The 56344-nt window shown below is 44.9% G+C and carries 58 protein-coding genes, 2 tRNA genes and 1 pseudogene; 56 read left to right on the top strand and 5 right to left on the bottom strand.

Going from position 1 to position 56344, the window contains the following annotated elements; translation table 11 throughout:
• Window positions 1-21: 21 nt before the first annotated feature.
• On the bottom strand, window positions 22-156 hold the full coding sequence (locus ACH6CZ_RS16105; RefSeq protein ID WP_374098460.1) for a hypothetical protein: 135 nt from the start codon (window positions 154-156) through the stop codon (window positions 22-24).
• A 142-nt stretch (window positions 157-298) separates the two neighbouring features.
• Here ACH6CZ_RS16105 and ACH6CZ_RS16100 point away from each other — a divergent pair, with 142 nt between their 5' ends.
• The 13 genes from ACH6CZ_RS16100 to rsmI all read left to right on the top strand — a co-directional run bounded on the left by ACH6CZ_RS16100 (window position 299) and on the right by rsmI (window position 8977).
• On the top strand, window positions 299-1039 hold the full coding sequence (locus tag ACH6CZ_RS16100; RefSeq protein ID WP_374098459.1) for a DUF2087 domain-containing protein: 741 nt from the start codon (window positions 299-301) through the stop codon (window positions 1037-1039).
• A 42-nt stretch (window positions 1040-1081) separates the two neighbouring features.
• On the top strand, window positions 1082-1240 hold the full coding sequence (locus tag ACH6CZ_RS16095) for a hypothetical protein (RefSeq protein WP_374098458.1): 159 nt from the start codon (window positions 1082-1084) through the stop codon (window positions 1238-1240).
• Window positions 1241-1267: 27 nt separating this feature from the next.
• Window positions 1268-1438, top strand: coding sequence for a hypothetical protein (locus ACH6CZ_RS16090; protein WP_374098457.1), 171 nt, complete (start codon window positions 1268-1270; stop codon window positions 1436-1438).
• A gap of 120 nt (window positions 1439-1558) precedes the next feature.
• Complete coding sequence (locus ACH6CZ_RS16085) at window positions 1559-1708, top strand: sigma factor G inhibitor Gin (RefSeq protein WP_162182126.1); 150 nt, start codon at window positions 1559-1561, stop codon at window positions 1706-1708.
• A 97-nt stretch (window positions 1709-1805) separates the two neighbouring features.
• A complete protein-coding gene (locus ACH6CZ_RS16080; protein ID WP_374098456.1) occupies window positions 1806-3209 on the top strand; it encodes an aminotransferase class I/II-fold pyridoxal phosphate-dependent enzyme in 1404 nt (467 codons plus the stop codon).
• Window positions 3202-3843: a dTMP kinase gene (tmk, locus tag ACH6CZ_RS16075; protein ID WP_374098455.1), complete on the top strand. Its 642-nt coding sequence runs from the start codon at window positions 3202-3204 to the stop codon at window positions 3841-3843. Before ACH6CZ_RS16080 ends, tmk begins: the two co-directional genes overlap by 8 nt.
• 249 nt (window positions 3844-4092) lie before the next feature.
• The gene (locus ACH6CZ_RS16070; protein ID WP_039806128.1) at window positions 4093-4422 is read left to right on the top strand and encodes a cyclic-di-AMP receptor; all 330 of its coding nucleotides are present in this window, start codon (window positions 4093-4095) and stop codon (window positions 4420-4422) included.
• Window positions 4423-4469: 47 nt separating this feature from the next.
• Window positions 4470-5474 carry a DNA polymerase III subunit delta' gene (gene holB / locus ACH6CZ_RS16065; RefSeq protein WP_374098454.1) on the top strand — a complete coding sequence of 335 codons (1005 nt, stop codon included), beginning with the start codon at window positions 4470-4472 and terminating at the stop codon, window positions 5472-5474.
• Window positions 5467-6294: a PSP1 domain-containing protein gene (locus tag ACH6CZ_RS16060; RefSeq protein WP_374098453.1), complete on the top strand. Its 828-nt coding sequence runs from the start codon at window positions 5467-5469 to the stop codon at window positions 6292-6294. The genes holB and ACH6CZ_RS16060 overlap by 8 nt, the downstream gene beginning before the upstream one ends.
• A gap of 13 nt (window positions 6295-6307) precedes the next feature.
• The gene (gene yabA, locus ACH6CZ_RS16055; protein ID WP_374098452.1) at window positions 6308-6667 is read left to right on the top strand and encodes a DNA replication initiation control protein YabA; all 360 of its coding nucleotides are present in this window, start codon (window positions 6308-6310) and stop codon (window positions 6665-6667) included.
• 436 nt (window positions 6668-7103) lie between these two features.
• Window positions 7104-7847 carry a tRNA1(Val) (adenine(37)-N6)-methyltransferase gene (locus tag ACH6CZ_RS16050; RefSeq protein WP_374098451.1) on the top strand — a complete coding sequence of 248 codons (744 nt, stop codon included), beginning with the start codon at window positions 7104-7106 and terminating at the stop codon, window positions 7845-7847.
• On the top strand, window positions 7831-8130 hold the full coding sequence (locus ACH6CZ_RS16045) for a GIY-YIG nuclease family protein (RefSeq protein ID WP_374098450.1): 300 nt from the start codon (window positions 7831-7833) through the stop codon (window positions 8128-8130). Before ACH6CZ_RS16050 ends, ACH6CZ_RS16045 begins: the two co-directional genes overlap by 17 nt.
• Window positions 8096-8977, top strand: coding sequence for a 16S rRNA (cytidine(1402)-2'-O)-methyltransferase (rsmI, locus tag ACH6CZ_RS16040; RefSeq protein ID WP_374098449.1), 882 nt, complete (start codon window positions 8096-8098; stop codon window positions 8975-8977). The genes ACH6CZ_RS16045 and rsmI overlap by 35 nt, the downstream gene beginning before the upstream one ends.
• A 117-nt stretch (window positions 8978-9094) precedes the next feature.
• Here the strand turns inward: rsmI and ACH6CZ_RS16035 are convergent, their stop codons facing one another.
• Complete coding sequence (locus tag ACH6CZ_RS16035; protein WP_039806138.1) at window positions 9095-9376, bottom strand: transition state genes transcriptional regulator AbrB; 282 nt, start codon at window positions 9374-9376, stop codon at window positions 9095-9097.
• A gap of 423 nt (window positions 9377-9799) precedes the next feature.
• Between ACH6CZ_RS16035 and metG the strand changes: the two genes are divergently transcribed.
• The 28 genes from metG to ACH6CZ_RS15895 all read left to right on the top strand — a co-directional run bounded on the left by metG (window position 9800) and on the right by ACH6CZ_RS15895 (window position 36824).
• Window positions 9800-11779: a methionine--tRNA ligase gene (gene metG / locus ACH6CZ_RS16030; protein WP_374098448.1), complete on the top strand. Its 1980-nt coding sequence runs from the start codon at window positions 9800-9802 to the stop codon at window positions 11777-11779.
• A gap of 553 nt (window positions 11780-12332) precedes the next feature.
• A complete protein-coding gene (locus ACH6CZ_RS16025; RefSeq protein WP_374098447.1) occupies window positions 12333-13100 on the top strand; it encodes a TatD family hydrolase in 768 nt (255 codons plus the stop codon).
• Window positions 13101-13316: 216 nt separating this feature from the next.
• Window positions 13317-14582, top strand: coding sequence for a ubiquitin-like domain-containing protein (locus ACH6CZ_RS16020; protein ID WP_374098446.1), 1266 nt, complete (start codon window positions 13317-13319; stop codon window positions 14580-14582).
• A 101-nt stretch (window positions 14583-14683) separates the two neighbouring features.
• Window positions 14684-15244, top strand: a complete 561-nt coding sequence (gene rnmV / locus ACH6CZ_RS16015; RefSeq protein ID WP_374098445.1) for a ribonuclease M5 — start codon at window positions 14684-14686, stop codon at window positions 15242-15244.
• Window positions 15237-16115 carry a 16S rRNA (adenine(1518)-N(6)/adenine(1519)-N(6))-dimethyltransferase RsmA gene (gene rsmA / locus ACH6CZ_RS16010; RefSeq protein WP_374098444.1) on the top strand — a complete coding sequence of 293 codons (879 nt, stop codon included), beginning with the start codon at window positions 15237-15239 and terminating at the stop codon, window positions 16113-16115. Before rnmV ends, rsmA begins: the two co-directional genes overlap by 8 nt.
• 118 nt (window positions 16116-16233) lie before the next feature.
• On the top strand, window positions 16234-17088 hold the full coding sequence (gene yabG, locus ACH6CZ_RS16005; protein ID WP_374098443.1) for a sporulation peptidase YabG: 855 nt from the start codon (window positions 16234-16236) through the stop codon (window positions 17086-17088).
• A gap of 115 nt (window positions 17089-17203) precedes the next feature.
• Window positions 17204-17467, top strand: a complete 264-nt coding sequence (veg, locus tag ACH6CZ_RS16000; protein WP_041120769.1) for a biofilm formation stimulator Veg — start codon at window positions 17204-17206, stop codon at window positions 17465-17467.
• Between the two features lie 369 nt (window positions 17468-17836).
• Window positions 17837-18022 (top strand): small, acid-soluble spore protein, alpha/beta type, encoded by a 186-nt coding sequence (locus ACH6CZ_RS15995; protein WP_374098442.1) that lies wholly within the window; start codon window positions 17837-17839, stop codon window positions 18020-18022.
• A 713-nt stretch (window positions 18023-18735) separates the two neighbouring features.
• Window positions 18736-19602 (top strand): 4-(cytidine 5'-diphospho)-2-C-methyl-D-erythritol kinase, encoded by an 867-nt coding sequence (gene ispE / locus ACH6CZ_RS15990; protein WP_374098441.1) that lies wholly within the window; start codon window positions 18736-18738, stop codon window positions 19600-19602.
• Between the two features lie 59 nt (window positions 19603-19661).
• On the top strand, window positions 19662-20504 hold the full coding sequence (gene purR, locus ACH6CZ_RS15985) for a pur operon repressor (RefSeq protein WP_374098440.1): 843 nt from the start codon (window positions 19662-19664) through the stop codon (window positions 20502-20504).
• 12 nt (window positions 20505-20516) lie between these two features.
• On the top strand, window positions 20517-20891 hold the full coding sequence (locus ACH6CZ_RS15980) for a RidA family protein (RefSeq protein ID WP_374098439.1): 375 nt from the start codon (window positions 20517-20519) through the stop codon (window positions 20889-20891).
• Window positions 20892-21221: 330 nt separating this feature from the next.
• Window positions 21222-21515 (top strand): septation regulator SpoVG, encoded by a 294-nt coding sequence (gene spoVG / locus ACH6CZ_RS15975; protein WP_374098438.1) that lies wholly within the window; start codon window positions 21222-21224, stop codon window positions 21513-21515.
• Window positions 21516-21740: 225 nt separating this feature from the next.
• Entirely contained in the window at window positions 21741-23114 is a 1374-nt protein-coding gene (gene glmU, locus ACH6CZ_RS15970; RefSeq protein ID WP_374098437.1) for a bifunctional UDP-N-acetylglucosamine diphosphorylase/glucosamine-1-phosphate N-acetyltransferase GlmU, read from the top strand.
• A gap of 12 nt (window positions 23115-23126) precedes the next feature.
• The gene (locus tag ACH6CZ_RS15965) at window positions 23127-24086 is read left to right on the top strand and encodes a ribose-phosphate diphosphokinase (protein WP_374098435.1); all 960 of its coding nucleotides are present in this window, start codon (window positions 23127-23129) and stop codon (window positions 24084-24086) included.
• A gap of 518 nt (window positions 24087-24604) precedes the next feature.
• A complete protein-coding gene (locus ACH6CZ_RS15960) occupies window positions 24605-25279 on the top strand; it encodes a 50S ribosomal protein L25/general stress protein Ctc (protein WP_374098434.1) in 675 nt (224 codons plus the stop codon).
• Window positions 25280-25490: 211 nt separating this feature from the next.
• Entirely contained in the window at window positions 25491-26054 is a 564-nt protein-coding gene (pth, locus tag ACH6CZ_RS15955; protein ID WP_374098433.1) for an aminoacyl-tRNA hydrolase, read from the top strand.
• 67 nt (window positions 26055-26121) lie between these two features.
• Window positions 26122-26349: an anti-sigma-F factor Fin gene (gene fin, locus ACH6CZ_RS15950; protein WP_041120779.1), complete on the top strand. Its 228-nt coding sequence runs from the start codon at window positions 26122-26124 to the stop codon at window positions 26347-26349.
• 56 nt (window positions 26350-26405) lie between these two features.
• Window positions 26406-29951 (top strand): transcription-repair coupling factor, encoded by a 3546-nt coding sequence (gene mfd / locus ACH6CZ_RS15945; RefSeq protein WP_374098432.1) that lies wholly within the window; start codon window positions 26406-26408, stop codon window positions 29949-29951.
• 100 nt (window positions 29952-30051) lie between these two features.
• Window positions 30052-30588: a stage V sporulation protein T gene (gene spoVT, locus ACH6CZ_RS15940; protein WP_374098431.1), complete on the top strand. Its 537-nt coding sequence runs from the start codon at window positions 30052-30054 to the stop codon at window positions 30586-30588.
• A gap of 142 nt (window positions 30589-30730) precedes the next feature.
• Complete coding sequence (locus tag ACH6CZ_RS15935; protein ID WP_374098430.1) at window positions 30731-32308, top strand: putative polysaccharide biosynthesis protein; 1578 nt, start codon at window positions 30731-30733, stop codon at window positions 32306-32308.
• Window positions 32305-33762 carry a bifunctional methyltransferase/pyrophosphohydrolase YabN gene (gene yabN, locus ACH6CZ_RS15930; RefSeq protein ID WP_374098429.1) on the top strand — a complete coding sequence of 486 codons (1458 nt, stop codon included), beginning with the start codon at window positions 32305-32307 and terminating at the stop codon, window positions 33760-33762. The genes ACH6CZ_RS15935 and yabN overlap by 4 nt, the downstream gene beginning before the upstream one ends.
• A gap of 14 nt (window positions 33763-33776) precedes the next feature.
• A complete protein-coding gene (locus tag ACH6CZ_RS15925) occupies window positions 33777-34037 on the top strand; it encodes an RNA-binding S4 domain-containing protein (RefSeq protein WP_041120784.1) in 261 nt (86 codons plus the stop codon).
• Between the two features lie 58 nt (window positions 34038-34095).
• The gene (gene yabP, locus ACH6CZ_RS15920) at window positions 34096-34377 is read left to right on the top strand and encodes a sporulation protein YabP (RefSeq protein WP_374098428.1); all 282 of its coding nucleotides are present in this window, start codon (window positions 34096-34098) and stop codon (window positions 34375-34377) included.
• Window positions 34374-34874, top strand: a complete 501-nt coding sequence (gene yabQ, locus ACH6CZ_RS15915; protein WP_374098427.1) for a spore cortex biosynthesis protein YabQ — start codon at window positions 34374-34376, stop codon at window positions 34872-34874. Before yabP ends, yabQ begins: the two co-directional genes overlap by 4 nt.
• A 52-nt stretch (window positions 34875-34926) precedes the next feature.
• A complete protein-coding gene (locus tag ACH6CZ_RS15910) occupies window positions 34927-35328 on the top strand; it encodes an FtsB family cell division protein (protein ID WP_374098426.1) in 402 nt (133 codons plus the stop codon).
• Window positions 35329-35449: 121 nt separating this feature from the next.
• A complete protein-coding gene (locus ACH6CZ_RS15905) occupies window positions 35450-35899 on the top strand; it encodes a S1 domain-containing RNA-binding protein (RefSeq protein WP_322422728.1) in 450 nt (149 codons plus the stop codon).
• Window positions 35900-36120: 221 nt separating this feature from the next.
• Window positions 36121-36570, top strand: coding sequence for a DinB family protein (locus ACH6CZ_RS15900; protein ID WP_374098425.1), 450 nt, complete (start codon window positions 36121-36123; stop codon window positions 36568-36570).
• Between the two features lie 26 nt (window positions 36571-36596).
• Window positions 36597-36824: a hypothetical protein gene (locus ACH6CZ_RS15895; RefSeq protein ID WP_374098461.1), complete on the top strand. Its 228-nt coding sequence runs from the start codon at window positions 36597-36599 to the stop codon at window positions 36822-36824.
• Window positions 36825-37457: 633 nt separating this feature from the next.
• On the opposite strand, the gene ACH6CZ_RS15890 is transcribed toward ACH6CZ_RS15895, so the two are convergent.
• A tRNA-Glu gene (locus ACH6CZ_RS15890) sits at window positions 37458-37529 on the bottom strand.
• Window positions 37530-37534: 5 nt separating this feature from the next.
• Window positions 37535-37611: transfer RNA gene (locus tag ACH6CZ_RS15885), tRNA-Met, on the bottom strand.
• A gap of 193 nt (window positions 37612-37804) precedes the next feature.
• Here ACH6CZ_RS15885 and spoIIE point away from each other — a divergent pair.
• From spoIIE to cysK, 8 genes are all read left to right on the top strand, one after another.
• A complete protein-coding gene (gene spoIIE / locus ACH6CZ_RS15880; RefSeq protein WP_374098424.1) occupies window positions 37805-40213 on the top strand; it encodes a stage II sporulation protein E in 2409 nt (802 codons plus the stop codon).
• A gap of 69 nt (window positions 40214-40282) precedes the next feature.
• Window positions 40283-41647: a tRNA lysidine(34) synthetase TilS gene (tilS, locus tag ACH6CZ_RS15875; RefSeq protein WP_374098423.1), complete on the top strand. Its 1365-nt coding sequence runs from the start codon at window positions 40283-40285 to the stop codon at window positions 41645-41647.
• 23 nt (window positions 41648-41670) lie between these two features.
• Window positions 41671-42219 (top strand): hypoxanthine phosphoribosyltransferase, encoded by a 549-nt coding sequence (hpt, locus tag ACH6CZ_RS15870; RefSeq protein ID WP_374098422.1) that lies wholly within the window; start codon window positions 41671-41673, stop codon window positions 42217-42219.
• A 109-nt stretch (window positions 42220-42328) separates the two neighbouring features.
• Window positions 42329-44353 (top strand): ATP-dependent zinc metalloprotease FtsH, encoded by a 2025-nt coding sequence (ftsH, locus tag ACH6CZ_RS15865; protein WP_374098421.1) that lies wholly within the window; start codon window positions 42329-42331, stop codon window positions 44351-44353.
• Window positions 44354-44772: 419 nt separating this feature from the next.
• Window positions 44773-45540: a type III pantothenate kinase gene (locus ACH6CZ_RS15860; protein WP_374098420.1), complete on the top strand. Its 768-nt coding sequence runs from the start codon at window positions 44773-44775 to the stop codon at window positions 45538-45540.
• Window positions 45541-45554: 14 nt separating this feature from the next.
• On the top strand, window positions 45555-46433 hold the full coding sequence (hslO, locus tag ACH6CZ_RS15855) for an Hsp33 family molecular chaperone HslO (RefSeq protein ID WP_374098419.1): 879 nt from the start codon (window positions 45555-45557) through the stop codon (window positions 46431-46433).
• Between the two features lie 3 nt (window positions 46434-46436).
• Entirely contained in the window at window positions 46437-47345 is a 909-nt protein-coding gene (locus tag ACH6CZ_RS15850) for a peptidyl-prolyl cis-trans isomerase (protein ID WP_374098418.1), read from the top strand.
• 86 nt (window positions 47346-47431) lie between these two features.
• Window positions 47432-48355 carry a cysteine synthase A gene (gene cysK, locus ACH6CZ_RS15845; protein ID WP_374098417.1) on the top strand — a complete coding sequence of 308 codons (924 nt, stop codon included), beginning with the start codon at window positions 47432-47434 and terminating at the stop codon, window positions 48353-48355.
• Between the two features lie 326 nt (window positions 48356-48681).
• On the opposite strand, the pseudogene murB reads toward cysK, so the two are convergent.
• Window positions 48682-49581 (bottom strand): annotated as a pseudogene (murB, locus tag ACH6CZ_RS15840) (UDP-N-acetylmuramate dehydrogenase); the annotation flags it as partial.
• A 202-nt stretch (window positions 49582-49783) separates the two neighbouring features.
• Between murB and ACH6CZ_RS15835 the strand changes: the two are divergent.
• The 7 genes from ACH6CZ_RS15835 (at window position 49784) to lysS (ending at window position 55989) form a co-directional block, all read left to right on the top strand.
• On the top strand, window positions 49784-51190 hold the full coding sequence (locus tag ACH6CZ_RS15835) for an anthranilate synthase component I family protein (protein WP_374098416.1): 1407 nt from the start codon (window positions 49784-49786) through the stop codon (window positions 51188-51190).
• Complete coding sequence (gene pabA, locus ACH6CZ_RS15830) at window positions 51187-51777, top strand: aminodeoxychorismate/anthranilate synthase component II (protein ID WP_374098415.1); 591 nt, start codon at window positions 51187-51189, stop codon at window positions 51775-51777. The genes ACH6CZ_RS15835 and pabA overlap by 4 nt, the downstream gene beginning before the upstream one ends.
• Entirely contained in the window at window positions 51774-52616 is an 843-nt protein-coding gene (gene pabC / locus ACH6CZ_RS15825; RefSeq protein WP_374098414.1) for an aminodeoxychorismate lyase, read from the top strand. Before pabA ends, pabC begins: the two co-directional genes overlap by 4 nt.
• A 9-nt stretch (window positions 52617-52625) precedes the next feature.
• Window positions 52626-53438, top strand: coding sequence for a dihydropteroate synthase (folP, locus tag ACH6CZ_RS15820; RefSeq protein WP_374098413.1), 813 nt, complete (start codon window positions 52626-52628; stop codon window positions 53436-53438).
• A 1-nt stretch (window position 53439) separates the two neighbouring features.
• Window positions 53440-53802 carry a dihydroneopterin aldolase gene (folB, locus tag ACH6CZ_RS15815; RefSeq protein WP_374098412.1) on the top strand — a complete coding sequence of 121 codons (363 nt, stop codon included), beginning with the start codon at window positions 53440-53442 and terminating at the stop codon, window positions 53800-53802.
• Window positions 53803-54324: a 2-amino-4-hydroxy-6-hydroxymethyldihydropteridine diphosphokinase gene (gene folK / locus ACH6CZ_RS15810; RefSeq protein ID WP_374098411.1), complete on the top strand. Its 522-nt coding sequence runs from the start codon at window positions 53803-53805 to the stop codon at window positions 54322-54324.
• 177 nt (window positions 54325-54501) lie between these two features.
• Window positions 54502-55989 carry a lysine--tRNA ligase gene (gene lysS, locus ACH6CZ_RS15805; RefSeq protein WP_374098410.1) on the top strand — a complete coding sequence of 496 codons (1488 nt, stop codon included), beginning with the start codon at window positions 54502-54504 and terminating at the stop codon, window positions 55987-55989.
• Window positions 55990-56344 lie beyond the last annotated feature (355 nt).

Below are 56344 nucleotides of genomic sequence, written 5' to 3'. Positions count from 1 at the left end.
GGAATTCCTTTAACTCGAAAGTTATTGCCTCAATCCTGGATCAATCATTTCAATATATGATTTGATTCCCTCAATCCGTTCTTTAATTCCTTCAGCAGCCTTTAACCCACAATGATTTCCTTCAATATTATCTGCAATTTCATCAGGGTATAACATAATTCCATCACTCCTCATTCGCTGCACCTGAAACCACATCTTAATTTACAATTAAAAAGCAAACAAAATAAAATAATGTTTGATTAAATATAAACAATAATATAATATGTTTATTAAAAGGTAAACTTTTAAAGGAGTGTTTATGTTGAGTGAATTGTTTTGGGAGGCTTCTGTTGAGGAGCTGGCGCATGGTGTGAAGCAAGCAGAGGGGGCTTATTACTGTTTAATTTGTGAAGAGCGTTTTGAGAAGGGAGAAGTTTTTCAGGTTGATTCACGCTTTTTTGAGGCTTACAAGGCTGCTGAGCTTCATGTACAGGCTGAGCATGAGTCGATGTTTGTTTATTTGATGAATATGGATAAGAAGTATACGGGTTTATCGGATCATCAGAAGGAGCTGTTATCATATTTTAAGCAGGGGGTGTCTGATAAGGAGGCGGCGAAGCAGATTGGCGGGAGTCCTTCGACGGTTCGGAATCACCGGTTTAAGTTTAAGGAGAAGGAAAAGCAGGCGCGTGTATTTTTAGCGTTAATGCAGTTATTGAAAGAGGATACGGGACCGGAGAGTCTGGTCCAGATACACAGGGGGGCGACGATGGTGGATGAGCGTTACGCGATTACGACTAAGGAACAGGAGAAGGTATTGAAGACGTATTTTAAAGAGGATGGGACGTTGAGTCAGTTTCCTAGTAAAGAAAAGAAAAAGATTGTTGTGCTTCAGTATTTGCTAAAGAAATTTAATGTAGGACAGCAATATACGGAAAAGGAAGTAAATGAAGTAATTAAACAGGTATATGCTGATTTTGTCACGATCCGCCGCTATTTTATTGAATATGGATTCATGGACCGGAATCAGGATGGTTCTGCCTATTGGATAAAATCTTAAAAAAGGGTATAGTGAGAGTATATGAGGTGTCTGTGGATATTTGTGTACGTCATTGGAATCGTTGCCGGATTGATTGGGTTCGGTTTGATTGTTGACCGTAAGAAAAGCGCCCGGAAAAACCTTGAGCAGTATCGGAACGGTGGGGAAGAAGTGCATCAGCAGTATGTGATGGATAATGACCGGAAGACGACAGGTATTTAATTTTAAATAAGCAGGGAGGAGAAAAGAATGTGGTGGATGATCATTCTTTTGATTCTAACTGTTATTGTGTCATTCGGTGTGATGTCTGATGGAAACCGTAAGAGAAAAGGTCTGGCTGTTGATAGTGATGTGAGAGAGCCTGAGGAAGCGCCTTCTGAACCAAATCTGGAGGATGAGCGTCGGTCAACAAGGCTCTGAGAAGTTTGTTGAGGAATTTTCTTCACGTTTACGGATAAAAAGAATAGGATAGATAGATTACTTTTTATCCGCAGTGTCTATACTGAGTGGTATGACATGCTGCGAAGTGGAGGAAAGTTCATGAGACATTGCCGAGCTTGTGGAAGACGATACAACCGGGCGATCCGCCTGTCTTCAAAATTTATTTGCGTGTGGTGTGAGCAGTCACTGATTCAGCTGAAACCTGAGGATCATGGATATGACAGGTGGATTCATCTCTTAAAAGAATAAGTAGTGCATGGAAGCCTGCCTGGAATGCGGGCTTTTTTTATGTGCTGAAAATAAATCATGATACAATAAAGGAACGATTTCACTAAAGGAGAACGTTATGAATCAGAAGGAAAGACCGCTTGTTGAGGCGCTTCAATCTCATATGAGCCAGGAGCCGGTGTCTTTTCATGTGCCGGGTCATAAGAATGGAATGATTGGAGAATTTGCGGGTCATTTTGGCAGGTGGGACCAGACAGAGCTTTCAGGTCTTGATGATTTGCATGCACCTGAGGGACCAATTGCAAAAGCACAGGCGCTTTTAGCGGCATATGCCGGCGCTTTTAAAAGCTACTTTCTTGTAAATGGCTCGACGATTGGAAATCTTGCGATGGTGATGGGGTTATGTGAACCGGGGAGTCATCTGCTGGTGGCTGGGAATGCGCATAAATCAGTCATTCATGCCTGCCGGCTGGCGCGGGTGAAGCCGGTGTTTTTAACCCCTGAAGTGCACCCGGAATCAATGACCCCTTCAGGCATTTCACCTGATCTGCTTGAACAAGCCATTACAGAATTCCCGGATGCCAAAGCTGTTTTGCTGACGTATCCTTCTTACTACGGTCATACCGGTCAGATGAAAAAAGTCATTGAGACCGCTAAGCAGTCGGGCCTTGCCGTACTTGTTGATGAAGCGCACGGGGCTCATTTCTCACTGCCGGGTTTCCCTGTATCTTCACTTCATATGGGAGCTGATGCAGTGGTGCAGTCAGCTCACAAAACACTGCCGGCCCTGACGATGGGCTCGTATTTACATATTGGAAAAGACTTTGAACATGATCACCGCATTGAGCAGCTGCTTGGGATGCTTCAGTCCAGCAGTCCGTCTTATCCGATTATGGCATCGCTGGATGATGCACGATATTATGCAGCAACTTATTTGGATGAGGATATGGTTTATTTTAAAAATGTGCGTGTTGAGCTGGTAAGCCGGTTGCGGGAGATTTCCCGACTGTCAGTGATTGAGCCGGAAGATCCGTTGAAATTAATCATCAGAATGGACGGGGTGAGCGGATATGATCTGCAGGATGCGTGTGAGGAGCGCGGTATTTATGCAGAGCTTGCAGATCCGCTTCAGGTATTATGGATGCTTCCACTTTTAAAAGCGGGAGGACGGCTGCAGACAGAACGCGTCATTGAGTCACTGCATGAAATTGCTGAAAAAGCGGAATGGACGGAAAAGGCTCAGCCTGCAGTGTTCCGTGAAGCGATTACGACACTAGCGGTATGTAATGCAGATCAGCTTCCGTTTGCCGTAATGCCGGTTGAGGAGGCTGATGGGAGAATTGCTGCTGAAACGATTACGCCTTATCCGCCCGGGATTCCAATGATTATTGCAGGTGAGAAACTGACATTGGAAAAATTGAATGAGCTGAATCGTCTTGTGAAAACAAATATGCGTTTTCAAGGCGGATCATATTTAATAGAAGGAAAAATGAAAGTTGTGCAGGAGGATATCAATGAGTAAAGGTTTATTTATTACATTAGAAGGGCCTGAAGGAGCAGGAAAAACGACTGCTTCTGTTGAAATAAAAATGAAGCTTGAAGCGCTTGGTTATGATGTGATGCTGACGCGTGAGCCTGGCGGGATTAAGATTGCAGAAAAGATCAGGGAAGTGATTCTTGACCCGTCGCATACTGAGATGGACAGCCGGACAGAAGCGCTTTTATACGCTGCAGCCCGCAGACAGCATTTAGCGGAAAAAGTGAAGCCTGCGCTTGATGCTGGGAAAGTCGTCCTGTGTGACCGTTTCATTGATAGCTCACTGGCTTATCAGGGGCATGCGAGAGGACTTGGCATAGATGAAGTATGGAGTATTAATCAGTTTGCAATCGGGTCAATGATGCCTGACTGCACGCTTTATTTTGATATTTCACCTGAAGAGGGTTTGAAGCGGATTGAGCAAAATGCAGGGCGTGAAGTGAATCGTCTGGACCTTGAAGGAATGGCTTTCCATGAAAAAGTATATGAAGGCTATCAGATCTTACAGGCGCGTTTTCCTGAAAGAATGAGACTGATCGATGCTGCTGCACCTCTCGAAAACGTCACCACAGAGGCTGTTTCAGTGCTTTTGGAACTTTTTAAAAACCCACATTCATAAAACCCATTGTTGTTTTTTCACAGCTGATGATTGGAGCGTAAGGGGGCGGCTCGCAGGAAGGGACAGGTGAGGCTTACGGCGAAGCCTGCTGGCTCACCGCCCGGCCGCGGAAAGCGTCCCCCTGGAGTGGAAATCATCAGCCAACTTAAATAAAGCTAAAAATGAAGGTTTCCGGAATGATTTCGTAATATATACGTATTATTGGTATAATAAAGGCAGAACCTATTTAAAAGGAAGAGGGTGGAATGGATGAAACTAGTTGTCGCAATTGTGCAGGATCAGGATTCGAACCGTTTATCCACGGCGTTAATGAAAAATAATTTCCGTGCGACAAAGCTTGCGAGTACCGGAGGATTCTTAAAATCCGGTAATACGACGTTTATGGTCGGTACAGAGGATGCGCGTGTTGATAAAGTGTTAGAGGTCATCAATGATAGCTGCCGTTCAAGAGAACAGATGGTAGCCCCTGTCTCACCAATGGGCGGGAATGCGGATTCTTACATTCCTTATCCTGTAGAAGTTGAAGTTGGCGGAGCCACGGTTTTTGTACTGCCAATTGAGCAGTTTCACCAATTTTAAAAGAGCAGAAAGCTCATTCTTATATACACGTAGAAAAGGGAGATAGTATGGCCGATATGCACCAGAACCTGGCATCACAGCAGCCGGTCGCAATGAAAATGCTGCAAAACAGCCTGCAGAAAAACCGAGTCGCGCACGCTTACCTGTTTGAAGGCGGCCGCGGTACCGGGAAAAAAGAAATGGCACTGTTTCTTGCAAAAGGACTTTTCTGCAGACAGCTGTATGAAGGCGAACCCTGTCATACCTGTGAACAGTGCCGGCGGATCGATCAGGGAAATCACCCTGATGTTCACGTGATTGAGCCGGACGGACAGTCAATTAAAAAAGAACAGGTGCGGCTGCTGCAGGAAGAATTCAGTAAAACGGGTATGGAATCAATGAAAAAAGCCTATATCATAAGCGGTGCTGACAAAATGACGGTACAGGCTGCGAACTCTTTACTGAAGTTTCTTGAAGAACCGCATCCATCCACGACCGCGATTTTATTGACTGAGCAGATTCATCAGATGCTTCCGACTATACTTTCCAGGTGTCAGCACGTATCTTTCCGTCCGTTGACACCTGTTTTGTTTAAAGAAAAGCTGATTTCAGAGGAAGTACACCCGACGATGGCCTCACTGATATCAAAATTAACGAACCAGGTTGATGAGGCAATTGAGCTCAGTCATGATGAGTGGTTTGTACAAGCCAGAAAAATCATGTTAAAATTATACGAAGTGCTAAAGGATGATCCCTTTGAAGCCATGATCAGGGTTCAAAGTGACTATCTTCCGCATTTTAAAGAGAAATCGCAAATTGACCAATCGCTCGATTTGTTTCTTCTTATATATAAGGATCTCCTATACATCCAAACGGACAAGCTCGATCACCTGTCATACCCGGATTGGCTGGATACGTTTCGTACAGATGCACTCCAGACGTCAGCGAATCAGCTTACTCACCAGCTGACAGTCATACTCGAAGCGAAAACACAGCTACAGAGAAATATGAATACACAGCTGTTATTAGAACAGCTGATGCTTAAATTGCAGGGGGGATCTGCACTTGTATGAAGTAGTAGGCGTCCGCTTTAATAAAGCGGGCAAAATATATTATTTCGACCCGAACCAGCTTTCACTGAACATAGATGAATACGTTATTGTGGAAACGGTACGCGGTGTGGAATATGGTAAAGTTGTCACTGAAGTCAAAAAAGTGGACAAGAATGATGTCGTGCTGCCACTGAAAAAAATCGTCCGTATTGCTGAACAGAAGGATCGCTTATCTGTTCAGGAAAATAAGGAAGAAGCTGCTCATGCATATGAAGTGTGTTCAGCGAAAATCAGTGAGCATGATTTAGATATGAAACTTGTTGATGTTGAATATACATTTGACCGCAATAAAGTCATTTTTTATTTTACAGCGGACGGACGGGTCGATTTCAGAAATCTTGTCAAAGACCTGGCGTCTGTTTTCAGAACAAGGATTGAACTGAGACAGATCGGTGTTCGTGATGAAGCGAAAATGCTTGGCGGGATTGGGCCATGCGGGCGTATGCTTTGCTGCTCAACTTTCCTCGGAGACTTTGAACCTGTGTCGATTAAAATGGCAAAGGATCAGAATCTCTCACTTAACCCGGCGAAAATTTCAGGGCTGTGCGGTCGCTTGATGTGCTGTCTGAAATATGAAAATGACGAGTACGAGCAGGCAAAAGAAGAAATGCCTGACCTTGGTGCATTCGTTCAGACGCCTGAAGGTAAAGGAAAAGTTGTCGGACTGAATATGCTCGAGCGCGTTCTTCAGATTGAAATGAAGGAGCAGGACCGTACGCTTGAGTATACGCTTGAAGAAATTATGAATCACGATATTGCGTCAATTCAAGCCACAGAGTAACGGGGTGGAGTTCGTGGATAAGAAGGAGTTCTTTGATTCAGTATCCAATATGGAACAGCAGATTGGTCAGTTATACCAGCAGCTTGGCGAACTGAAGCATCATCTTGCTGACATGATGGAAGAGAATCATTCGCTGCAGATAGAAAATGAACATCTGCGCAGAAGACTTGAACAGCTTGGGAGCGAAACAGAGGCTCCAGCAGGCAAGGCTGATGCCCGAAAAGCTGCAGGTTCAAGCACAGATATTGGTGAGGGATACGATAACCTCGCCCGTCTTTATCATGAAGGCTTCCACATTTGTAACATTCACTTTGGAAGCCCGCGCAAGGATGAAGACTGCCTGTTCTGTCTGTCATTTTTAACGAAAAAATAGAGGCTGGCATTACGCCGCCTGTTTTTCTCCATGAAAAACAGGCGGACGTCCTGCCGGGCTTTTTTTGTGTAGACTGTGGTAATTGAATGTCTTATGAGGCTTGGCTGAGTATGGTATGGATGCTATTGAGTGCTGTATGGGGCCGGTTGAGTGTGCTATGAGCGCTGTTGAGTGCTGTATCCAGCGGATCGAGTGCGCTGACCCGTGGCACATATTTCAATTATGCCTACACATTAATAAAATAGCTTTGTTAAAGTCCATTAATATTGCTGCACAGCTGTTGATTGGAGCGTAAGGGGGCGACTCCTTCGGCAGGAAGGGACAGGTGAGGCCTAGGCAAAGCCTGCGGGCTCACCGCCCGGCCGCGGAAAACGTCCCCCTCTCGCTGCAATCAACAGCCAGCTTTTACAGAGTTAAAAGAAAAGAGGATCACAACATGCAATTAATTGGTGATGAGCGGCTGGATTATCTCCTGGCTGAAGATTTAAGAATTATCCAGAGTCCATCAGTCTTTTCCTTTTCGCTTGATGCAGTCCTGCTCGCGCGTTTCGTGCAGGTACCGATCAGAAAAGGAAGTCTGATTGACCTCTGTTCAGGCAATGGTGTGATTCCGCTTATTTTAAGTACGAGAACAAATGGCTCGATTACTGGTGTTGAAATTCAGGAAAGACTTGCAGATATGGCGAATAGAAGCATTGACCATAATGAACTCGCGCAGCAGATCCAGATGGTTTGCGAGGATTTAAATACGGTTTCACCAAAGCTTGGATATGCAAGGCACGATGTTGTTACGTGTAATCCACCATATTTTACAACGCCGGGAAAAGATGAGCTGAATGAGAATGAACATTTAACGATTGCGCGTCATGAGATTATGTGCACGCTTGAAGATACGATCCGTGTAAGCAGCGGGCTGTTAAAGCAGGGCGGCAAAGCAGCGTTTGTTCACCGGCCGGGGAGACTGCTGGATCTGATTACATTAATGAGGCAGTACCGTCTCGAGCCGAAGCGGATTCAGTTTGTTTATCCAAAAGAGGGCAAAGAGGCCAATACGATTTTGGTAGAAGCAGCAAAAGACGGGAAGCCTGATGTGAAAATTTTACCACCACTGATCGTCTATAAAGAGAACAATGAATACACTGACGAAATGAAGGAGATTTTATATGGGAGCAGAGGCTAACCATTTCTTCTACGTGCTAAAGTGTAAAGATGGTTCTTACTACGGCGGCTATACGATTGATCTTGAGCGGCGGCTCTCTCAGCACAATGGAGGCACGGCTTCTAAATATACAAGAACAAGGCGTCCAGTCGAAATGATTCATCATGAATCGTTTACTACAAAAAGGGAAGCGATGCAGGCAGAGTACTGGTTCAAACAGAAGTCGAGAGTGCAAAAGGATTTGTATTTAAAAGAGAGGGGTGAAGAGGTTGCAAACACAAAAAAGTTTTCAGCAGGAAAATGAAGGCAGGCTCTATCTTGTGCCAACACCGATAGGAAATTTGGAAGATATGACTTTCAGAGCAGTGAATATCCTGAAAGAAGCGGACCTCATCGCAGCAGAAGATACGCGTAATACGAAAAATCTTTGCCGTCATTTTGAGATTGAGACAAAGCTTGTCAGTTATCATGATCATAATAAAGAAGAAAGTGGCCGCAAGCTGCTAGGCGACCTTCATGACGGAAAGCAGATTGCCCTTGTGACAGATGCCGGGACGCCTTGCATTTCGGATCCTGGTTATGAGCTTGTAAAGCAGTGTGTGGAAGAGGGAATTAATGTCGTTCCGCTGCCTGGAGCGAATGCGGCGGTAACAGCACTTATTGCTTCAGGATTAAAGCCGCAGCCCTTTTATTATTACGGCTTTTTACCCCGTCAGAAAAAAGAGAAGCGGGAAGAGCTGGCGTTTTTATCAACCATTCCAGCGACATTTATTCTTTATGAATCGCCTCATCGGCTGAAGGAGACGCTCAAAGAAATGCAGGATGCACTCGGTGCTGAACGGCAGATGTCTGTTTCGCGGGAGCTAACGAAAAAGTTTGAGGAATTTGTCCGTGGAACGATTGAGGAATGTTTGCAGTGGGCAGAGGAAACCGAGCTGCGCGGTGAATTTTGTCTGGTTATTGAAGGCGCGAGTCGTGATGAATGGCAGCAGGATGAGGAGATCTGGTGGTCTGAATTATCGCTGACTCAGCATGTAGAACACTATATTCAGCAGAAATCCATGACTTCTAAAGCAGCGATTAAAGAAACTGCAAAAGACCGGGGGCTTCCGAAGCGGGACGTATATCAGGATTATCACGTAGATCATTAAATGGGAGATCACTGTAAAGGTGGTCTTTTTTTATTGGTGTGGAGAGTAGTCCTTGCGCCAGGTGCATTGACAACAAAAAAACTGCTCCACTAAGGGAGCAGTAAAAAAATTTATGAATTAAGCACCTTGAAGGTTGCTTTGGATTTCCTTGATTAGCATTTCAGCACCTTCACGGCTTAGGACAAGCTTTCCGCCTGCGAGCTTAAGGTTGTCATCTGAAACTTCACCAGTGATCTGACAAGTCATGCTTGGCTTATACTTTTTTAGGATGATTTTCTCGTCATCCACATAGATTTCAAGTGCATCTTTCTCTGCAATTCCAAGTGTACGGCGAAGTTCAATTGGAATCACCACTCGGCCTAGTTCGTCTACTTTACGTACAATTCCTGTTGATTTCATGATTAAAAATCCCCTCTCAAAGGTGTATTTGTTTTTTATCTTTTATTCGTCAAGTTTCGACATTTTTCTCTCTGTTTTTATATCATACCAACGTTTCCCAAATTAGTCAATACATATTTTCTCCCAAATGTGTCCAAACTAATTTATTATAAAATCCTTTTATATCAGCGTTTAGAGCTAATTGAAAATATTACCTTCTACAATATTGACTATAACATGTAATAACTGTAAGTGTAAATAAAATTATTTTGAATTCGAGTTAATTCGTTATTCGACAAATATGACATGATGATTCGACAAAACTGGGGAGTTTTGTCTGAGATGGGTGTGGCGGTTGCATTCACTTCCTATTTCGGGTATATTTTTTTACATATGAAAACGCGTCAGAACTGAGTTTCTGATGCTGATCGAGGAGGATAATCAGTGAGTCAGCCGAACAATACGTTTTATATTACGACACCAATTTATTACCCGAGCGGCAAGCTGCATATCGGGCATGCATATACAACAGTAGCAGGAGACGCGATGGCACGTTATAAGCGTCTTTTAGGGTTTGATGTGATGTATCTGACCGGAACGGACGAGCATGGTCAGAAAATCCAGGAAAAAGCAAAAGAGCAGGGTATTTCCCCGCAGGCTTACGTAGATGACATTGTATCCGGTATTCAGGATCTGTGGAAAAAAATGGATATCTCATATGATGACTTTATCCGTACAACAGAAGAGCGCCATAAAACTGTTGTTGAAAAGATTTTTAAGCAGCTGCATGACCAGGGAGATATTTATCTTGGTGAATATGAAGGCTGGTATTCGATCCCGGATGAAACCTTCTATACTGAAACACAGCTTGAAGAAAAAGAGCTCGACAGTGAAGGCAACGTGGTTGGCGGAAAAAGTCCTGACAGCGGACATCCTGTTGAAAAGGTACGTGAGGAATCTTATTTCTTCCGTATGAGTAAATATGCAGACCGTCTGGTGAAGTATTATGAAGAAAATCCTGCATTCATTCAGCCGGAATCACGTAAGAATGAAATGCTGAATAACTTCATTAAGCCGGGTCTTGAAGATCTTGCTGTTTCAAGAACGACATTTGACTGGGGTGTAAAAGTTCCTGGTGATCCGAAGCATGTTGTCTACGTATGGATTGATGCACTGTCGAACTATATTACGGCACTTGGTTACGGTTCTGAAAACGAGGAGCGCTTCCGCCAGTTCTGGCCGGCTAACGTTCACCTGATGAGTAAAGAGATCGTTCGTTTCCATACGATTTACTGGCCAATTATGCTGATGGCACTTGATCTGCCACTTCCTAAGCAGGTCTTTGCACACGGCTGGCTATTAATGAAGGACGGAAAAATGTCGAAATCAAAAGGAAACGTTGTGGATCCTGTTACATTAATTGACCGATATGGTCTGGATGCACTTCGTTACTACCTGCTTCGTGAAGTGCCATTTGGCTCTGACGGCATTTTCACACCTGAAGGCTTTGTTGAGCGCGTGAATTTTGACCTTGCCAATGACCTTGGTAACCTGTTAAACCGTACCGTTGCAATGATCAATAAATACTTTGACGGTGAAATTCCTGTTTATCAGGGCTCAGCAGGTCCATTTGATAAGGAATTACTTCAGTTAAATGAAGAAACGGTTGAAAAATTCCAGGAATCAATGGAAAATATGGAATTCTCCGTAGCACTTGCGACTGTCTGGCAGCTGATCAGCCGTGCTAACAAATATATAGATGAAACACAGCCATGGGTGCTTGCAAAAGATGAAGCGAAAAAAGAAGAACTTGGGCATGTCATGAACCACTTAGCTGAAACGTTACGCCGCGTGGCAGTTCAGCTTCAGCCATTCATGACTGAAACGCCAAAGCGCATCCTGTCTCAGCTTCAGCTTGATGACACGCACCTGAAGTGGGAAACACTTGAAAGCTTTGGTGCTATTCCAGCAGGCACGAAGGTTGTTGCAAAAGGGGAGCCGATCTTCCCGAGACTTGATGTAACAGAAGAAGCTGCTTACATTAAAGAGAAAATGTCTGGAACGGCCCCTGCTCCTGCAGAAGAGCCGGTTGAGCTTGAAGAGGAAATTACGTTTGAAGACTTTATGAAAGTAGACCTTCGTGTTGCAACTGTAACTGAATGTGAGCCTGTAAAGAAAACAGATAAGCTATTGAAACTTCAACTGGATCTCGGCTTTGAAAAACGTCAGGTTGTCTCAGGGATCGCGAAATTTTACAAGCCTGAAGACCTGATTGGTAAAAAGGTTGTCTGTGTGACAAACCTGAAGCCGGTCAAGCTTCGAGGGGAGCTGTCTGAAGGCATGATTCTTGCGGGTGAGAAAGATGGAGTCTTATCACTTGCACATGTGGCAGAAAACCTGGAAAATGGTGCACGTGTTAAATAATTGAGCGAAGAGGGGAGGATTCATTCCTCTCTTCTTTTTGTTTTGGGAGATAAGTTAAAAACGCTGATGACCTCCGTGCAGACTGCGCTTTCCTGCCCCCGGACGGTGAGCCTCCGTCCTTCACTCCGGTCAGCAGCTGAGTAACTTTCGCTAATATTTTCAGCTGAAATAATCAGTCTCCTATAAGTTCAAGTATCTGGTTCTTATGTTTCTTATGTGTCTTAAATATTACACCTATGTAACGAACTATAACAATAGAAGAAACTCGTCATTTTTTTGTATCAATGAGGTGAATTGGTTTATTTTTCTAATAAATCACCTGTTATTGGTTTAAGTTATATTGATATAAAAAATCAGAATATTAAACACTGCCATATAGATGTTTTGTTAGAAAAATTACTTTTAAAATAATATTATTTGCATGTATACACATAAACTTTTACTAATGTGTATTTTAACCTGATTGTTAATTTGTTAATAGATTGTTACATGGCTGTGATGTATGACACATGGTTTTTTAATACACTAAATTTGCTGTGAAGGAGAGGATACAATGTTATTCGATACACACGTTCACTTAAATGCAGATCAGTTTGAAGATGATCTAGATGAAGTGATACAGCGCGCAAAGGAAAATAATGTTGAATACATGACAGTTGTCGGCTTTGATACAAAGACAATCAAAAAAGCAATGGAGCTTGCTGAGACGCATGATTTCATTTATGCGGCAATTGGCTGGCACCCGGTTGATGCCATTGATATGACTGATGAAGATCTGGAGTGGATTGAAGAACTCGCTGCGCACCCGAAGGTCGTTGCGATTGGAGAAACGGGTCTTGATTATCACTGGGATAAGTCCCCGCATGATGTTCAGAAAGAGGCCTTCAGAAAACAGATTCAATTAGCTAAAAAAGTAAAGCTTCCAATCGTGATTCATAATCGTGAAGCAACGCAGGATGTTGTAGATATCCTGAGAGAAGAAAACGCTGAAGAAGTAGGCGGTATTATGCACTGCTACAGCGGAAGTGTTGAAATTGCAAAGCAGTGTATTGATCTGAACTTTATGATCTCACTTGGCGGACCTGTGACATTTAAGAATGCAAAGAAGCCAAAAGAGGTTGCTGAAGAAATCGGGCTTGAGCATTTGCTGATTGAAACAGATGCACCGTACTTAGCGCCGCATCCGAATCGCGGGAAGCGGAATGAACCTGCTTATGTAAAGCTGGTTGCGGAACAGATCGCTGAATTAAAAGGCATTTCGTACGAAGAAGTTGGAAAACGTACGACAGAAAACGCAAAAAAAATTTATCAGCTGAAATAATTGATTTTAAGCTTTAGGTAAAATTGAGCACGTTTGTGCGACATCTTTTGCGTCATACCAACGTTCAGTTGTCGATTAAAAAACCTTTTCAGACTGAAAAACGGTCTGCATAATTGGGACATATCTCCCCTGCGCAGGGAAAATGTCTCAAATTCGGAGGTTGACAATCTATTCTGATAGTCTTTATAATCACTCGGAGTAAAGGAGGAGTTTTTCATGCAATCAGAAAAGAACATGAAAAACCTGTTTCCAAAGTCTATGAGTAAGAGGAACTGGGTCTATTCTTTGGTAACTTTAACAGTATTTGTTTTAGTTGTTGGTTTCCTTTTTCAGGAAGGTATGAAGAAGACGGTAACCCTTTCCTTAAATGGTGAAGAGCAATTGGTGCGCACAAACGCTGCCACTGTTGAAGATATATTTGCAGAGTTAGAAATGGATTTACACTCAGAGGACTATTTATACCCCTCTGGCGATACGGAGATCTATCACGATATGACCGTACGCTGGAGACCGGCGAAACAGGTGTCATTTGATTTAGGCGGAGAGACGCAGAAAATCATGACAAATGCACAAACCGTAGGAGAATTCCTGCGTAAAGAACAATTAGATGTAAGTGACGTGGACAAGCTGTCACATGCGATGAATGAAAGTATCGAGGAAGATATGACGCTTTCTCTTGAAAAAGCTTTTGCATGGACACTTGTTAATGGGACTGAACATGAAGAGGTTTGGTCGACTTCGATCACCGTCGCTGACTTTTTAAACCAGCATGAGATTAAGCTGGATCAAGATGATCGCGTAGAACCATCTGAAGACACTATGTTGACGGAGGGCGCTACTGTGAAGATCGTCCACGTTGATAAGGTCACCGATGTGGTGGAAGAGACGAAGGACTTCAGTGTGGAACAGAAAGAAGACAATACATTAGCCGAAGGTACTGAAAAGGTTGTTCAGGAAGGCGAAGAAGGTCTAATTGAAAAAACATACGAAGTTGTAAAAGAAAACGGGAAAGAAGTATCCCGTGATCTGAAAGAAGAAAAGACTGTAAAAGAAAGCAAAAATAAAGTAGTCGCTGTTGGTACGAAGAAACCGGTCGTTGCAAGCGTTTCACGTGAAACAACGAAAAAAGCAGCAGCTTCATCCGGATCGTCCCAGCCTGCACAAACTGCAGCAGCAACATCTGCACCATCCGGTCAAACAATCACGATGAGCTCAACAGCTTACACGGCTTCATGTGCCGGGTGCTCAGGGATTACGGCAACAGGGATTAACCTGAAAGCAAACCCTGGTATGAAAGTGATTGCAGTTGATCCATCTGTGATTCCACTTGGCTCAAGAGTGTATGTTGAAGGATATGGCTATGCCATTGCAGGTGACACTGGCGGTGCAATCAAAGGAAATAAAATCGATATCTTCATCGCCGATCGCGGTTCAGCATTGGCGTGGGGGAACAGAACAGTAAAAGTAACGATCATGCCGTAACTCGCTATACGAAAAAACAGAGAGAACATTCTCTCTGTTTTTTGTGCGTTCAAAAGTATTTTCGGCTATAATGAAGCACAGAAACCATTTCGGAGGATGTAATGAAACTTAAAGAAATAATTGTTGTGGAAGGCAGAGACGATACAACTGCCATTAAGCGTGCCGTTGATGCTGACACAATTGAAACCAATGGGTCAGCTGTGTCACAAAAGACGTTGGAAAAGATTCGCCACGCCCAGGAAAAGAGAGGCGTAATCATTTTAACGGATCCAGACTATCCCGGTCAGCGTATCAGACAGATCGTGCAGGAGGCTGTGCCAGGCTGCAAACATGCGTTTATCGAAAAGCAGGATGCACTGCGTAAAAAAGGACGCGGGCTTGGTGTTGAACATGCCTCACCTGATATTATCCGTCAGGCGCTGAAAGACGCTCACATGATGTCTGAAGAGCCCGTAGAACTGATCACAAAAGAAGACCTTGTAACAGCCGGTTTAATTGGGGGGCCAAAAGCAAAAGTACGAAGGGAAAAGCTTGGGGCTGAACTGAAAATTGGTTATGTGAACGGAAAGCAGTTATACAATCGTCTGATGATGTTTGAAATCACAAAAGAGGATTTTGCCGAGGCGCTGATGTGCATTTTACAGGAGGAAAACAATGAATAAAGATATCGCAACACCCGTCCGAACAAAAGAAATTATGCAAAAGTATGGCTTCTCATTTAAGAAAAGTCTTGGACAGAACTTTCTGATTGACCCGAATATTCTTCAGAACATCGTCGGTCATGCAGGTCTTACAAAAGATCATGGTGCAATCGAAATCGGACCGGGGATCGGGGCGCTGACTGAGCACCTTGCACGTGCTTCTAAAAAAGTCATCGCATTTGAAATTGACCAGCGTCTGCTGCCAATTCTTGATGATACACTGTCGCCTTACGATAATATTAAGATTCTTCATCAGGACGTGCTAAAAGCAGATGTGCAGCAGGTGATGACAGAAGAATTTGCTGACGTGGAAGATGTAATGGTCGTGGCAAACCTTCCGTACTATGTCACTACGCCAATTATTCTGAAGCTGTTATTGGAAGATCTGCCGATTAAAGGTCTTGTTGTGATGCTTCAAAAAGAGGTGGCAGACCGTATTGCTGCTAAGCCGGGCACGAAGAATTACGGGTCTTTATCGATTGCGATTCAGTATTACACAGAAGCTTCTACCGTGATGATTGTACCGAAAACGGTCTTTATTCCTCAGCCGAATGTAGATTCGGCGGTGATTAAATTAGTAAAGCGCGAGAAGCCGCCGGTTGAAGTTACAAATGAAGACTTCTTCTTCACTGTAACGCGTTCTTCTTTCGCCCAGCGCAGAAAGACGATTTTAAACAACCTGACAAGTCAGCTGCCGAACGGGAAGGAAAAGAAAGAAGATATTCTCAAAGCACTTGAACAGGCTGGTATTGAGCCGTCAAGACGCGGGGAGAGCCTTTCGATCCCTGAATTTGCAGACCTTGCAAATGCGTTGTATCCATATTTTTCATAACGACTTTACAGCACGAGAGACCCTTGTCCCGTGCTTTTTTATTTATCTTGAGCCATTCACCCTTACATTCGCGGATGCATATAGTAACTGTATGGGCCGGATAGGAGGGTGAATGCCGGTGGATTGGATCAATCAGCTTGTCGGACGGAAATCATATCATTGTGATGTGGTGTTTGTAGTGGCCGCGATTGAAGAGCGTGAGAGCGGACATTATGCCATTCTCTATGGAAGAGATATCAGGCTCGTAGCGGATGCACCTGTTGAAGACCTTGAGCTGCTTAATGAAGAGCGCCTTGCAAAAGCAGACCAGGAGATTAATGAAATGAAAGAAAGTCGGGAGAAAACAGCTGCTGAAAAAGAAAATAAGACAGACGCAGAGTCGTTTCATTTGCCAGGGCGCGTGCTTCATCTTGATGGCGATGAGCGGTATCTGAAAAAATGTCTGAAGATTTATAAGGGTGCAGGCGTCCCGCATATCGGCGTTCATTGTCCGGAAAAAGAAATGCCGGATCGGATTCACGAACTGATTATCCGTTATCAGCCACAAATTCTCGTGTTAACCGGACACGATGCCTATTTGCCGGCGCAGGGCAAAAAAAGTGATCTGAAAGCTTACAGACACTCCTCCTCTTTTGTAAACGCAGTAAAAAACGCACGTCATATTGTACCGTGTCTGGATCAGCTTGTGATTTTTGCAGGTGCATGCCAGTCTCATTTTGAATCTTTGATCTATGCGGGTGCCAACATCGCAAGTTCACCACTGCGGGTAAATATTCATGCGCTCGATCCCGCCTATGCCGCAAGCGTTATCAGTTATACCACCATCCACTCTATGTTTACAGTTGAAAATATTCTGCCGCACACACTTGCGGATGATAATGGAATCGGTGGAATTGAAACGCGCGGCGTACTTAGAATTGGGATGCCATACAAGAAAGAAATGTATGCAGAGACACAAAACGACAGCAATTAAGCATTTTGGCGGAATAAAAACATTGACATTCAGTTAAGAGAATTGATAAAATGAATATTTTATTTGACTGAAACGTAATATTTTGGTATACTAATGTCAGTGAGGTGGAAGCGGAATGCCAAAAACGTTAGCTGATATTAAGAAAGCACTTGATGTGAATCTTGGAAAACGTCTATTGTTAAAAGCCAATGGTGGAAGACGCAAGACAATTGAGCGTTCGGGAGTTTTGACTGAAACATATCCCTCAATTTTTATTGTGGAACTTGATCAGGACGAAAATGCTTTTGAACGGGTATCGTATAGCTACACCGATGTACTAACTGAAGCGGTTGAACTTACTTTTATCGAAGAAGGTTCTGAAGCTGCAAGCGTAAGTTAATGAAATCATAATGATTTTTTTATGGGTGGTCTGCCTGGATAACTGTTTGTCAGTTATCCAGGCAGACCGCCTTTTTGTTATATCAAAAGAGCATTTTTGTTAAATGGTACTTTACCAATACCTGCTTTACATAAAGTGAATTCATTTGTAGAAGGTTAAGAGAGCATGACCAATCCAAAAAAGCGTAAGCGCCTTAATCAGCTCCGACAAGCATAAGACGGCTTGAGAGAAATGGGTGATCTATCCCATTTACTCAAGATGGCTTATGACTCGAGGAGCTAGGCGCTGAAGCTGGACACCACAGGGAGGCAGAAACGTTTGACTCGAGGAGCCAGGTGTTGAGGCTAAATCTCTAAAGGGGATGAAAACATGAGCAGAAGAAGAGGCATAATGTCAGATCAGCTCAAGGAAGAAGTTGCCAAGGAGCTCGGGATTTATGATACTGTTCACCAGGAAGGCTGGGGCGGTATTAAGTCTCGGGATTCCGGTAACATGGTAAAGCAGGCCATTAAAATGGCTGAGCGTCAGCTGGGAGACCAGTCTGAACCCCGTTAACCGTAGTTGGTACATGCAACGGGAAACCGTCTGGCTGAGGTCGGGCGGTTTTTTAGATATGTTGCGGAGAGCTTGTTGATTGCTAAGGTCAATAAACGGATATGCTTCCACCTTGTTCGTTCGATGAAGGGGAGAAGTTGATTATATGCATTACCTCTGTGGTTTTGTCTATGGTCTCTTACATTAATTACATCACCTTTTCGGATCATTCACCGTTTTTGCTCTTCTGCGGTATATATCGATTATCTCTCTGGTTTTATCTATCATCTATTGAATATTTCGATCATCTCTTCACTCATTTCAACATCCGCGTCCGCGGCCTGGTGAATCTTAATTATTCCACCGCATACGCCCCTAATCGCCTGCTTCCACTTTTCTACGTTGTCTAGTTCCAGCAGGCAGGGGCTAGTGCGGTTCCCTCAGCTCCTTAAGATAAGTCAACATCAGCTCTCTGCGTTCGCTGTGTTTCCTTTATCTCAATCCGCTTCAGTCCACCGCATACGCCCCTAAACGCCTGCTTCCACTTTTCTACGATGTCCAGTTCCAGCGCCCAGTCCCTCGGGACATAAGCCACGAATCGGTAAACGGGAAAGACCACCCGTTTTCCGCTCCGCGTCTTATGCCTGTCGGGCCTAAACGGGCGCTTCCACTTTTCTAGGTTTATTGCTACAATAACCTCAATGACTTGAGGGAAGATTGAGGTGTGTGGATTTATGATGATGGTAAAAGCACCGGCGAAGATTAATCTTTCGCTGGATGTGCTCCATAAGAGGCCTGATGGGTTTCATGAGGTGGAGATGGTCATGACGACTGTGGATCTGGCTGATCGTATTGAGCTGGACGAGACGAAGGGAACACGGATCCGGATTATTTCTCATGACCGTTTTGTGCCGAGTGATCACAGGAATCTGGCGTATAAGGCAGCGGAGAAGCTGCAGAAGAAGTATAACGTGAAAAAAGGCGTAGATATTACAATTCATAAGCAGATCCCGGTTGCAGCTGGACTAGCAGGCGGTAGTAGTGACGCGGCAGCTGCTTTAAAGGGGCTAAATGAGCTTTGGGTGCTTGGACTTTCAAATGATGAATTGGCAGAGGTTGGTTCAGAAATCGGCTCTGATGTGGCGTTTTGTATTTATGGAGGAACAGCGCTTGCGACAGGCAGAGGTGAAAAGATTCAGGAGCTGCCTACACCGCCAAAGTGCTGGGTGATTCTTGCCAAGCCGTCGATCGGTGTTTCAACAGCGGATATTTATCAAAATTTGAAGCTTGAAAAGGTGGAGCATCCGAATACAGCTAAAATGGTACAGGCAATTGAGGATGGTAATTATCATGGTGTTTGTGACAACCTGGGTAATGCACTTGAGTCTGTTACGCTTCAGCTATATCCGGAAGTGAGGCATATTAAAGAGCAGATGCAGCGTTTTGGTGCGGATGCAGTCTTAATGAGCGGAAGTGGTCCGACTGTTTTTGGACTTGTGCAGTATGAATCAAAGGTTCACCGGGTCGTAAATGGTCTGCGTGGCTTCTGTGATCAGGTGTTTGCAGTGAGAATGCTCGGCAGCCGGGCACCTCTTGCTTAAAAACGTACGATAATGATATAGTTACTATACATTATTCGGGTTTTGGGAGGTTTCACCGCATGAAAATTAAACGAAGTGAACGCCTGATTGATATGACACATTATTTAACAGAACATCCGCGTGAGCTGGTTTCACTCACATTTTTTGCAGAGCGCTATTCTTCAGCTAAATCCTCGATCAGTGAAGATTTAGTTATTGTTAAAGAAACATTTGAAAACAGAGGAATCGGCTCTTTGCAAACGGTACCGGGTGCAGCTGGCGGGGTGCGCTTTATCCCGGGCATTCAAAGAGACCAGGCGGAACAAGCGCTGCAGGTCTTGTCTGATCAGGTCAGTAAGTCAGACCGGCTGTTGCCGGGCGGTTACTTATTTATGACTGATATCCTTGGTGACATCCACCTGATGAATCATGTGGGCAAACTGTTTGCAGGCGCATTTGCCAACCAGCAGATTGATCTTGTGATGACGGTTGCGACAAAAGGCATCGGGATTGCGCACGCAGCGGCCCGCTACCTTGGCGTACCGGTAGTAGTGGCAAGACGTGATAGTAAGGTGACAGAAGGCTCAACGGTCAGTATTAATTATGTATCGGGTTCGTCTAAGAGAATTCAGACCATGGTTTTGTCTAAAAGAAGTGTGAAGCAGGGCGCAAGAGTTCTGATTGTTGATGATTTTATGAAAGCCGGCGGTACCGCTGCAGGTATGAAAAATCTGCTCGAAGAATTTTCTGCGACGGTTGCAGGAGTTGGTATTTTTATCGAATCAGAACAGGATTCTGAAGAGCGCCTGGTAGAAGACTATATTTCACTTTTAAAACTGAGAAGTGTTGATGAAAAAGGAAAAACGATCCAGGTTGAAACAGGTAACTATTTTGACCGGGTATCATCTTTTTTAAAACAATAAGGAGGCATTCACATGAAGTTTGTACAGACAGATCAGGCACCACAGGCAATTGGACCGTATTCACAAGGTATGGTGGTTAACAATATGTTTTACAGTTCAGGTCAGATTCCGCTGACACCAGCGGGTACGCTTGTAGAAGGCAGTATTGAAGATCAGACGCACCAGGTGTTCAGTAACCTGAAGGCTGTGCTTGAAGAAGCGGGTGCTTCATTTTCTACAGTTGTGAAAGTAATGGTCTTCCTTGATGACCTGAGTAATTTTGATGCAGTGAACGGTATTTATGCAGAGTATTTCGGTGACCACCGTCCCGCTCGCTCTTGTGTAGAAGTGTCAAAGCTGCCAAAAGGCGCAGGAATTGAGATCGAGGTTATCGCACTAGTTAAATAAATTGATTAAAAAGCTTTTTCTGAAGGTGAACAGCCAGACGAAGAAAGCTTTTTTTGTTTATTAAAGCTCATCATAGAGTCAGCACAGCTGGTGGTTGGAGTGTAAGCGGGCGACTCCTGTGGCAGGAAGGGACAGGTGAGACAAGCCTGATGGCTCAGCGCCCGATCACGGAAAGCGTCCCCTTGAAGCGGAAATCACCAGCCAATTTTAGCAAAGATTTATTTTTTGGAAAATAATACGACTATTTTCACTTTTCAGGTAGGAGTATTGACCTTTGGTATAGAAGTAGAGGGGAGGCTTGTACTAGGGGGAGAAAGGTGGTGGAAATCAGTGGAAGTAACAGATGTGAGACTTAGACGTGTGAGCTCGGATGGTAGAATGCGTGCGATCGCTTCCATCACGCTTGATGGGGTGTTTGTCGTACACGATATCCGGGTGATCGACGGTAATAATGGATTATTTGTTGCAATGCCAAGCAAACGAACGCCTGATGGTGAATTCAGAGATATCGCTCATCCGATCAATGCTGCGATGAGAGATATTATTCAGAGTTCGGTACTGGCTGAATACCATCAGGATCACAGTGTACAATCAGAAATCACATATGAGGAAGCGGGCGCATAATCGTCCGGTACTTACCTGGAGAAGGCTGAAATAAAACAAGCCATCAAAAAAGCGTATGATTTTGTCACACCGGCAGAATCGTACGCTTTTTCATTTTCTGGGTAAATGGGAATGGGACAGGATCTATCGTCAATAACAGATTCTTCTGAAATTACCGCTTTCCTTGAAATGAATGCGTTTTTGTAATATATTCAAAGTGGAAAAATGTTGACTGGAGGACCGGTAATGTCGAATCGATATGCGGTAATTTTAGCAGCGGGTCAAGGGACTCGTATGAAATCTAAATTATATAAAGTACTTCATCCTGTTTGTGGAAAGCCAATGGTTGAGCACGTGTTAGAACAGGTAAGAGAGTCAGATATGCAAGAAGTCATTACCGTTGTTGGTCATGGTGCTGAACTTGTTCAGTCTAAGCTTGAGGGTCGTTCAGAATTTGTTCTTCAGGCTGAGCAGTTGGGAACTGCCCATGCTGTTATGCAGGCGAAAGACCGTTTACAGGGAAAAGACGGCATCACTTTAGTCGTATGTGGAGACACACCACTGATTACTACTGAAACCATGTCTTCGCTGATTCAGCATCATGAGGAACAACAGGCGAAAGCAACAATCCTGACAGCTCATGAAGAAAATCCGGCGGGATACGGACGTATCATTCGCGGAGAAGATGGTCTGGTTACAAAGATCGTTGAGCATAAGGATGCAAATGAATCCGAGCTTGCTGTGCAGGAAGTGAATACAGGCACGTATTGCTTTGACAACAAAGCACTCTTTGAAACACTTGCAAAAGTGAATAACGATAATGCACAGGGTGAATATTATCTGCCGGACGTCATTGAGATTCTGAAAAATGAAGGACAGGCCATTGCTGCCTACCAGACATCTTCATCAGATGAAACGCTCGGTGTAAACGACCGCGTTGCTTTATCAAAAGCAGAGCAGCTGATGCGTAAACGAATCAATGAACAGCAAATGCGCAATGGTGTCACGCTGATTGATCCTGCTTCTACTTACATCAGTGCAGACGCTGTCATTGGCAGTGACTCTGTCATTTATCCTGGCACTGTGATTGAAGGATCTACAGTGATCGGTCAAGAGTGCACAATCGGACCGAACAGTGAAATCAAAGACAGTAAAATTGCAGACCGCACAGTGATCAAACAATCTGTTGTCCATGACAGTGAAGTGGGATCAGATGTGAATATCGGACCGTTCGCTCATATTCGTCCGCAATCTGCTATTTCAGATGAAGTAAAGATCGGAAACTTTGTCGAAATCAAGAAAACGCAGTTCGGTAAAGGCAGCAAAGCCTCTCATCTGAGCTATATTGGCGATGCTGAAGTCGGATCCGGCGTCAATCTTGGCTGCGGATCAATTACTGTAAATTACGATGGACAGCAAAAGCACCTGACAAAAATTGAAGACGATGCATTCGTTGGCTGCAATTCAAACCTGATTGCACCGGTTACGATTGGTAAAGGTGCTTATGTTGCGGCGGGCTCTACCATCAACAAAAATGTACCGGGCGAAGCTTTATCCATTGCCCGTGCCCGTCAGGAAAATAAAGAAGGCTACGCTAAAAGAATCAACACTAAAAAATAACTGGAGGCTGTCATGTCTACTGAATATGCCAATTCTAAATTAAAAATCTTTTCACTGAATTCAAATCCCAAATTAGCAGAGGATATTGCAGAGTCAATTGGTACAAAGCTTGGAAAGTGCTCAGTTACACGTTTTCAAGATGGCGAAATTCAAATTAACATTGAAGAAAGTATCCGCGGTTGTGATGTATTCGTGGTTCAATCAACATCAAGTCCAGTCAATGAAAACCTGATGGAGCTGTTAATCATGGTAGATGCACTGAAGCGTGCTTCTGCTAAAACGATCAACATCGTGATGCCTTACTACGGCTATGCGCGTCAGGACCGCAAAGCGCGTGCACGTGAGCCGATCACTGCAAAGCTGATCGCTAACCTGCTTGAAACTGCAGGCGCGACACGCGTGATTACACTTGACCTTCATGCACCGCAGATTCAAGGGTTCTTCGACATTTTAATTGATCACCTGCGCGGCGTGCCGATCATTGCTGAATACTTTATGCAAAAGAACTTTAACCCTGAGGAACTGGTGATCGTTTCACCTGACCACGGTGGTGTAACACGTACACGTAAACTGGCAGAATACCTGAAAGCACCAATCGCAATCATCGATAAGCGCCGTCCGAAGCCAAACGTATCAGAAGTCATGAATATCGTTGGTAACGTTGAAGGTAAGACGTGTATCCTGATCGATGACATTATCGATACAGCAGGCACAATCACACTTGCTGCAAACGCACTGATGGACGTTGGCGCTAAAGAAGTTTACGCAAGCTGTACACACCCTGTACTTTCAGGACCGGCAATGGAGCGCATTAACTCCTCTGCCATCAAAGAATTGGTTGTGACAAACTCAATTGCACTGTCAGAAGAAAAACAGGGCGGTAAAATTGTAGAACTTTCAGTAGCAGGCCTGCTCGGCGAAGCCATCGTACGCGTATATGAGCAGCAGTCAGTGAGTATGCTGTTTGACTAAAAGAAAAGCGTAAGGCGCTTGTTCAGCTCCAACAAGCATAAGACGCGGAGCGGAAAACGGGTGACTTTTCCCGTTTACCGATGCGTGGCTTATGACTCGAGGAGCTAGCGCCTGAAGCTGGACAAAGTAGAAAAGTGGAAGCAGGCGTTTAGGGGCGTATGCGGTGGACTGAAGCGGATTGAGATAAAGGAAACACAGCGAACGCAGTGAGCTGATGTTGACTTATCTTAAGGAGCTGAGGGAACCGCACTAGCCCCTGCCTGCTGGAGCTGGACAATGTAGAAAAGCATAACTCCATACCGTAATCTGGACATCCCAAATTACACTAAAACAACAGGCGTCCAGAAGGTGGTGCCTGTTGTTTTTTCATTCGTAAAAGTGCCGTAAAGTCTGATTTAACACAGATTCCTAACAAAATTTCTCTGATTTTTGGGGTTTAACCGTATATTCGCAGGGTAAGGTAGTATATGGACATTTAAAATCAAAAAATTGAAATTAACTTTGGAAGGTGATTAGACATGAGTTCAGTACTAAAAGCAACTAAAAGAGAAGGTTTCAAAAATTCTGACCTAACAGAGCTTCGCAATGCAGGGAAACTGCCTGCAGTCGTATATGGCTATAAAGTAGAAAATACAGCAATTTCAGTAGATGAGATTGATCTTGTTAAAACGATCCGTGAAGTAGGACGTAACGGAATCATTGAACTTGATATTGAAGGTAACAAGCAAAAGGTTGTATTAAGTGACTACCAGAGTGATTTCCTGAAAGATGAGATCATTCACGCTGACTTCCTGGCAGTTAATATGTCAGAAGAGTTAACAGTAGATGTGGCTGTACACGTTGTAGGTGAAGCAGCTGGCGCAAAAGAAGGCGGCGTTGTACAGACTGTACTTCACGAGCTTTCAATCTCAGCGAAGCCAAATGACATTCCGGAAGCATTCGAAGTGGATGTAACTGAGCTTGAAATCGGCGGATCATTCAGTGTTGAAGAGCTTCGCAGTAAATATGACGTAACGATCAACCATGAAGATGACGAAACGATCGTATCTGTTCTTGCGCCTCGTACAGAAGAAGAAATCGAAGAACTTGAAGAAGAAGCTGGCGCAGGTGAAGCCGGTGCTGAAGACGCTGAAGGCGAAGAAAGCACTGAAGAGTCAGAAGGCGAATCTGAAACAGCTGAAGAAAAAGCATAAAACCGTTCAATTGAGCGATTCAAATCAGCGCAACCTTTCTTGTGGAGGTTGCGCTTCTTATCGTTTAAAATAAGTAAGGGAACGAATGATAATTTTATTTATGATAGACTGATGATATTTCTGCACAACTGGTGAGTGAAGCGGAAGTCACCAGCCAGTTTTTACAGAGCTTAATTAAAAAGATGTTTGAATGTATACAGAGGTGTAAATAATGAAACTAATGATCGGTCTCGGAAATCCCGGGAAACCTTATGAAAAAACAAAGCATAATATCGGTTTTGAAGTCATAGATGAACTCGCTGAACGCTGGGATGCGCCGCTCATGCAAAGTAAATTCAACGGCGTATTCAGCAAGACAATTGTAAACGGAGAAAAAGTCATTTTGCTAAAGCCGCTTACGTATATGAATTTGTCTGGAGAAAGCATCAGGCCGCTAATGGACTATTTCCAAATTGAGCCTGAAGATATTGTGGTCATTTATGATGACCTTGATCTTCCGATGGGAAAAATGCGCCTGCGTCAAAAAGGAAGTGCCGGCGGTCATAATGGGATTAAAAGCGCCATTGCCCACCTTGGCACACAGGAGTTCAACAGAATCCGTATTGGGATCGACCGTCCACCACGCGGTATGAAGGTACCTGACTACGTCCTTAGCCGTTTTTCTAAAGAGGAGTGGGCTGACATGGAGCCGGTCATCACAAAAAGTGCAGATGCCTGTGAACGGTTTTTAAAAAAGCCATTTTTAGAGGTCATGAACGAATTTAACGGTGGCTAAATGAATATCTTTTCGCGTTTCTGCTTATACTAGACTATCAGCAAAGACGTGAGGGGAGATGACAGGATTGGCTGTTCATTATCATTGCCGCCACTGCAGAAGTGAGATCGGCACAATCGATTCGCCGCTGATGGATGCAGAACGACTCGGGTTGCATACTCTTTCAGCAGAGGAGCGTCGAAACATGATATCTTATACAGAAGGACATGTTCACATCCAGACGATCTGTGAGGATTGCCAGGAGTCCCTAGAACGGAATCCGGATTTTCATGAACTGGATCAATTTATACAGTAAAAGCTTTGGATGCTGATCCAAGGCATTTTTCTGTTGATATCCGGGAGGAGAACAACTTGAAAACGTTAGTAGACGGTTTATTACAGGACCAGCAAATCAGGTCCGTTATAGAAGATTTAGACCAGGAGCGTGGGGAGCAGCTGCTTTCAGGGCTTTCTGGATCTGCAAGAAGTACATTTATGGCAGCGGTATATGAGAAATACAAGCGTCCGATGATGATCGTGACGCCTAATTTGCTGAGCGCTCAGAAATTATACGATGACCTCGCACAGTCCATTGATGAAGAAGCATTATATATGTATCCGGCCAATGAACTGATCGCAGCTGAAATGAGTATTGCAAGCCCTGAGCTTTTAGCGCAGCGCCTTGATGCGATGAATCATCTGGCTGTAAATGGCCAGGGGGTTTATATCGTTCCGATGGCTGGACTCAGAAAAATCGTTCCACCGAAAGATCAGTGGGTCGACCATCAGTTTACGCTCACGATTGGAAAAGATATTGAAGTGGATCAGACACTTTCCGCTTTGATAAAAATGGGGTATCAGCGCACGGATATGGTGAGCAGTCCGGGCGAATTCAGTATGCGCGGAGGCATTCTGGATATTTATCCGCTGACGTCAGATCCTGTCAGAATTGAATTGTTCGACACGGAAGTAGATTCCATCCGCACATTTTCAGCAGAAGATCAGCGTTCGATTGAAACCCTTCAGGAAGTTGCAATCGGACCCGCTAGCGAACTGATTATGGAAGGACCGACGCTCGGGAAAATTGCAGACGAGCTGAAGGAACGGCTGAAGGCAAGTCTTAAAAGAGTAAAACGTAAAGCGGTTAAAGAAACCATGGCAGAGGAGACGGAATATGATATTGACCTGCTTGAAAATGGCCGTAAGCCGGATCAGCTATTTAAATATCAGTCTCTCGCCTACTCAAAGCCTGCAAGTCTGATTGATTACCTGCCTGAAGACGGGCTCGTGATGTTTGATGAGATCAGCCGTATTTTTGAAATGGATGAAACACTTGAAAATGAAGAGGGAGACTGGCTCGTCTCGCTGCTTGAAGAAGGGAAAATGCTGCACGATATTCAGGTTTCACACAATCTGTCTGCGCTGATGGCTGAAAAGCGTCAGAAGGTATATTTCTCTCTTTTTACAAGAAAAATTGCCCATATGAATCCAAAAAAGGTTCATTCATTCTCCTGTAAGCCGATGCAAAGCTTCCACGGCCAGATGCATCTGTTAAAAGCAGAGGTTGATAGATGGAAGAAAGGTAAATTTACAGTCGTAATGCTTGCGCCGGATGGACAGCGTCTTGATAAATTTGAAAGAGTGCTGGCTGATTACGAAATTGACGCGGTCATCGTAAAAGATGGAGAGCCGCTTATTCCAAATACCGTTCAGATCGTCAGCGGCTCACTTCAGTCCGGCTTTGAGCTGCCAATGAACAAGCTGGCTGTTATGACGGAAGAAGAATTATTCCGTCATAAAACAAGAAAGAAAAAGCGCCGTCAGAAGCTTTCAAACGCAGAGCGGATCAAAAGTTATTCTGAACTGAAAGTCGGGGACTTTGTTGTTCACGTCAATCACGGGATTGGTAAATACCTTGGGATTGAAACGCTTGAAATTAACGGGCTTCATAAGGATTACTTAAACATTCACTATAAAGGGAATGACCAGCTATATGTACCGGTTGATCAGATTGACCTTGTACAGAAATATGTTGGTTCTGAAGGTAAGGAGCCGAAGCTGTACAAGCTTGGCGGATCTGAATGGAAGCGCGTGAAGTCTAAGGTCCAGTCGACTGTTGCTGATATTGCAGATGACTTAATCAAGCTGTATTCAGAGCGCGAGACGTCAAAAGGCTATGCTTTCAGTGATGATACTGCTGAACAGAGAGATTTTGAAGCAGCCTTTCCTTATTCTGAAACAGAGGACCAGCTGCGCTCCATTGAAGAAATCAAAAAAGATATGCAGCGTGACCGCCCGATGGACCGCCTGCTGTGCGGTGATGTTGGTTACGGGAAAACAGAAGTTGCAATCCGTGCTGCATTTAAAGCGGTGATGGACGGGAAGCAGGTCGCAATTTTAGTACCGACAACGATTCTTGCCCAGCAGCACTATGAAACTATGATTGAACGGATGCAGGAGTTTCCTGTTAATGTCGGGCTCCTTAGCCGCTTCAGAACAAAGAAGCAGCAGGAAGAAACGATGAAGGGACTTGCCTCAGGGTCTGTTGATATTGTGGTCGGTACACACCGTCTGCTGTCAAAGCAGATCAAATACCGTGATATCGGTCTGTTGATTATTGATGAAGAGCAGCGGTTTGGGGTAACGCACAAAGAAAAGATCAAGCAGCTGAAGACCAATATTGATGTGCTGACACTGACAGCAACGCCGATTCCGCGTACGCTGCATATGTCGATGCTTGGCGTGCGTGACCTTTCAGTGATCGAGACGCCTCCTGAGAACCGTTTCCCTGTTCAGACCTACGTAATGGAATACAATGGCGCGCTGATCAGAGAAGCGATTGAACGTGAAATGGCACGAAGCGGACAGGTCTATTTCTTATATAACCGTGTCGAGGATATTACCAAAAAGGCAGATGAAATTGCATCGCTCGTACCAGATGCGCGCGTAGCAGTTGCGCACGGGCAGATGACGGAAACCGAGCTTGAATCAGTCATTTTTCAGTTCCTTGAAGGTGAATATGATGTGCTTGTGACAACAACAATCATTGAAACAGGTGTGGATATTCCGAATGTGAATACGCTGATTGTCTTTGATGCTGACCGGATGGGCTTATCACAGCTCTATCAGCTGAGAGGACGTGTCGGACGTTCGAACCGTGTCGCATATGCCTACTTCACTTACCGGAAAGATAAAGTGCTTACAGAGGTAGCCGAGCAGCGCCTGCAGTCTATTAAAGAATTCACGGAGCTAGGATCTGGCTTTAAAATTGCGATGCGTGATTTAAGTATCCGCGGTGCCGGGAACCTGTTAGGTGCTCAGCAGCACGGCTTTATTGACTCTGTCGGATTTGATCTGTACTCACAAATGCTGAAAGATGCGATTGAAGAACGCAAAGATCTGCTGCCGGGTGTACAATCAGAAGACAGCCGTGAAAAACAGCAGGCAGTTGAAATTGATCTGGATATCAAGCAGGACGCCTACATTCCTGAAAGCTATATTCCGGATGGCCACCAGAAAATTGAGATGTATAAAAAATTCCGCGGTCTGAAAACAATTGACGAGGTCATCGAATTAAAGGATGAAATGATCGACCGCTTCGGGGATTATCCGGATGAAGTGCATAACCTGTTCCAGGTCGCTGAAATTAAAGCGTACGGATATGAAGTGGGACTTGAAACGATCAATCAGACAAAAGATGAAGTGAAAATTGAGCTTAGTGAAGACGGTACCCAGAAAGTAGACGGCGCCAAAGCATTTGATATTACAAATGAATATAAGCGGAATGTCGGTCTGGGCTTTGAAAATAACAGACTGAAAATCACATTCAAAATTAAGGGGCAGAAACCCGAATCATGGTTTTCAATGATTCACCACGTACTGTCCCGTCTGCCGGAAACATTGAAAGAATCTGCTTAATGTGACTTTCTTTTACAAAAAACTTTTAATACATCGTATAAATCTGCGGATTTGCCCGATACTATCGTTAAAAGCAGCTGTAAAAGAAGGAGAGAGTCCGATGAAAGCAACTGGGATAGTCAGACGGATTGATGATTTGGGACGCGTTGTAATCCCAAAGGAAATCAGACGTACATTAAGGATCCGTGAAGGAGATCCGCTTGAGATCTTTGTAGACCGTGACGGTGAGATCATTTTGAAAAAATATTCACCGATCCACGAGCTTGGAAATTTTGCGAAAGAATATGCAGAATCCTTATATGATAGTCTGCATCACCCTGTATTAATCTGCGACCGGGATCACTTTATTGCCGTAGCCGGTGCGTCGAAAAAAGAGTTTTTAAACCGCAGAATCAGCTCTCATACTGAAGAGATGATGGATGCGAGAAAGACAATGATGAAGGAAGAAGCGTTTTCGATGGAACTTGTCGAGCACAATGAAGAAGATCTTGCTGCTCTGGCTGCCTCTCCGATTATTGCTTCCGGTGATCCGATCGGCGCTGTGCTAGTATTCTCAAAAGATCACGCGTTGACTGAGGTTGACTTAAAGGTTTGCGAGACAGCTGCCCGGTTTTTAGGGCGTCAGATGGAAACTTAACCATATCCGGTTCGCCGGATATGGTTTTTTAAATGCATTTAGCGCAGACTTCTTATGATTCTTACACGAAAAGACATTCCCGCTCCCCTTTGATATAATAAATAATCAGTGAAAGTGACGAAGTGAAAGAGAGGACAGCCGAATGTCGCAGGCGTCTCAGACAATGATGAAAGGCGCAGCCATTTTGACATTTGCTGCGCTGTTTTCGAAAATACTCAGTGCACTCTACAGGGTGCCGTTTCAAAACCTGACAGGGGACACAGGGTTTTATATTTATCAGCAGGTTTATCCGTTTTATGGGCTGTTTATTGCCCTGTGTACATATGCTTTTCCTGTTATGGTTTCAAGTATATTAATTGAGCGGCAGGAAGAACGTGAAAGGGTACTGAAGCTCCTCACGTTATTTTTAGGAGGCGTAGGGGTTGCGTGGTTTACCGCTTTATATATGGGTGCAGGGCTGATTGCTGACTTCATGGGGGATCCGCAGCTAAAGCCTTTGATTGAGCTATCAGCATGGCCGTTTCTACTGCTGCCGGTGTTATCAGCCGGTAAGGGGTGGTTTCAGTCGGAAGGAAATATGGTTCCCTCAGCCGTCACGCAGGTAGTGGAGCAGACGATCAGAGTAATTGCCATTATTGGAGCTGCATTTATCTTAACCACTCAAGGTGCATCGCTTTACACCGTTGGAGAAGGCGCGGTGGCCGGATCAATCGCCGGGGTAGTTGCAGGCGCTTTGATCCTGATTTTCTTTATCAGGAAGCAACTTTTTAAAAAGAAGGAACGGCTGTCATTTAAAAAAGGAGATGCTACGTTGTTAAGGGCACTTCTTGTCAGGGGAACTGCTATTGCAATGGTTAGTATGCTGCTTGTGCTTTATCAGCTGGTGGATGCATTAAATGTTTACTCGCTGCTAACCGGCTATACCGGTGACGCTGATCAGGCTAAAGTGTTAAAAGGGATTTATGACAGGGGGCAGCCGATTGTCCAGATGGGCGTTGTCGCTGCGACTTCACTATCTCTTGCGATCGTGCCGGTCATTGCGTCAGATTATGAGCGCAAAAGATTCTCTGATGTAAAGCAAAAAGCAGCACTCGCAGTAAAAACCGGACTGGTCTTTGGTGCAGCAGCAACGGTTGGGCTCATTAGTATCATGAAACCGCTCAACCAGTTTTTATTTCAAAATGAAGATGGCTCAGCTGTGTTGTCTATCTTTGCAGCAGCGGTTTTTCTGACGTCAGTGATTGTCACAATCAATGCTGTGCTGCAGGGAACCGGAAGTTATCATACTGCAGCCTGGACTGCAGCAGCGAGTCTGGTGTTAAAATACGTATGTAATGTTCTGCTCGTACCGGTTTACGGTACCGGGGGAGCAGCAATCGCAACTGTTCTCTCACTTGCGGCAGTCGCGGTTGTGCTGACATTGAAAGTATATAAAAAAATCGGTTTACGGCTGTACAAGCCGTTTTATCTCCGTCTATCAGCCGGTCTTATCGTCATGGGGGCAGGCGTTACGCTGTTACTCATGATATGGACACCTGAAACCAGGTTTTCTTCAGGCGCTGCCTCAATCATTGCAGCAATCACAGGCGCGTATTTGTTCTTTATGATCAGCTGGTCAGGAAGCCTTTTTACAAAAGAAGAGCTCAGAGAAATTCCGCTTGGCCGGAAAATTGACCGGTTATTTGGCAGAAGAATAGAAAAAGGGGGCAGATCATCTTGAATCACATTACAGTTATTGGTCTTGGTGCAGGAGATCTCAATCAGCTGCCGCTTGGCGTTTATAAAAAACTGACAGCAGCAAAGAAGCTGTATGTCCGTACTGCAGCGCACCCTGTGCTGGAAGAACTTTCAGCAGAAGGTGTAACGTATGAATCATTTGATCATATCTATGAAGCGCACGACCGCTTTGAAGATGTATACACTGACATTACAGAAAAGCTTGTTCAGCTGGCTGAATCAGAGCCGGTACTCTATGCAGTGCCCGGTCATCCGCTTGTTGCAGAGCAGACTGTTCAAAACCTTCTCTCGATTGAGAAAGAGGGGAAGATCAGGTTAAAGGTCGAAGGCGGACAAAGCTTTCTGGATCCGTTATTCACTGCAGCGGGATTTGACCCTGTTGACGGATTCCAGCTGCTTGATGGGACTGCGCTTGAAAGTGAATCAATCAAGCCGGGTCAGCACGTGATTATTGGGCAGGTATATGACAGTATGATTGCCTCTGATGTGAAGCTTGAGCTGATGAATAAGTACCCTGATGAACACATTGTAAAAGTCATTACAGCAGCGGGTTCATCCGCTGAGGAAATCCGTGAAGTACAGCTTTATGAGCTTGATCACGGCATGGCACTTTCCAACCTGACAAGTGTCTACGTACCACCGCTTGCTAAAGAAGAGGATTTCTATGGCGAGTTTTCAAAGCTTAGAGAAATCATTTCAATCTTAAGAAGCCCGGTCGGCTGCCCCTGGGATCGTGAGCAGACGCATGAATCACTGAAGCGTTATCTGATTGAGGAAACGTATGAGTTCCTTGAAGCCGTTGATCGCGGTGACATTGACGAGATGATTGATGAACTGGGTGATGTTCTGCTTCAAGTGATGCTGCACGCACAGATTGGAGAAGACGACGGCTATTTCAATATTAGCGATGTCATTCAAGGCGTTTCATCTAAAATGGTGCGCCGTCACCCGCACGTATTTGCAGATGCGCACGCAGAAACAGCTGAGGATGTAAATGATACGTGGCAGCAGATTAAACATGAAGAAAAAGGCGGCGCTCCTTCAAGGCTGCTTGCAGATGCAGGGAGCGGTCTTCCAGCACTGATCCAGGCGTATGAAATTCAAAAGAAAGCTGCTAAGGCAGGGTTTGACTGGGACGACCATTCTGACGCATGGGATAAGTTTGAGGAAGAATGGCAGGAGTTTCAGGAAGAGGTTGCAAATGGTGATAAGCAGGCGAGCCTTCAGGAATTTGGCGACGTCCTGTTCGCGCTGGTGAATGTATCAAGATTTCACGGGATCTTCCCGGAAGAAGCCTTAACAATGGCGAATCAGAAGTTTATCAGCCGTTTTCAATTTGTCGAAGACAGGGTAAATGAATCAGGAAAACCATTTAAAGCATTCAGCCTGGGCGAGCTTGATGAATTTTGGAAACAGGCGAAAAAACACGGACTGTAAAGGGAGTCGATCATATGCGTTTAGATAAATTTTTAAAGGTGTCCCGCTTGATTAAACGGAGAACACTTGCAAAAGAAGTAGCTGATCAGGGCCGTATTCAGATTAACGGCAACACAGCTAAAGCAAGTGCAACAGTAAAAGAAGGAGATGAGCTTGTAATCCGCTTTGGCCAGCGTATTGTGACGCTGTCCGTTGACCGGCTGATGGAAACGACTAAAAAAGAAGAAGCCGGCACGATGTATACAATTAAAAAAGAAGAGCGTGTGAACGAATAATCAATCTTCACCCGGCATAAAATGAGCTAAGGTTTCAATTCTGATGTGGGGTGAAGACATGCCAATCGAACAAAAACGCCAGGAGCACGAGGTACGTATGATTGGACGGCTCGAGCTGTCTGTAACTGGCGTCAAACAGCTTGAAAGTTTTGATCAGGATGAGTTTTTGATAGAAACAGTGGAAGGTATGCTTTCAATTAAAGGAGGCGGCCTGAAACTTGTGAACCTGGACCTGGAGAGAGGTGTCGTTTCCCTGAAAGGTAAGGTCGATGATATTCTCTACCTGGACAGTACAGCCAAGGAATCCTCAAAAGGGCTGCTCGGAAAACTGTTTAAATGATTGTCGAAGAGCAGCTCCGGATTTTTCTCAGCATGATGGCTGCAGGGGTATTGATTGGATTTAATCTCACGTTTTACGAACGTTTTATCACCAGGGGAAAGAATGGGCTCTGGCGCTTTTTCCCCGATTTGCTTTTCTGGCTTGGACAGGCACTGCTTGTCTTTTTACTGTTATTTCAGTTAAATGGAGCCGAGCTGCGGTTTTATATGTTCGTTGCTCTTTTAACGGGATTTATGCTGTACTGGAAACTTGCAAGGCGTTTTACCCTCCGCGTATGTAACTGGCTTTCCTGGCTGATGATCACATTCCTCACGATTCTTTTTCTGCCTATTAAGTGGATACTGACTGCTGTTATGCTGCTGTTGACTGCAATGTGGCGAATTTTAGCATTCATCTTTAGGCCTTTTTACCCTATTTCACAGTTTCTTCAAAAAAAATCGTCTATTGTTGCGAAAAAGATAAAAATATGGCTTAAACTGTTATATAATAGGGGATAATCAAAGGGATCTTGCAATCACTACTTGAACAGAAGGAGGTAGGCAGCTGTTTATGGGAAAGCCACGCGTGACATCACTTGAAAACCAATACACAGCAGCACATGAAAAAAAGGAACATCATCGTCAGTCACACAGAAAAAGACTCGCCAGGCGTCTGACTGCTTTTTTTGTCATGGCAGCCGTAGTCAGCGGCGTGCTCATTTCCTCAATGGTGACGCAGGCCAGCGTATTGGAAGACAAACAAACTGAAAAAGCACAGCTTGAGCAGAAAATTGTCGATTTAGAAAAGCAGGAAGACAATCTGCGCAATGAAATTGTCAAGCTCAATGACGATGAGTACATAGCCAAGCTTGCACGAAGAGATTATTTCCTCTCAGAGAGCGGAGAAATCATTTTCACCATTCCGGAGGATCAGCCGGCTGCTAAAAAAGAGCAGAACGATCCTGCAGAGTAATGAATATGATAAAATAAAAACAGCAGATTGAGTGTCACGATGTTGACACTCTTTTTTCTGTTTGGCTATAATGGGAAGTAAGGTCTATTTTTTATTTATTCTAAGGAGGATCATTTTTTTTATGTCAATCGAAGTAGGCAGCAAAGTAAAGGGTAAAGTGACTGGGATCACTAATTTCGGGGCGTTCGTTGAATTGCCGGGCGGTTCAACAGGGCTAGTACACATCAGTGAAGTTGCGGATAATTATGTCAAGGACATCAATGACCATCTGACAGTTGGGGACGAAGTTGAAGTGAAAGTCCTGAACGTAGAAAGCGATGGCAAGATTGGCTTATCAATCCGTAAAGCGAAGGATCAGCCTCAGCAGAGTCAAAGTCAAAGTCGCCCTCGACCAAATCGTGGAAACGATCAGCGCGGTGGAGGCCGTGGAGGAAATGCTGGCGGACCGCCACGCGGAGAATCTTTTGAACAAAAGATGGCTCGTTTCCTTAAGGATAGTGAAGACCGTCTGACTTCTCTTAAGCGTCACACAGAATCAAAACGCGGTGGACGCGGAGCGAAAAAAGGTTAATAGCTGCCGAAAGTATTTTTTATAGAAGGCATCAATTACAGTGATCATACGATAGATAACCGGCGTGCACGCACGCCGTTTTTTTGTGTTTCAATTGAGGAGTGAAAAGATGAGGGCGCTTGGCGAAGCACTCTCATCTTTTTGATTTTCTGGTGTAAAAAAGAGGAATCCTTCATCATGTGTCGAAATGTCTTCAATAAGATCATTTAGGAGGATTAAACATGACAATTGATGAATGGCTGAATGAACATAATCAAGAGTACTTTTCATGGCTTGAAGATCTGAGAAGGGTGGACAGCAAGGCTTTTTTTCAACCCATTTCAGAAGGAAAGTGGTCTCCGGCAGCAATCGTTATGCATATGGCAGCATGGGATCACTACACACTTGATGACCGGATTCCGCAGATCAAAGAAGGAATTAGCCTTGAAAGGTTTCCTGACTTTCAAAAGTTTAATGAAGAGGCGTGGAAAAAAGCGGATAGTGGACTCAGCCAAAACGACATTATTGATGAAGCGAGAAATGAACGGGAACTATTAATGGAGACGGTTCGTACAATGGATAAGGACAAGTTGCATGCGTCATTTTCAATCGGTGAACATGCAATGACAATAGTGGGATATATTACAGGATTTTCAGGACATGACCGTCATCATATGGAACAGATCAATTAAATAAAGGAGTGATATAGCTGATGGATATTACAGGACTGGTTGCTGTTGTCATGGTGTTTTCGATTCCACTGACAGCGATTTTAACGACTCACTTTCGCAAGCAGACGCGCTCAAAGCATGAGATTATCGATAAGCAGTTGGAGCTAGAGAAGCTAAAGCACGAGAATTATATGCTTGAGACGGAAAAATTGCGGCTCGAGCTGGATTTGCGTCAGGGGATAAAGATGGAAGATGATTATAAGCGGTTGAGTTAAAGTGTGTAGACAGTACGGGGGATGGCTCCGTGCTGTTTTTTTGTTTTGGGGAGGGGGGTGTGTATGGAAATGGCAGGTAGAATTTAGCTGGATGGCTGAGTATGAGACTAGAGGGTTATTAGTGTCACCTTTCAGGTTAATTCGATGATCTTTTGAAATGATTGCATCAGCTTTAGTGTTTATTCCCTCACCTACTATGAAAATTCGCTGTGCTATGATTAATTCGATGATCTTAAGGATTATTTCGATCACCAATTTTATTATTCAATCATGTCGATTGTTTATTCCAACACTTTTTTATGTGGTCGCTGCATACTAAAAAACGCCCGTCCAGCTCCCAGACCTGAGTCTGTCGGAGCTAACCGCCTGCTTCCGCCTTTCTTTGTCCAGTTCCAGGCGCTAGCTCCTCGGGTCATAAGCCGCGCAGTGAAAACGGGAAAAGGCGCCCGTTTCTCACTCCGCGGCTTATGCCTTTCGGAGCTGAACGAGCGCCTTCCACTTTTCTATATTGTCTAGCTTCAGCAGGCAGCTCCTCGAGTCATAAGCCACAATGAGAAAATGGGGAAGTGCGCCCATTTCTCTCATTGCGTCTTATGCTTGTCGGAGCTAACCGCTTGCTTCCGCCTTTCGGTATGACCCGTACGGGATTCGAACCCGTGTTACCGCCGTGAAAGGGCGGTGTCTTAACCACTTGACCAACGGGCCTCGTATGGTGGCGGCAGAGGGGATCGAACCCCCGACCTCACGGGTATGAACCGTACGCTCTAGCCAGCTGAGCTACGCCGCCATTAATGAAGCACAAGTTATATAATACATAGCGCGTCAATAAGTGTCAATATCTTTTTAAAAATTTCTAACAGTCCATTCAAGCAGGAATCCGTCGAACGTTTTTTGCCGGACAAAACGTTTTTTGACAAACTCCTCTGTTCTGTTCTTTTTATAATAGGCGCAATAAGAAAATGAAGGAGTGGACCTGCAGGATGGCAAATGTGCATGAAGCAAACTTCGAACTAACAAACGCTCTATCACTGAAGAGAACACGTAAAAAGGAAGCCAGGAAAATTAATGTGATGAAATGGCTCTATGAAAAAGGTGCCTTTCATCTGTTAGCAGGGGTCATGCTCGGTCGTGCAGTTGTCATGCTGCAGTTTACGCCTTTTGCGCTGCCATTCTTTGCTGCGGTGATGATCATGCAGCGTCAGAAAGCGCCACAGACATTTGCCGGATTAACTGCAGGGGCAGCTGCGCTTGGGTTGATACCGGCTTTGTATACGGCAACGATTTTGCTTATGTACTATATCGGTTTCGGTCTATTAAGAAAGTATAGCGGTAACCAGTTTGTTGCAGCTGGGCTTGCAACTGTTACAACGATGGTAGTGAAGACCGGCTATGTCTGGGCCAGTCAGCCGCTTGACTGGATGAGTGGTTTCTATATTTTTGCGGAAGCGGCGATGACGGGCGTGTTGCTCCTGATCTTTCTGCAGAGCTTTCTCGTTCTGACAAAGGGAAGGAGAAGTGCTTATTCACACGAAGAGCTCGTGGCGCTTTCTGTACTGGCCGCTTCTATTGCGCTTGGTCTGACCGGTCTCGTAGCAGGGGACCTTGTTGTCAGCCATATTGCAGCGCGCTACGTTGTGCTTGCAGCTGCATTGTCTGCAGGGGCGCTCGTCGGATCTACAGCCGGAGTTGTCATCGGATTATTATTCTGTCTGGCTTCTTTTGCATTTATTCCGGAAGTAGCGCTGCTTGCGGTTGCCGGTCTTTTGGGCGGCTTATTAAAGTCTGGCGGTCGTGTTGGGGTTGTGATTGGCTTAATGCTTGCAACGATGCTGACCGGCTTAATGATGGAAAATACTTTGCGCCTTGAATTTTCATTATATGAGTCAGGCGTTGCTGCGCTGTTTCTTTTTATTACACCTCAACGCTGGATCCGCGGGCTTGCACGTCATATCCCGGGTTCAGAGGAATATGCAGAAGAGCAGCAGCTTTATGCAAAAAGCGTACGGGATGTGACGGCTGAAAAAGTCGAGCACTTTTCAGCGATGTTTAAAAAGCTGTCTGACAGTTTTTCAGATATAGAGCCTGTTGCAGAAAACCCCGGTGCTGCTGATGAAATGATTGGAAGTGTTGCACAATATACGTGTGATCAGTGCTTTAGGAAAGATAACTGCTGGTCTGAGCATTTTGAACGTACATACGAGTGGATGAGTGTGCTTGCTGAGCGCGGGGAGCCTGAGCCCGGGTGGAAATCGTACTGTGTGAAGTCTGCGCTGATGGAAAAAGAGTTCGACCGTTATCATCAGGAGAAAGCAGTGAATCAGCTGATGCAGCAGCATATGAAAGAAGGGAACCGATTTGTAGCAAGGCAGCTTTCTGGCCTTGCTGATGTGATGAGTGAATTTGCCAGTGAGCTGCAGCGGGAGACACGGGAAAATGGTGAGCAGGAAGAAAGGATTTTGCAGGAACTGGAGGCGTATGGTGTGCGTGCAGATCAGATTGATATTCACTGTCTGGAGTCAGGCAGGGTGGATTTGGATGTACTGCTCCCGTTTCAGGAAAAGCATGGTGAGTGCGACAAGCTGATTGCGCCGATGCTGTCTTCTATCTTGCAGGAAACCGTCATTGTGCACCAAAAAGGGGATCTGCCGCCACCGTATTATGGTACAGCGGCTACTTTCAGATCAGCTAAAGCTTTTCAGATTACATCCGGCATTGCGCACGCTGCCTATGCAGGCGGACTTGTCTCAGGGGATAGCTGTGCTGCCATTCCCATTCATGAAGGAAAGTTTGCAGCTGCCATTTGTGACGGGATGGGCAATGGTGAAAAAGCGCGTGAAGAAAGCGAAGAAACGATCGGGCTTTTAGAGGAAATGCTAAAGGCTGGCATAGAAGAAGAGCTTGCAATTAAGTCGGTTAATTCGATTTTAACCGCAAAGAGAACGAGTGATATGTATTCAACAGTGGACCTGGCGATGATTGATCTGCAGCATGCCAGGGCGAGGTTCTTGAAGGTGGGGGCAGTACCGAGCTATGTGAAGCGGGGAAAACAGATACAGATGATTGAAGCTGCGAACCTGCCGCTCGGATTTTTTCATGAAATGGAGATGGATGTATTAGAGCATCAATTAAAATCAGGAGACATGCTGTTTATGCTGAGTGACGGACTGATCGACGGCCTGCGTTCGATTGAAAATCCTGAGCGATGGATGAGGCGCCAGATCTCAGAACTTGTGACAACCGATCCCCAGGAGGCAGCAGATCTGCTTGTAGAAGCGGCAGTTCGCGCGGCAGGAGGGTCTATCAATGATGATATGACAGTGATCGCTGTGAAAATTGATCATCAGGTGCCTAAGTGGGCAGCCATTCCTTTAAGGAGAAATGCAGGTTAAGTATTTGCATGACCCTTTCCATCTTCCTGTATACTATTAGAAAAGAATGGATCAGGAAAGGGTATGAGCATGAGTGACTTTCGTTTAAAGGTGAGGGCGTATTGCGAAAAACACGATATGGTTTCTAAAGGAGATAAAGTGCTGATTGGGGTTTCGGGGGGGCCTGATTCACTGGCGCTGCTTCATTTTTTCAATGAGAGGATGCATGGCTTAAAGGTGGAGGCTGTGCATATGGATCACGGGCTGAGAGAGAGTTCGGCTGAAGATGCGGCGTATGTAAAAGCGTATTGTCAACTTCACCAGATCCCTTTTCACTTTCTGCAGGCTGACGTAAAAGGTCGGATGGAGCAGACTGGAGAAGGGGTTCAGGAAGCGGCGAGAAAAGTCCGCTATGCATATTTTGAAAAGCTGATGACAGAAACGGGTGCTGCAGTCATCATGATCGGTCAGCACGCAGATGATCAGGTGGAGACCATTTTATTCAGGCTGATGCGCGGTACTTCTATACGAGGCGCAGCAGGCATTCAGCCGGTGCGGTCATTTGGAGAGGGGAAGATGGTCCGCCCGTTTTTATCAGTAACGAAAAGTGAAATCGAACAATATTGTGAACGAGAGGGTCTTGAGCCAAGAAGAGATCCGACGAATGAAAGCGACGCATATACAAGAAACAGACTGAGAAGACACGTGATTCCTTTGTTAAAAAAAGAAAACCCGCTTCTTCATGAAGCCTTCGAACGCTTTTCTGAGGAGCTTGGTGAGGATAATGCGTGGCTTGAACAGGAAGCAGAGAAAGCGCTCAGGGATGTCTGTATCACAAAAACAAGTGATCGGTTTCATTTGTCGATAGGAAAATTACGGACTTATGGTCTTCCTTTACAAAGAAGAGTGATTCATCTAATATTAAATTATCTGTATGCAAAAGTACCCACATCATTATCTTCTGCGCATACGCGTGCGATACTGGACCTGCTGAAACAAGCACATCCGTCCGGGGATCTTCACCTGCCTGAATCATTGACTGTAACCCGCTCTTATGAAGACGGTTATTTTCATTTTCAGCGTGAAACCCATTCTTCCGGCTATACTTATTCAATAGATAAGGAGCAGCTGGTTAAACTTCCCGATGGACACCTGCTTGATGTGCGGGCTGGTAAAGTCGTGCCGGATAAGCCGTACCTGGACCTTTATTATGTATCTGAGTCATTCATGCCGCTGACGGTGAGAAACCGCAGGGAAGGTGATAAGATACGGCTGCCTGATGGCAAAGGGTCAAAGAAGATAAAAGATGTCTTTATAGAAAAGAAAGTACCTCTTAAGCAGCGGGACGATCATCCGATTGTGACGGCTGCTGATGGAAAGGTACTTTGGATTCCGGGGCTGCGTAAAGCGCCGTCTGATGGAAAGTCTGCTGCATATACGTTAATTTACTATTAGGATCTTCTAGGAGGACATTGTTCGTGCTAAATAAAGACATCGAGAAAGTATTGTATACCGAGGAACAGCTTCAGGAAAAAATTAAAGAGCTTGGTGCTGACTTAACAGCGGAGTATCAGGATAAATTTCCGCTTGCAATCGGCGTATTAAAAGGCGCAATGCCATTTATGGCTGACTTGCTGAAACGCATGGACGTTCATCTTGAGATGGATTTCATGGATGTGTCAAGCTATGGTAATTCAACTGTTTCTTCAGGTGAAGTAAAGATTGTTAAGGACCTGAACACAAAGGTTGAGGGTCGTGACATTCTGATTCTTGAAGATATTATCGACAGCGGACTGACGCTGAGCTATCTAGTGGATCTCTTCAAGTACCGTAAAGCAAAGTCAATTAAGATCGTCACACTGCTTGATAAGCCAACAGGCCGTAAAGCAGACATTAAAGCAGATTATGTTGGATTCATTGTACCGGATGAGTTTGTTGTAGGATATGGACTTGACTATGCGGAACGTTATCGAAACCTCCCATACATCGGTGTACTGAAGCCTGAAATTTATACAGATTCTGAGTAAAATAGAGTGTAAGCGAGCGCATACACTGAGCAGGCTTATTGGTTGTCACGCTTTATTTTACTATGATAGTATTGATATTAGTTTTCTTGACCGTGGGAGGAGGTAAGGGATGAACCGTATATTTCGAAATACGATATTTTATTTGATTATTTTCCTCGTCATCATTGGTATTATTGGCCTATTTAACAATGGGAACCAGCCAAATGAGGAACTCACATATGGTGAATTTTTAAATGCGCTTGATAGTGGTGAAGTAACGGAGATTGAGATTCAGCCTGACAGAAGCGTCTATAACGTACGAGGACAGCTTGAAGGCTATGAAGAAGCCGAGTACTTCCTTACTAACATTCCTTTTGAAAGTTCAGCACTTGAAACAATAGATGAGGTAGCACAAGCGAATAATACAGAAGTGAATGTCCTGAAAGCCCCTGAAACAAGCGGCTGGGTTACATTCCTGACAACGATTATTCCTTTTGTGATCATCTTCATTCTATTCTTCTTCTTACTTAATCAGGCTCAGGGCGGCGGCGGAGGCCGTGTCATGAACTTCGGTAAGAGTAAGGCGAAGCTTTATACGGAAGAAAAGAAGAAAGTCCGCTTTAAGGACGTTGCAGGGGCAGACGAAGAGAAGCAGGAACTTGTTGAAGTTGTTGACTTCCTGAAGGATCCCCGTAAATTTACAGACGTTGGTGCACGTATTCCAAAAGGGATTCTCCTTGTTGGACCTCCGGGTACCGGTAAGACATTGCTTGCACGTGCGGCAGCAGGTGAAGCAGGCGTGCCGTTCTTCTCGATTTCCGGTTCAGACTTCGTAGAGATGTTTGTTGGTGTCGGGGCATCCCGTGTACGTGACTTGTTCGAAAATGCAAAGAAAAACGCACCATGTATCATCTTCATTGATGAGATTGATGCGGTTGGACGTCAGCGTGGCGCCGGTCTTGGCGGTGGACACGATGAGCGTGAACAGACATTGAACCAGCTGCTTGTTGAAATGGATGGTTTCGCAGGAAACGAAGGAATCATCATGATTGCTGCAACAAACAGACCTGACATTCTGGATCCGGCATTACTGCGTCCAGGACGTTTTGACCGTCAGATTACAGTAGACCGTCCTGATGTAACAGGCCGTGAAGCTGTACTGAAGGTTCATGCAAGAAACAAACCACTTGCTGAGAATATCGATCTTAAAGCGATCGCACAACGTACACCTGGTTTCTCAGGGGCAGACCTTGAAAACCTGCTGAATGAAGCTGCACTTGTCGCTGCGCGTCGTGATAAGAAGAAAATTGATATGGGCGATATCGATGAAGCAACAGACCGCGTGATTGCGGGTCCTGCGAAGAAGAGCCGCGTGATCTCTCAAAAAGAGAGAAAAATCGTTGCTTTCCACGAAGCAGGTCACACAATTATCGGTGTTGTACTCGATGAAGCTGATATGGTTCATAAAGTAACCATTGTTCCACGGGGTCAGGCTGGCGGTTATGCTGTCATGCTGCCAAAAGAGGATCGTTACTTTATGACGAAGCCTGAATTACTCGATAAAATTACAGGTCTCCTTGGCGGTCGTGTGGCAGAGGATATTATCTTCGGAGAAGTATCAACTGGTGCCCACAATGACTTCCAGCGTGCGACAGGCATTGCCCGCCGTATGGTAACTGAATTTGGTATGAGTGATAAACTTGGACCGCTTCAGTTCGGCCAGGCACAGGGTCAGGTATTCCTTGGTCGTGACTTTAACAGTGAGCAGAACTACTCTGATCAGATCGCATATGATATTGATACAGAGATTCAGCGCATTATTAAAGAATGTTATGAGCGTGCGAAAACGATTCTTACTGAGAACCGTGAAAAGCTTGAGCTTGTAGCTGAAACACTTCTTGATATTGAAACACTTGATGCTGAGCAGATCAGACACCTTGTGGATCACGGTAAATTGCCAGAGCGTGACTACGGTCATGACGATGACAATAACCGCAAAGATATCACAGAAGAGTCAAAAGAAATTGATTCAGATGAAACGACTGTAACGACGGATAAAGAGATCAATGCTGAAGAAGAAAAATCTTCAGAGGATCTTCTGAAAGAATCTAAGGAAGAATCATCTTCTGAAGAGGATCGTCGTAATAAAGAATAATCATTTGCGCTAGCAGATGCTTAAATCCGCGGTTCCGCGTAAACGGGGCCGCGGATTTTTTGACGGATTGAGCAGGTAAGCTGAGTTGGTTTGGAGGGCTTTGCGCATTTAGGTGCAGGGGCGGATGGATTTGAGGTCACATTCATTGAATTTCGGGTCATTTCCCGGGAAATTAAGGTCACATCCGGAAAAATTCAGATCAGATTTGACTCTGGAGGAAGATTTTTCGGATCACATACGCGGATTTTAGATCAGATGTGAAAAATTTCTGATCGCATATGGATGATTTCGGATCACATTCTGATCGTAACCCTCCGCTCCGCGTCTTATGTCTGTCGGAGCTGAACAAGCGCCCTCCGCTTTTCTAAATATGGTAAAATACCATCAGTGTGTATTCTAATAAGGCGTGGTGAATAAGGATGTTGTTTGTATTAGATGTTGGGAATACCAATACAGTATTAGGGGTTTATGAGGGAGAAGAGCTTCGTTATCATTGGCGGGTTGAGACGAATCGTCATAAAACTGAAGATGAGTATGGGATGCTTGTTAAAAACTTGTTTGAGCATGTCGGACTGGCATTTTCAGATTTTGATGGTATCATCATTTCATCTGTTGTACCGCCTGTCATGTTCCCGCTTGAGCGGATGAGCCAGAAGTATTTTCATCTGAAACCGCTTGTTGTAGGTCCGGGTATGAAGACAGGTTTGAATATAAAATACGATAACCCGAAAGAAGTCGGGGCGGATAGAATCGTTAATGCGGTTGCCGGTATTAAAGAACACGGCGGATCGCTGATTATCGTTGATTTCGGAACGGCGACGACTTATTGCTATATTAATAAGGACCGTCAGTATATGGGAGGCGTCATTGCGCCGGGGATCGGCATTTCAACTGAAGCGCTGTATTCAAAAGCAGCGAAGCTTCCAAGAATTGAAATTGCACGTCCTGAGACAGTGGTCGGAAAAAGTACGGTTTCTGCGATGCAGGCTGGTATTGTTTACGGATATGTCGGACAGGTTGAAGGCATTGTCTCTCGTATGAAAAAAGAAGCAAATGAACCGGTTACGGTGATTGCCACAGGCGGTCTTGCTTCACTTATTGCCAAGGAATCAGATATTATAGATGTTGTTGATCCGTTTTTAACATTAAAAGGACTTCAGTTAATATATAAGCGCAATGCTGAATGAAAGGAGATTTTAACATGAAAGATTATATGATCCGCGCACTTGCTTATAATGATCAGGTACGCGCATATGCTGTAAATACAACGGCTGCTGTGCAGGAAGCCCAGGACCGTCACTACACATGGCCAACTGCTTCTGCTGCACTCGGCAGAGCAATGACTGCAGGTGTCATGATGGGTGCAATGCTGAAGGGGGACAGTAAATTAACTGTTAAAGTTGAAGGAAATGGCCCGCTCGGTATGATTTTAGTCGATAGTAATGCAAAGGGTGAAGTAAGAGGGTATGTAACAAACCCTCAGACCCACAAAGAATTGAATCAACAGGGTAAGCTGGATGTGCGCGGTGTTGTAGGTGATGAAGGAACACTCACAATCGTGAAAGACCTTGGCATGCGTGACAACTTCACAGGACAGGTGCCGCTTGTATCAGGTGAACTTGGTGAAGATTTCACTTATTATTTCGCTTCATCAGAACAGGTACCATCATCAGTTGGCGTTGGGGTACTTGTTAACCCTGACAATTCAATCCTTGCAGCCGGCGGTTTTATTATTCAATTAATGCCGGGAGCTGATGAGGAAACGATTGAAAAAATTGAAAAGCGTCTTGGCACGATTCCGCCTGTATCAAAAATGATTCAGGACGGTCTTTCACCCGAAGAGGTACTGAATACAGTACTTGGTGAAGGTAATGTACGTGTACTGGACTCAATGCCGGTTGCATTTGAATGTAACTGTTCAAAAGAACGCTTTGGCAATGCGATTGTCGGACTTGGTAAAGAAGAAATTCGTGACATGATCGAGGAAGATGGCAAAGCGGAAGCAGAGTGCCACTTCTGCCGTGAAAAGTATCATTACACGAAAGAAGAATTAGAAGCGTTTTTAGAAGAGGCGAACTAAGAGATGACAGAGGTTCGTAAAAGACGACTTAAAGCTAAGCCGCTTTTATATATCATTGGTTTTCTGATGGTGACGAATCTGATCTTTTTAATTGGCTGGATCACAAAAGACGGAGCACCACCAACTGCAGAGGCAGAGGTGGTGGCTCAGGTCGGTGATCAGGAAGTCACGCGTCAGGAATGGCTTCATGCCATTGAAGTCCGCCACGGAAAAGAAGTGCTTCAGCAGCTGATTAATCAGTCAGTGATGGAGCAGTCAGCAGAGAAGTATGATGTAGAAGTGTCAGAAGAAGAGCTCGACCAGGAATTATCGATGCTGCGTTCTGTACTGAATGTCTATGATCAGGCTTCACTTCCAAATGAAGATGTGCTGAAACAGGAATTAAAAACAGAATTGATTTTAGAAAAATTAATCACGACTGAAGCTGAGTTATCAGAAGAAGACCTTCGTACATACTATGAGGAAAATGAGTCACTCTATTCGGTTCCTGCGATGTATAGGCTTTCTCAAATTGTTGTGCCTACACAGGAAGACGCTGAAAAAGCGCTTGAAGAGCTGAGTGATGGATCTTCATTTGAAGCGGTCGCAAGGGAACGCTCGATTGACCCTGTTACTGCGAGTCAGGGAGGTCAGCTCGGGTTTATACCGGAAAATACGGAGACAGTGGACGCTGCAATTTTAGATGCGGCAGAAAGTGTATTGCCTGGCGAATACTCTGATGCTGTTCAGACTGCAGATGGTCTGACAATTGTCTATGTACATGAGCAGGTACCCGGCGTGAACTTTGAATTTGAAGAGGTCCGCGGTAAAATTGAACGTCAGCTGGCGCTTGAGCGGATGAGTACACCAGTAACGGCTGAATCTTTCTGGGATGAATATTCAATCGACTGGTTTTACGGCCCTGTTGAATAATCAAAATAGTTGAAATTTTGAACTTATATTGTTACATTTGCAGTATGTAAAACCGATCACATTACTAGGGATTAGGAGTGAGTAAAATGGTACGCATTGCAAATAATATTTCTGAATTAGTCGGTCAGACACCGATTGTTAAATTAAATCGCCTGACAGATGAAAACTCAGCAGAGGTTTATCTGAAGCTTGAGTATATGAATCCTGGAAGCAGTGTGAAGGATCGTATTGCCCTTTCAATGATTGAAGCGGCAGAGCGCGATGGTAACCTGAAAGAAGGCGACACGATTATTGAGCCGACCAGTGGGAACACGGGAATCGGTCTTGCGATGATTGCTGCAGCAAAAGGTTACCGTTCAGTCCTTGTGATGCCTGAAACAATGAGTATGGAAAGAAGAAATCTGCTGCGTGCATATGGTGCTGAGCTTGTATTGACACCTGGTCCGGACGGAATGAAAGGTGCGATTAAAAAAGCAGAAGAACTTGCAGCGGAAAAAGGATACTTTATGCCTCAGCAGTTCAAAAATGAAGCAAACCCTGAAATTCACCGACGCACAACGGGTAAAGAAATTGTTGAACAGATGGAACAGTTGGATGCTTTCGTATCAGGTATCGGTACCGGTGGAACAATTACCGGTGCAGGTCAGGTGCTGAAGGAGCATTATAAAGACGTGAAAGTCTATGCGGTAGAACCTGCGGATTCACCGATTTTATCAGGCGGAAATCCTGGTCCTCACAAAATTCAGGGGATTGGTGCAGGGTTTGTCCCTGATATTCTCGATACAAAAATTTATGATGAAGTGATTCAGGTCACAAACGACCAGTCATTTGAAACGGCACGGAGAGCGGCGAGAGAAGAAGGCATTCTCGGCGGTATTTCATCAGGCGCAGCGATTTACGCAGCACTTGAAGTGGCCAAGAAAATGGGTAAAGGTAAAAAAGTGTTAGCTGTCATTCCAAGTAACGGCGAACGCTACCTGAGCACACCGCTTTATCAGTTTGAAGATTAATATTGAGGGCAGTCTCTTAGCGGAGGCTGCTTTTTTGTTTGGGATTTTTGGCGGGGTGTTGCGTGGTGTGGTTCGAGGGAAAAACGGTGATGTTCGCGATATAACTGGTCGTGTTCGGCAAATATACTTGAAGGTTCGACGGAAAATCAGTGGTGTTCGACGTTTATCATGCAATGTTCACCACATAGTATCTTTTGACCTATGTCTCTTTCGCCTGCCGCCCGACTCTTTCCCTCTGGGTAGCGCTATCCTCCGATCCTGCAGGCCACTCTCAAAAACAAACAAAAACCGGAACCCATCCCAAAGGACAAATTCCGGCTCCAAATTTAAGCCCGGCCAATCACACGGACTTCTTTCTCCAAAACCACACCAAACTTCTCTTTTACTGTCTTCTGTACGTGCTTCACAAGGTTCAGGTAATCTTTCGCAGTCGCATCGCCCTTATTGACGATAAATCCTGCATGCTTCAGTGAAACCTGAGCGCCGCCGATCTGTACGCCTTGCAGGTTGGAATCCTGAATCAGCTTTCCTGCAAAGTGACCGGGTGGCCGTTTGAAGACGCTACCGCATGAAGGGTATTCCAGCGGCTGTTTGGATTCGCGCAGATACGTGAGCTCATCCATTTTTGCTTTGATCACGTGCTGTTCTCCTTTTTCAAGAATGAACTCAGCTTCAAGGGCGATCCAGTTGTTATCAGGAATCGCGCTTGTGCGGTAGTCGAATGCCATCTTTTCAGCAGGCAGTCTCTCCACATCGCCTTCCGGGGTAAGCACTGTGACGTGTGTGCATACATCCTTGATCTCACCGCCGTATGCGCCGGCATTCATATAGATCGCGCCGCCGACACTGCCAGGAATTCCGCATGCGAATTCCAGTCCGCTTAGTGAGTGGTCATGTGCAGCTCTTGATACATCAATAATTGGCGCACCTGCCTGGACGGTGATTTGCTCATGGTCTATCGTCATATTCGTCAGTGACGTTGTTAAAATAACAAGCCCTTCAATGCCGCCGTCCTGGATCAATACGTTGGATCCGTTGCCAAGTACCATCCATGGGAGGTTATTTTTTTTCGCAAAGGTAACGGCTTTCGTCAATTCTTCAATTGACTCAGGAATCGCAAGGTAGTCTGCATTCCCGCCGATTTTTGTATACGTATAATCTTTTAAAGGTACATTCTTTTGAATCATATTGTGCCTCCTGTGTAATTCTGCTTTCTGTAAGTATAATCACAGTTTGCAAGGGACGTTCGTCGTTTACATACAAAAGCTCCTCCTGCAGAAAAGAGCCTGCTGAAAGGAGCCGCTTTAATGAATAAAGTATATGGAAATTATGCGAAAACGTCAATTTTTTCTCAGATGTCCCTGTACCACCTGATGAATTGTTTCGTGTATGATTGATGCATAGTCTGCTTATCGGGAGTGAAACTTCTTGAGTTCATATACAATTACTTACCAAACAACAAAAACAACGATAGATACATTTTATTATACAGCGCAGAAGATGGCTGCGCATGAGGAGCGTCACCTGTTTTTAGAAAGTGGCAGGGGTGGCCGTTACAGTATTGCGGGAGTGAAGTCGTTTGCCTGGGCGAGCGGGAAGGAGGATCAGCTTTCCGTTTTTGAAAATGGTGAGGAGAAAACGTTCGAAGGAGATGTGCTGAAAAGTCTGCTTGAGTGGATGTCTCCTTATCGCATGGAGCCAATTGCAGAGCTTCCTGATTTTCAGGGGGGTGCGATTGGTTATATCAGCTATGATTACGTGCGTTCGATTGAAAAATTGCCGGAATCCGCAGAGGATGATCTTGGATTGCCGGATGTATGCTTTTTAATTTTTGACGAGTGGATGGTCTTTGATCATGAGACTGGTACGCTTTATTTTATGGTGCTGCACCATTACGCGGAGCCTGCGGATGAAAAGCTTGAACATTTAGTGCGTCAGTGGAAATCAGCTGAAACATCTGTTGCGCCTGAGCGAACTGCGCCACGAGAAACATCTGATGAGATGACTGTTTCAATGGAAGAAGCGTCATTTTGCGTGGCGGCTGAAGCGATTCGGCAGTATATTGCGCAGGGAGATGTATTCCAGGTGAACCTTTCTGTCCGTCAATCCAAGCCGCTTGCAGTAGAGGCATCAGACGTTTATGAGGAAGTGCGAAAGCTGAATCCGTCACCGTATATGTCTTACCTGCATTTACCGGATATGCAGATCGCTTCTGCTTCTCCTGAGCTTTTAGTGAAAAAAGCTGGAACAGAGCTGAGCACAAGACCCATTGCAGGCACGCGCTCACGCGGAAAAACACCTGAAGAAGATCAGTCGCTTGCAAATGAGTTAATTCATAACGAAAAAGAACGTGCTGAACATGTGATGCTTGTGGACCTTGAACGCAATGATCTAGGAAGAGTGAGTCAGTACGGTAGTGTGGAAGTCAACGAATTCATGGTGATTGAAAAGTATTCACACGTGATGCATATCGTCTCAAATGTCCGCGGTACACTCGATGAGCAGTATGATGAAGCGGATGTGATCAGAGCGGTATTCCCGGGAGGAACGATCACTGGGGCGCCGAAAGTCCGTACGATGGAAATCATAGAAGAGCTTGAGCCGGTAAGAAGAGGGCTTTATACAGGATCAATCGGCTGGATCGGCTTTAACGGCGATCTTGAATTAAATATCGTGATCCGTACCATGCTTGTAAAAGATGGACAGGCACACGTACAGGCAGGGGCCGGTGTAGTAATCGACTCCATTCCGAAAAGGGAGTATAAAGAATCGCTTAAAAAAGCACGCGCTCTCTGGCAGGCAAAGGATCAGGCGGAAGGAGTGACATCGCAGTGATTTTAATGATTGATAATTATGATTCATTTACTTATAACCTCGTTCAGTTTTTAGGTGAGCTTGGAGAAGAGCTTGTTGTAAAACGGAATGATGAAATCACGATTGAAGAAATCAGACAGCTGAATCCTGATTTTCTGATGATTTCACCGGGACCATGCAGTCCGGATGAAGCAGGAATCAGCCTTGAAGCGATCCGTACATTTGCAGGGGAGATACCGATTTTCGGCGTATGCCTCGGTCACCAGTCGATTGCACAGGTATTCGGCGGAAATGTCGTTCGCGCCACGCGTCTGATGCATGGAAAGACATCTGACATGTACCATGACGGAAAAGGCGTCTATAAAGACCTGCCAATGCCGTTCACTGCAACCCGCTACCATTCACTGATCGTTGAAAAGCATACGCTGCCGGATGAGCTGTTGATTACTTCCTGGACAGATCAGGGTGAAATCATGGGCATCCGCCACCAGACGCTTGCAGTTGAAGGGGTGCAGTTCCACCCGGAATCCATTATGACGGACCAGGGGAAAAGGCTGCTTCAAAACTTCCTTGATGCCTACCGCGTACGCGAGGCAGAAAGCGTATGAAACTCTGGTTAAATGGAGAGATCATAGAGGAAGCAGACGCACGTATATCGCCTTTTGATCACGGCTTTTTATACGGAATGGGTGCATTTGAGACGTTCCGTACGTACAATGGATCTCCGTTTTTAATTGCGGATCACTTGGAAAGACTACAGTTTGCGATGGGTGAAATGGGGATTGAGTCAGAATTGAGCTTAGCTGATCTCAAGCAGATGGTCACACAGCTGAGGGAGGCAAACGGCGGCAAAGACGGCTACTTCCGTCTAAATGTGTCTGCCGGTGTAAGGGGAATCGGACTTGATCCATCCCCCTACACTGAACCAGCGGTCATGCTGCTTCAAAAACCGCTCTCACCACCGCCTGCTGAACGTCACGCACAGTGGCTGAAGCTTCGCAGGAATACACCTGAAACGGAAATCAGGCTGAAATCGCATCATTATTTTAATAACCTTGCTGCAAGAAAAGAAGTGGCAGATCCGAAAACAGAGGGGATCTTTCTGTCTGAAGACGGCGTGATCTCAGAAGGGCTCGCGTCTAATGTCTATTGGGTAAAAGGTGAAACACTCTACACGCCTGACCTTTCAACCGGTATGCTTGGAGGCATCACGAGAAAAATGGTGCTTGCACTTGCGCGGGCTGAAGGTATACCGGTCAAAGAAGGACGCTTTACACCGGAAGAAGCAAAAGATGCCAGTGAGTGGTTTTTATCAAATTCTATTCAGGAAATTGTGCCAATTACGGAGTTTGAAGGGGAACGCTTTTCTGCAGATGGACCCGTTTATAGTAAATTAATATCTGAGTATCAAAAAAAGACAAAGCTTGAGCTGGAGTCAGTTAAATGAGGTGAAACAATGAAGGCGGGAGCGTATACGCTGGATTTTACGAAAAAAACATATGTCATGGGGATTTTAAATGCAACGCCTGATTCGTTTTCAGACGGCGGGCAATTCAACACGGTAGATGCAGCTGTTGCGCATGCAAAGCAAATGGCTGAAGACGGCGCTGACATCATTGATATTGGCGGGGAGTCGACGAGACCTGGTTATACGCCGGTATCAGTTGAAGAAGAGATCGAGCGGGTCGTGCCTGTCATTGAAGCAGTGCGCCGCGAAGTGGATCTGCCCATTTCGATTGATACATTTAAAGCAAAGACAGCTGAAGCGGCTGTAAAAGCAGGCGCGCATATGATCAATGACATCTGGGGTGCAAAATATGACCCTGCAATCGCTGAAGTGGCTGCAAAACACAACGTGCCGATTATATTAATGCATAATCGGGAAAAGCGTGACTATGAGCATTTCATGACAGATGTCGTGCGTGACCTTGAAGAAAGTATTGCGATTGCAAAGTCAGCTGGTGTAACAGATGAGCAGATTATTTTAGATCCGGGTGTCGGTTTTGCCAAATCATTTGAGCAGAATATAGAAGCGACAAGAGAAGTCGACCGTATTGTTTCAATGGGCTACCCGGTACTACTTGGGACTTCACGTAAGTCGATGATCGGAAATATTCTGGATCTGCCTTCAGAAGAGCGCACTGAAGGAACCGGTGCGACCGTATGCTACGGTGTACAAAAGGGCTGCCAGATCGTTCGTGTTCATGATGTAAAAGAAATTGTCCGTATGACCCGTGTAATGGATGTGCTAATCGGAAAGGGTGAGTGAAATGGATAAAATTAAAGTGAATGAAATGGAGTTTTACGGTTACCATGGTGTATTTACTGAAGAAACAAAGCTTGGCCAGCGATTCCGCGTCAATGCAGTCCTTGAGCTGGACCTGTCAAAATCAGCTGAGTCAGACAACGTGGAGGATTCCATCAACTACGCAGACGTCTACAATGTATGTAAGGAAATCGTAGAGGGTACACCTTACAAGCTGGTTGAAGCAGTTGCTGACAGAATCGCTTCGCGCATGCTAAGTGAATTTGACCTGCTCGACCGTGTCACGATTGAAGTGGTAAAGCCTGATCCCCCAATTCCGGGTCACTATAACTCAGTTGCCATTGAACTGACCCGGAGCAGAAGCTGAATGCATACAGCCTATCTGTCCCTTGGTTCAAATATTGGCAAGTCGAAAGAAAATCTTCAGGAAGCGGTGAAGCTGCTTGATGATGTTCCTTCTATAGAAGTGACAAGCGTGTCTTCCGTTTATGAAACAGATCCGGTCGGTTATACTGATCAGCAGGTGTTTTTAAATATCGCTGTAGCAGTAAAGACAAAGCTTGCCGCCGAAAATCTGCTGAATGAAACACAGCAGATCGAACAGTCTCTCGGCCGTGAGCGGAAGGTTCACTGGGGACCACGCATTATAGACCTTGACATTTTGCTATACAATACAGACAATATACAATCAGAAAGGCTCACCGTTCCGCATCCGTATATGCACGAACGCAGCTTCGTTCTTGTTCCGCTGAACGAAATCGCCCCTGAAGCTGTACACCTTCCGACGGGAAGTACAGTCAGTGAGCTGCTGCAGCAAACCGGTAGTGAGGGCGTTCGACTATGGAAAGAAACTATCTATCAGCGCAAAGAGAACTTTTTAGCGCTCTAAGATAAAACTGCCGTTTACAATAGGCAGTTTTTTTATGGAGAAGGAGAGGGCATCCACGTAGGAAAAAAGCCTTTAGGGGTGTACGCACGATTGATATTGTGTAAAATAGACAGGTATTCAAAAAGAACAGAGATATTATTTGAATCATAGATAAATGATCGAAAAGGAGTGACGAACATGAGTCAGGAAGAATTGAATGACCAGTTCCGCGTCAGACGCGAAAAAATGGAAGCAATACGTGAACAGGGTAACGATCCGTTCGGTAAACGCTTCGACCGTACACATGCTTCAGAAGAAATCAAATCACAATTTGGTGAGCTTTCTAAAGAAGACCTGGACGAAACAACACATGAGGTAACGGTTGCAGGACGTATCATGACAAAGCGTGGTAAAGGTAAGGCAGGCTTTGCGCATATCCAGGACCTTCAGGGGCAAATCCAGCTTTATGTACGTAAAGACGCTGTAGGAGAAGAAGCATATGAGCTATTCAACACTGCAGATCTTGGAGATATCGTAGGGGTAAACGGAACAATCTTCCGCACAAAAGTAGGCGAGCTTTCAATTAAAGCAACAAGCTTTGAGCTTTTATCAAAGTCACTTCGCCCGCTGCCTGAGAAGTTCCACGGCTTAAAAGATGTTGAGCAGCGCTACCGTCAGCGTTACCTTGACCTGATCACAAGTGAAGACAGCAAGAACACATTTATCGCCCGCAGTAAAATCATCCAGTCAATGAGACGCTACCTTGATAGCAACGGCTACCTTGAAGTAGAAACGCCAATGCTGCACTCGATTGCAGGTGGAGCGGCTGCACGTCCGTTCATTACACACCATAATGCACTGGATATGGAACTTTACATGCGTATCGCAATCGAGCTTCACCTGAAGCGTCTGATTGTCGGTGGCCTTGAAAAAGTATATGAAATCGGCCGCGTATTCCGTAACGAAGGAATCTCAACGCGTCACAACCCTGAGTTCACAATGATCGAGCTGTATGAAGCGTACGCAGACTACAACGACATTATGGATCTGACTGAAAACATGGTTGCCCATATCGCGCAGGAAGTACTCGGTACAACTGTCGTTCCTTATGGAGATTTCGAAGTTGACCTTACACCAAAGTGGACACGTCTCCATATGGTAGATGCAATTAAAAAAGAAACAGGTGTGGATTTCTGGCAGGAAATGACCAATGAAGAAGCACACGCGCTGGCTAAAGAACATGGAATCGACGTAAAAGATAACATGGAGTATGGTCATATCGTGAATGAATTCTTCGAGCAAAAGGTAGAAGAAACACTAATTCAGCCTACATTCATTTTTGGTCACCCAGTTGAAATCTCACCTCTTGCGAAGAAAAATCCAGAGGATGAGCGCTTTACTGACCGTTTTGAACTCTTCATCGTTGGCCGTGAACATGCTAATGCCTTCACAGAGTTGAACGATCCAATTGATCAGCGCGAACGTTTTGAAGCGCAGATGAAAGAAAAAGCAGAAGGTAACGATGAAGCGCACGAAATGGACGATGACTTCATTGAGGCGCTTGAGTATGGTATGCCACCAACGGGCGGACTCGGTATCGGGATCGACCGTCTGGTGATGCTGCTGACGAACTCTCCTTCAATTAGAGACGTACTGCTATTCCCGCTGATGCGTCACAGAGATTAACGAGTTGAACCGCTGCTTTTCGCAGCGGTTTTTCTTCTGAATAGATTTGATTCGGGATTCGACAATTTTACCTCTTGAGACGATCTTGAAATTAATTTTATCTTTTTGATAAAAAACTATTGTCACAATGTAAAAGCCGTGATATATTATTATTCGTTGCCGCAATAACAAACGGCAGCGACAAAAAATAAAGTGAAAAAAGTTGTTGACATCATACTTGAAAAGATGATAAGATAACTGAGTCGCCAAAAAACGACACACACTTCACTAAGAAGACATTGAACCTTGAAAACTAAACAACCAAACGTCAACGTTTAAGATTTTAAGTCTTTTTCGAATAAAAAAGACAATGAGC

The sequence above is a fragment of the Jeotgalibacillus sp. JSM ZJ347 genome, assembly GCF_044383825.1.
Taxonomy (GTDB): Bacteria; Bacillota; Bacilli; order Bacillales; family Jeotgalibacillaceae; genus Jeotgalibacillus.
This window is presented reverse-complemented; position numbering and strand designations above follow the sequence as displayed.

What these genes read in the sequence shown, in the direction of transcription:
- ispE (WP_374098441.1), top strand. Translation starts at nt 18,736, where the DNA reads ATGATGATGGTAAAAGCACCGGCGAAGATTAATCTTTCGCTGGATGTG.
- ACH6CZ_RS15995 (WP_374098442.1), top strand. Translation starts at nt 17,837, where the DNA reads ATGAGCAGAAGAAGAGGCATAATGTCAGATCAGCTCAAGGAAGAAGTT.
- ACH6CZ_RS16020 (WP_374098446.1), top strand. Translation starts at nt 13,317, where the DNA reads ATGCAATCAGAAAAGAACATGAAAAACCTGTTTCCAAAGTCTATGAGT.
- ACH6CZ_RS15850 (WP_374098418.1), top strand. Translation starts at nt 46,437, where the DNA reads ATGACAGAGGTTCGTAAAAGACGACTTAAAGCTAAGCCGCTTTTATAT.
- ACH6CZ_RS16035 (WP_039806138.1), bottom strand. Translation starts at nt 9,376, where the DNA reads ATGAAATCAACAGGAATTGTACGTAAAGTAGACGAACTAGGCCGAGTG.
- purR (WP_374098440.1), top strand. Translation starts at nt 19,662, where the DNA reads ATGAAAATTAAACGAAGTGAACGCCTGATTGATATGACACATTATTTA.
- ACH6CZ_RS16045 (WP_374098450.1), top strand. Translation starts at nt 7,831, where the DNA reads ATGGGAGCAGAGGCTAACCATTTCTTCTACGTGCTAAAGTGTAAAGAT.
- ACH6CZ_RS16050 (WP_374098451.1), top strand. Translation starts at nt 7,104, where the DNA reads ATGCAATTAATTGGTGATGAGCGGCTGGATTATCTCCTGGCTGAAGAT.
- spoIIE (WP_374098424.1), top strand. Translation starts at nt 37,805, where the DNA reads ATGGCAAATGTGCATGAAGCAAACTTCGAACTAACAAACGCTCTATCA.
- rnmV (WP_374098445.1), top strand. Translation starts at nt 14,684, where the DNA reads ATGAAACTTAAAGAAATAATTGTTGTGGAAGGCAGAGACGATACAACT.
- ACH6CZ_RS16105 (WP_374098460.1), bottom strand. Translation starts at nt 156, where the DNA reads ATGTTATACCCTGATGAAATTGCAGATAATATTGAAGGAAATCATTGT.
- ACH6CZ_RS15980 (WP_374098439.1), top strand. Translation starts at nt 20,517, where the DNA reads ATGAAGTTTGTACAGACAGATCAGGCACCACAGGCAATTGGACCGTAT.
- ACH6CZ_RS16100 (WP_374098459.1), top strand. Translation starts at nt 299, where the DNA reads ATGTTGAGTGAATTGTTTTGGGAGGCTTCTGTTGAGGAGCTGGCGCAT.
- lysS (WP_374098410.1), top strand. Translation starts at nt 54,502, where the DNA reads ATGAGTCAGGAAGAATTGAATGACCAGTTCCGCGTCAGACGCGAAAAA.
- holB (WP_374098454.1), top strand. Translation starts at nt 4,470, where the DNA reads ATGGCCGATATGCACCAGAACCTGGCATCACAGCAGCCGGTCGCAATG.
- yabP (WP_374098428.1), top strand. Translation starts at nt 34,096, where the DNA reads ATGCCAATCGAACAAAAACGCCAGGAGCACGAGGTACGTATGATTGGA.
- ACH6CZ_RS15965 (WP_374098435.1), top strand. Translation starts at nt 23,127, where the DNA reads ATGTCTACTGAATATGCCAATTCTAAATTAAAAATCTTTTCACTGAAT.
- ACH6CZ_RS15925 (WP_041120784.1), top strand. Translation starts at nt 33,777, where the DNA reads ATGCGTTTAGATAAATTTTTAAAGGTGTCCCGCTTGATTAAACGGAGA.
- ACH6CZ_RS15905 (WP_322422728.1), top strand. Translation starts at nt 35,450, where the DNA reads ATGTCAATCGAAGTAGGCAGCAAAGTAAAGGGTAAAGTGACTGGGATC.
- veg (WP_041120769.1), top strand. Translation starts at nt 17,204, where the DNA reads ATGCCAAAAACGTTAGCTGATATTAAGAAAGCACTTGATGTGAATCTT.
- cysK (WP_374098417.1), top strand. Translation starts at nt 47,432, where the DNA reads ATGGTACGCATTGCAAATAATATTTCTGAATTAGTCGGTCAGACACCG.
- yabQ (WP_374098427.1), top strand. Translation starts at nt 34,374, where the DNA reads ATGATTGTCGAAGAGCAGCTCCGGATTTTTCTCAGCATGATGGCTGCA.
- folB (WP_374098412.1), top strand. Translation starts at nt 53,440, where the DNA reads ATGGATAAAATTAAAGTGAATGAAATGGAGTTTTACGGTTACCATGGT.
- folK (WP_374098411.1), top strand. Translation starts at nt 53,803, where the DNA reads ATGCATACAGCCTATCTGTCCCTTGGTTCAAATATTGGCAAGTCGAAA.
- tilS (WP_374098423.1), top strand. Translation starts at nt 40,283, where the DNA reads ATGAGTGACTTTCGTTTAAAGGTGAGGGCGTATTGCGAAAAACACGAT.
- ACH6CZ_RS15960 (WP_374098434.1), top strand. Translation starts at nt 24,605, where the DNA reads ATGAGTTCAGTACTAAAAGCAACTAAAAGAGAAGGTTTCAAAAATTCT.
- ACH6CZ_RS15910 (WP_374098426.1), top strand. Translation starts at nt 34,927, where the DNA reads ATGGGAAAGCCACGCGTGACATCACTTGAAAACCAATACACAGCAGCA.
- pth (WP_374098433.1), top strand. Translation starts at nt 25,491, where the DNA reads ATGAAACTAATGATCGGTCTCGGAAATCCCGGGAAACCTTATGAAAAA.
- spoVT (WP_374098431.1), top strand. Translation starts at nt 30,052, where the DNA reads ATGAAAGCAACTGGGATAGTCAGACGGATTGATGATTTGGGACGCGTT.
- ACH6CZ_RS16085 (WP_162182126.1), top strand. Translation starts at nt 1,559, where the DNA reads ATGAGACATTGCCGAGCTTGTGGAAGACGATACAACCGGGCGATCCGC.
- ACH6CZ_RS16025 (WP_374098447.1), top strand. Translation starts at nt 12,333, where the DNA reads ATGTTATTCGATACACACGTTCACTTAAATGCAGATCAGTTTGAAGAT.
- pabC (WP_374098414.1), top strand. Translation starts at nt 51,774, where the DNA reads ATGAAACTCTGGTTAAATGGAGAGATCATAGAGGAAGCAGACGCACGT.
- ACH6CZ_RS15860 (WP_374098420.1), top strand. Translation starts at nt 44,773, where the DNA reads ATGTTGTTTGTATTAGATGTTGGGAATACCAATACAGTATTAGGGGTT.
- ACH6CZ_RS16090 (WP_374098457.1), top strand. Translation starts at nt 1,268, where the DNA reads ATGTGGTGGATGATCATTCTTTTGATTCTAACTGTTATTGTGTCATTC.
- folP (WP_374098413.1), top strand. Translation starts at nt 52,626, where the DNA reads ATGAAGGCGGGAGCGTATACGCTGGATTTTACGAAAAAAACATATGTC.
- hslO (WP_374098419.1), top strand. Translation starts at nt 45,555, where the DNA reads ATGAAAGATTATATGATCCGCGCACTTGCTTATAATGATCAGGTACGC.
- ACH6CZ_RS16080 (WP_374098456.1), top strand. Translation starts at nt 1,806, where the DNA reads ATGAATCAGAAGGAAAGACCGCTTGTTGAGGCGCTTCAATCTCATATG.
- ACH6CZ_RS15935 (WP_374098430.1), top strand. Translation starts at nt 30,731, where the DNA reads ATGTCGCAGGCGTCTCAGACAATGATGAAAGGCGCAGCCATTTTGACA.
- ACH6CZ_RS16070 (WP_039806128.1), top strand. Translation starts at nt 4,093, where the DNA reads ATGAAACTAGTTGTCGCAATTGTGCAGGATCAGGATTCGAACCGTTTA.
- rsmA (WP_374098444.1), top strand. Translation starts at nt 15,237, where the DNA reads ATGAATAAAGATATCGCAACACCCGTCCGAACAAAAGAAATTATGCAA.
- tmk (WP_374098455.1), top strand. Translation starts at nt 3,202, where the DNA reads ATGAGTAAAGGTTTATTTATTACATTAGAAGGGCCTGAAGGAGCAGGA.
- glmU (WP_374098437.1), top strand. Translation starts at nt 21,741, where the DNA reads ATGTCGAATCGATATGCGGTAATTTTAGCAGCGGGTCAAGGGACTCGT.
- ACH6CZ_RS15900 (WP_374098425.1), top strand. Translation starts at nt 36,121, where the DNA reads ATGACAATTGATGAATGGCTGAATGAACATAATCAAGAGTACTTTTCA.
- ftsH (WP_374098421.1), top strand. Translation starts at nt 42,329, where the DNA reads ATGAACCGTATATTTCGAAATACGATATTTTATTTGATTATTTTCCTC.